47 protein-coding genes, 3 tRNA genes and 1 pseudogene (2 of these 51 cut by a window edge) are annotated in these 57,671 nt (G+C 51.5%); 20 read left to right on the top strand and 31 right to left on the bottom strand.

The genetic code is table 11. From position 1 onward, the window contains the following. On the bottom strand, positions 1 to 627 hold the 5' portion of the coding sequence (locus RCI_RS01675) for a hypothetical protein (RefSeq protein ID WP_012034652.1). Its footprint begins 162 nt before the window's first position; 627 of the gene's 789 nt are visible here — the first part of the coding sequence; it begins with the start codon at positions 625 to 627; its stop codon lies beyond the left edge, outside the window. A gap of 234 nt (positions 628 to 861) precedes the next feature. On the opposite strand from RCI_RS01675, the gene RCI_RS01670 reads away from it, so the two are divergent. Further along, a complete protein-coding gene (locus RCI_RS01670; protein WP_148266479.1) occupies positions 862 to 2,235 on the top strand; it encodes a right-handed parallel beta-helix repeat-containing protein in 1,374 nt (457 codons plus the stop codon). 148 nt (positions 2,236 to 2,383) lie between these two features. Here RCI_RS01670 and RCI_RS01665 read toward each other — a convergent pair whose 3' ends face one another. From RCI_RS01665 to RCI_RS01650, 4 genes are all read right to left on the bottom strand, one after another. Next, positions 2,384 to 2,923, bottom strand: a complete 540-nt coding sequence (locus tag RCI_RS01665) for an ester cyclase (protein ID WP_012034650.1) — start codon at positions 2,921 to 2,923, stop codon at positions 2,384 to 2,386. A gap of 205 nt (positions 2,924 to 3,128) precedes the next feature. Further along, on the bottom strand, positions 3,129 to 4,592 hold the full coding sequence (locus tag RCI_RS01660) for a S8 family serine peptidase (protein ID WP_012034649.1): 1,464 nt from the start codon (positions 4,590 to 4,592) through the stop codon (positions 3,129 to 3,131). A gap of 366 nt (positions 4,593 to 4,958) precedes the next feature. After that, the gene (locus tag RCI_RS01655; protein ID WP_012034648.1) at positions 4,959 to 5,519 is read right to left on the bottom strand and encodes an FKBP-type peptidyl-prolyl cis-trans isomerase; all 561 of its coding nucleotides are present in this window, start codon (positions 5,517 to 5,519) and stop codon (positions 4,959 to 4,961) included. A gap of 154 nt (positions 5,520 to 5,673) precedes the next feature. Continuing rightward, positions 5,674 to 6,480 (bottom strand): GNAT family N-acetyltransferase, encoded by an 807-nt coding sequence (locus tag RCI_RS01650; protein ID WP_012034647.1) that lies wholly within the window; start codon positions 6,478 to 6,480, stop codon positions 5,674 to 5,676. 128 nt (positions 6,481 to 6,608) lie between these two features. Here RCI_RS01650 and RCI_RS01645 point away from each other — a divergent pair, with 128 nt between their 5' ends. Next, on the top strand, positions 6,609 to 8,144 hold the full coding sequence (locus tag RCI_RS01645; RefSeq protein ID WP_012034646.1) for an IS1634 family transposase: 1,536 nt from the start codon (positions 6,609 to 6,611) through the stop codon (positions 8,142 to 8,144). Between the two features lie 325 nt (positions 8,145 to 8,469). Here the strand turns inward: RCI_RS01645 and RCI_RS01640 are convergent, their stop codons facing one another. From RCI_RS01640 to RCI_RS01630, 3 genes are all read right to left on the bottom strand, one after another. Continuing rightward, positions 8,470 to 9,582, bottom strand: a complete 1,113-nt coding sequence (locus tag RCI_RS01640; protein ID WP_012034645.1) for a DUF362 domain-containing protein — start codon at positions 9,580 to 9,582, stop codon at positions 8,470 to 8,472. Positions 9,583 to 10,069: 487 nt separating this feature from the next. Further along, positions 10,070 to 11,137: a S1C family serine protease gene (locus RCI_RS01635; protein ID WP_012034644.1), complete on the bottom strand. Its 1,068-nt coding sequence runs from the start codon at positions 11,135 to 11,137 to the stop codon at positions 10,070 to 10,072. 246 nt (positions 11,138 to 11,383) lie between these two features. Continuing rightward, positions 11,384 to 12,067 (bottom strand): hypothetical protein, encoded by a 684-nt coding sequence (locus RCI_RS01630; protein WP_048197831.1) that lies wholly within the window; start codon positions 12,065 to 12,067, stop codon positions 11,384 to 11,386. Positions 12,068 to 12,289: 222 nt separating this feature from the next. Here RCI_RS01630 and RCI_RS01625 point away from each other — a divergent pair, with 222 nt between their 5' ends. Next, positions 12,290 to 13,693 carry an MFS transporter gene (locus RCI_RS01625; RefSeq protein ID WP_012034642.1) on the top strand — a complete coding sequence of 468 codons (1,404 nt, stop codon included), beginning with the start codon at positions 12,290 to 12,292 and terminating at the stop codon, positions 13,691 to 13,693. A 443-nt stretch (positions 13,694 to 14,136) separates the two neighbouring features. Here RCI_RS01625 and RCI_RS01620 read toward each other — a convergent pair whose 3' ends face one another. From RCI_RS01620 to RCI_RS01585, 9 genes and pseudogenes are all read right to left on the bottom strand, one after another. Then, on the bottom strand, positions 14,137 to 14,730 hold the full coding sequence (locus RCI_RS01620; protein ID WP_081477259.1) for a GNAT family N-acetyltransferase: 594 nt from the start codon (positions 14,728 to 14,730) through the stop codon (positions 14,137 to 14,139). Further along, positions 14,687 to 15,058, bottom strand: coding sequence for a carboxymuconolactone decarboxylase family protein (locus RCI_RS01615; RefSeq protein WP_012034640.1), 372 nt, complete (start codon positions 15,056 to 15,058; stop codon positions 14,687 to 14,689). The genes RCI_RS01620 and RCI_RS01615 overlap by 44 nt, the downstream gene beginning before the upstream one ends. Positions 15,059 to 15,137: 79 nt before the next feature. After that, the gene (locus tag RCI_RS01610) at positions 15,138 to 15,701 is read right to left on the bottom strand and encodes a hypothetical protein (protein ID WP_048197830.1); all 564 of its coding nucleotides are present in this window, start codon (positions 15,699 to 15,701) and stop codon (positions 15,138 to 15,140) included. Positions 15,702 to 15,832: 131 nt separating this feature from the next. Next, positions 15,833 to 17,500 (bottom strand): AMP-binding protein, encoded by a 1,668-nt coding sequence (locus RCI_RS01605; protein WP_048197829.1) that lies wholly within the window; start codon positions 17,498 to 17,500, stop codon positions 15,833 to 15,835. A gap of 17 nt (positions 17,501 to 17,517) precedes the next feature. Then, positions 17,518 to 18,072, bottom strand: a complete 555-nt coding sequence (locus RCI_RS01600) for a helix-turn-helix domain-containing protein (RefSeq protein ID WP_012034637.1) — start codon at positions 18,070 to 18,072, stop codon at positions 17,518 to 17,520. A gap of 303 nt (positions 18,073 to 18,375) precedes the next feature. After that, positions 18,376 to 21,609, bottom strand: a complete 3,234-nt coding sequence (locus tag RCI_RS01595; RefSeq protein ID WP_012034636.1) for a putative Ig domain-containing protein — start codon at positions 21,607 to 21,609, stop codon at positions 18,376 to 18,378. Between the two features lie 143 nt (positions 21,610 to 21,752). Continuing rightward, positions 21,753 to 21,827: pseudogene (locus tag RCI_RS17600) on the bottom strand (DUF7000 family protein); the annotation flags it as partial. A gap of 876 nt (positions 21,828 to 22,703) precedes the next feature. Continuing rightward, positions 22,704 to 22,777 (bottom strand) — tRNA-Thr (locus RCI_RS01590). Positions 22,778 to 22,916: 139 nt separating this feature from the next. Continuing rightward, a tRNA-Thr gene (locus tag RCI_RS01585) sits at positions 22,917 to 22,993 on the bottom strand. A gap of 512 nt (positions 22,994 to 23,505) precedes the next feature. On the opposite strand from RCI_RS01585, the gene RCI_RS01580 reads away from it, so the two are divergent. The 3 genes from RCI_RS01580 (at position 23,506) to endA (ending at position 26,686) form a co-directional block, all read left to right on the top strand. After that, positions 23,506 to 23,814: a hypothetical protein gene (locus tag RCI_RS01580; protein WP_231844904.1), complete on the top strand. Its 309-nt coding sequence runs from the start codon at positions 23,506 to 23,508 to the stop codon at positions 23,812 to 23,814. Between the two features lie 608 nt (positions 23,815 to 24,422). Continuing rightward, on the top strand, positions 24,423 to 25,370 hold the full coding sequence (dph2, locus tag RCI_RS01575; RefSeq protein WP_012034635.1) for a diphthamide biosynthesis enzyme Dph2: 948 nt from the start codon (positions 24,423 to 24,425) through the stop codon (positions 25,368 to 25,370). Positions 25,371 to 25,624: 254 nt separating this feature from the next. Next, the gene (gene endA, locus RCI_RS01570) at positions 25,625 to 26,686 is read left to right on the top strand and encodes a tRNA-intron lyase (RefSeq protein WP_012034634.1); all 1,062 of its coding nucleotides are present in this window, start codon (positions 25,625 to 25,627) and stop codon (positions 26,684 to 26,686) included. A gap of 31 nt (positions 26,687 to 26,717) precedes the next feature. Here the strand turns inward: endA and RCI_RS01565 are convergent, their stop codons facing one another. Together RCI_RS01565 and RCI_RS01560 are read right to left on the bottom strand one after the other, a co-directional pair. Further along, entirely contained in the window at positions 26,718 to 27,668 is a 951-nt protein-coding gene (locus tag RCI_RS01565; RefSeq protein WP_012034633.1) for a DUF2156 domain-containing protein, read from the bottom strand. Then, positions 27,669 to 28,109, bottom strand: coding sequence for a GNAT family N-acetyltransferase (locus RCI_RS01560; RefSeq protein ID WP_012034632.1), 441 nt, complete (start codon positions 28,107 to 28,109; stop codon positions 27,669 to 27,671). Between the two features lie 209 nt (positions 28,110 to 28,318). Here RCI_RS01560 and RCI_RS01555 point away from each other — a divergent pair, with 209 nt between their 5' ends. The 3 genes from RCI_RS01555 to RCI_RS01545 are packed head-to-tail and all read left to right on the top strand — an operon-like array spanning position 28,319 to position 32,360. Beyond that, on the top strand, positions 28,319 to 29,575 hold the full coding sequence (locus RCI_RS01555) for a tryptophan--tRNA ligase (protein ID WP_012034631.1): 1,257 nt from the start codon (positions 28,319 to 28,321) through the stop codon (positions 29,573 to 29,575). Between the two features lie 33 nt (positions 29,576 to 29,608). Further along, positions 29,609 to 31,096, top strand: coding sequence for a phenylalanine--tRNA ligase subunit alpha (gene pheS / locus RCI_RS01550; protein ID WP_012034630.1), 1,488 nt, complete (start codon positions 29,609 to 29,611; stop codon positions 31,094 to 31,096). 55 nt (positions 31,097 to 31,151) lie between these two features. After that, positions 31,152 to 32,360 (top strand): tyrosine-type recombinase/integrase, encoded by a 1,209-nt coding sequence (locus tag RCI_RS01545; RefSeq protein ID WP_012034629.1) that lies wholly within the window; start codon positions 31,152 to 31,154, stop codon positions 32,358 to 32,360. A 41-nt stretch (positions 32,361 to 32,401) separates the two neighbouring features. On the opposite strand, the gene RCI_RS16535 is transcribed toward RCI_RS01545, so the two are convergent. Then, positions 32,402 to 33,235 (bottom strand): hypothetical protein, encoded by an 834-nt coding sequence (locus tag RCI_RS16535; protein ID WP_148266478.1) that lies wholly within the window; start codon positions 33,233 to 33,235, stop codon positions 32,402 to 32,404. A gap of 737 nt (positions 33,236 to 33,972) precedes the next feature. On the opposite strand from RCI_RS16535, the gene RCI_RS01535 reads away from it, so the two are divergent. Both RCI_RS01535 and pheT read left to right on the top strand, forming a co-directional pair. Continuing rightward, a complete protein-coding gene (locus tag RCI_RS01535) occupies positions 33,973 to 34,215 on the top strand; it encodes a hypothetical protein (RefSeq protein ID WP_048197819.1) in 243 nt (80 codons plus the stop codon). Positions 34,216 to 35,017: 802 nt separating this feature from the next. Further along, the gene (gene pheT / locus RCI_RS01530; protein ID WP_012034625.1) at positions 35,018 to 36,679 is read left to right on the top strand and encodes a phenylalanine--tRNA ligase subunit beta; all 1,662 of its coding nucleotides are present in this window, start codon (positions 35,018 to 35,020) and stop codon (positions 36,677 to 36,679) included. 57 nt (positions 36,680 to 36,736) lie between these two features. On the opposite strand, the gene RCI_RS16845 is transcribed toward pheT, so the two are convergent. Together RCI_RS16845 and RCI_RS01525 are read right to left on the bottom strand one after the other, a co-directional pair. Further along, positions 36,737 to 36,886 carry a hypothetical protein gene (locus tag RCI_RS16845; RefSeq protein WP_158308846.1) on the bottom strand — a complete coding sequence of 50 codons (150 nt, stop codon included), beginning with the start codon at positions 36,884 to 36,886 and terminating at the stop codon, positions 36,737 to 36,739. A gap of 663 nt (positions 36,887 to 37,549) precedes the next feature. Further along, on the bottom strand, positions 37,550 to 39,256 hold the full coding sequence (locus RCI_RS01525) for an ATP-dependent DNA ligase (protein WP_012034623.1): 1,707 nt from the start codon (positions 39,254 to 39,256) through the stop codon (positions 37,550 to 37,552). A 146-nt stretch (positions 39,257 to 39,402) separates the two neighbouring features. On the opposite strand from RCI_RS01525, the gene RCI_RS01520 reads away from it, so the two are divergent. From RCI_RS01520 to RCI_RS01500, 5 genes are all read left to right on the top strand, one after another. Further along, positions 39,403 to 40,779 carry a tetratricopeptide repeat protein gene (locus RCI_RS01520; RefSeq protein WP_048197816.1) on the top strand — a complete coding sequence of 459 codons (1,377 nt, stop codon included), beginning with the start codon at positions 39,403 to 39,405 and terminating at the stop codon, positions 40,777 to 40,779. 167 nt (positions 40,780 to 40,946) lie between these two features. After that, positions 40,947 to 41,363, top strand: a complete 417-nt coding sequence (locus tag RCI_RS01515; RefSeq protein ID WP_012034621.1) for a 4Fe-4S dicluster domain-containing protein — start codon at positions 40,947 to 40,949, stop codon at positions 41,361 to 41,363. A 4-nt stretch (positions 41,364 to 41,367) separates the two neighbouring features. Continuing rightward, positions 41,368 to 43,272: an aldehyde ferredoxin oxidoreductase family protein gene (locus RCI_RS01510; protein WP_012034620.1), complete on the top strand. Its 1,905-nt coding sequence runs from the start codon at positions 41,368 to 41,370 to the stop codon at positions 43,270 to 43,272. 65 nt (positions 43,273 to 43,337) lie between these two features. Beyond that, a complete protein-coding gene (locus RCI_RS01505; protein WP_012034619.1) occupies positions 43,338 to 43,574 on the top strand; it encodes a glutaredoxin family protein in 237 nt (78 codons plus the stop codon). Between the two features lie 46 nt (positions 43,575 to 43,620). Further along, positions 43,621 to 44,511: an NAD(P)/FAD-dependent oxidoreductase gene (locus RCI_RS01500; RefSeq protein WP_231844902.1), complete on the top strand. Its 891-nt coding sequence runs from the start codon at positions 43,621 to 43,623 to the stop codon at positions 44,509 to 44,511. 549 nt (positions 44,512 to 45,060) lie between these two features. On the opposite strand, the gene RCI_RS01495 is transcribed toward RCI_RS01500, so the two are convergent. Beyond that, entirely contained in the window at positions 45,061 to 45,627 is a 567-nt protein-coding gene (locus RCI_RS01495; RefSeq protein WP_012034617.1) for an Lrp/AsnC family transcriptional regulator, read from the bottom strand. A 370-nt stretch (positions 45,628 to 45,997) separates the two neighbouring features. Here RCI_RS01495 and RCI_RS01490 point away from each other — a divergent pair. Next, a tRNA-Pro gene (locus tag RCI_RS01490) sits at positions 45,998 to 46,075 on the top strand. 213 nt (positions 46,076 to 46,288) lie between these two features. Here the strand turns inward: RCI_RS01490 and RCI_RS01485 are convergent. The 3 genes from RCI_RS01485 to RCI_RS01475 form a co-directional block, all read right to left on the bottom strand. Beyond that, positions 46,289 to 46,921: a DUF2115 domain-containing protein gene (locus RCI_RS01485; RefSeq protein WP_269446507.1), complete on the bottom strand. Its 633-nt coding sequence runs from the start codon at positions 46,919 to 46,921 to the stop codon at positions 46,289 to 46,291. Positions 46,922 to 46,979: 58 nt separating this feature from the next. Then, the gene (locus RCI_RS15610) at positions 46,980 to 47,810 is read right to left on the bottom strand and encodes a DUF5667 domain-containing protein (RefSeq protein WP_012034615.1); all 831 of its coding nucleotides are present in this window, start codon (positions 47,808 to 47,810) and stop codon (positions 46,980 to 46,982) included. A gap of 186 nt (positions 47,811 to 47,996) precedes the next feature. After that, positions 47,997 to 48,692: a carboxypeptidase-like regulatory domain-containing protein gene (locus RCI_RS01475; protein ID WP_269446506.1), complete on the bottom strand. Its 696-nt coding sequence runs from the start codon at positions 48,690 to 48,692 to the stop codon at positions 47,997 to 47,999. A 412-nt stretch (positions 48,693 to 49,104) separates the two neighbouring features. On the opposite strand from RCI_RS01475, the gene RCI_RS01470 reads away from it, so the two are divergent. Then, positions 49,105 to 49,473: a nucleotide pyrophosphohydrolase gene (locus RCI_RS01470; RefSeq protein WP_012034613.1), complete on the top strand. Its 369-nt coding sequence runs from the start codon at positions 49,105 to 49,107 to the stop codon at positions 49,471 to 49,473. A gap of 3 nt (positions 49,474 to 49,476) precedes the next feature. Here the strand turns inward: RCI_RS01470 and msrA are convergent, their stop codons facing one another. Next, entirely contained in the window at positions 49,477 to 49,968 is a 492-nt protein-coding gene (msrA, locus tag RCI_RS01465) for a peptide-methionine (S)-S-oxide reductase MsrA (protein ID WP_012034612.1), read from the bottom strand. Between the two features lie 52 nt (positions 49,969 to 50,020). Beyond that, on the bottom strand, positions 50,021 to 51,040 hold the full coding sequence (locus tag RCI_RS01460; protein WP_231844901.1) for a TIGR03557 family F420-dependent LLM class oxidoreductase: 1,020 nt from the start codon (positions 51,038 to 51,040) through the stop codon (positions 50,021 to 50,023). Between the two features lie 412 nt (positions 51,041 to 51,452). Here RCI_RS01460 and RCI_RS01455 point away from each other — a divergent pair, with 412 nt between their 5' ends. After that, entirely contained in the window at positions 51,453 to 52,439 is a 987-nt protein-coding gene (locus tag RCI_RS01455; RefSeq protein ID WP_012034999.1) for a transposase, read from the top strand. A 61-nt stretch (positions 52,440 to 52,500) separates the two neighbouring features. After that, positions 52,501 to 54,216 (top strand): hypothetical protein, encoded by a 1,716-nt coding sequence (locus tag RCI_RS01450; RefSeq protein ID WP_158308844.1) that lies wholly within the window; start codon positions 52,501 to 52,503, stop codon positions 54,214 to 54,216. Positions 54,217 to 54,669: 453 nt separating this feature from the next. Here RCI_RS01450 and RCI_RS01445 read toward each other — a convergent pair whose 3' ends face one another. From RCI_RS01445 to RCI_RS01435, 3 genes are all read right to left on the bottom strand, one after another. Beyond that, the gene (locus tag RCI_RS01445) at positions 54,670 to 55,539 is read right to left on the bottom strand and encodes an aldo/keto reductase (RefSeq protein ID WP_231844900.1); all 870 of its coding nucleotides are present in this window, start codon (positions 55,537 to 55,539) and stop codon (positions 54,670 to 54,672) included. A 103-nt stretch (positions 55,540 to 55,642) separates the two neighbouring features. Continuing rightward, a complete protein-coding gene (locus RCI_RS01440) occupies positions 55,643 to 56,917 on the bottom strand; it encodes an ornithine cyclodeaminase (RefSeq protein ID WP_048197810.1) in 1,275 nt (424 codons plus the stop codon). A 127-nt stretch (positions 56,918 to 57,044) separates the two neighbouring features. Then, positions 57,045 to 57,671: the 3' portion of a WD40 repeat domain-containing protein gene (locus tag RCI_RS01435; protein WP_231845000.1), read on the bottom strand. The gene runs 585 nt beyond the window's last position; only the last 627 of its 1,212 coding nucleotides appear in the window; its start codon lies beyond the right edge, outside the window; the stop codon is at positions 57,045 to 57,047.

The raw sequence follows: 57,671 nt of genomic DNA, 5'->3' as shown, positions 1-57,671 counted from the left end.
GGGTTTTTGAGGTTCCTCTGGTTGCGGAGCTTTTAATAGGTCCAGCGTAGAGTCAGGGGTCTTCTGGGTACGCTTGAGTATCAAAACAATGCCTGCAGGTGTAATCCGGATCTTCTTAGTTGGCACCTCTCTTACTCTTTCCAGGTCCGTACCAGGGAATATCTTTACCTCTTTCAACTCGTCTTCGATCAGGTTCTGATCTCTCAACTCAGCGCAAATCTCATCGACCTCTATAACGTTGCAGCCGACAGATCTGCCAATGATGTACCTGTCTACGGCGGAGCCGGGCGCAAGCCTGTTCTCTTTATGTGAACGGGCATACAGTTCGCTCAGAAACCGGGCCTGTTTTTCTGCCTGTTTTGGCTTTTCGACTACATAAACAGCGCAAATTCTCCCGTATGGCGTCAGCTGAACAGTTCCGGCTTTCCCGTTGCTCGTGATCACGTTGTTTTTTATTAGTTCACTGACGGCATAGTCTATCCTGGCAGTATCGAGGCCTGACGCCTTTTCGATTGCGCTATAGCTCACCCCTCCTCTCAAGGCGTGGCTGTTTGCCCTGTGCAATAGCGCTAATATCGCTTCTTCGTCTTCTTCCAGTTTGATCCGGCCGTCAACTTCTCGTTTCATACTACCCCCAAAGAGATTAATTACTATATTATTAATTATTATGTAATATATAATTATGCTATAGTACCTTATACTATTGTATTTTTGCGATAATTGTTATGCATTCTTTGCATGTCAAGGTGGCCTGTGCAATTTTACACCTTACTCTGGGGAGCAAAACTACGGTAAGCCTTATATATCCAACAAGTATTATATGTAGGTAATTATATTTAACGAGGCATTTCCTTGCGTGAAGTGAAAAAAGTATACTGGTTATCCGCACTCCTCATTGCTTGTATCGTACTGTCGGGCGTCGGCCTTTCCGGCTGCCTGGGAGGCATTCTTTCAGGCGCTCCCGGAGCAAACGCGACCGCCTCTCCAAGTGTAACACCTACAATCAAGACTTCTGTGAATACCTCCTTTGATCCTGATACCCCTGTATGCCCTCCGGGATACACTGAAGTGACAAGCATCGATGGCACCATTCATTGTAAAGGCCCTGACGGCTACATCTATGATCTGGCGCTGCCCGGTGAAACACCTGTCAGGTCTGCCAACCGGTACCAGTGGCTGGGCGACCATCCGCCCGGCAGCACTGCGACGCCTACGCCTACGCCTACACCTACGCCAGGACCTGTGATCACAGTCCCCGCATCCGGCAGCTGGGTCAACATGCCGGTCAGCAACTATGAAACCGTCGAGCCGCGAGCGAGCGCCGACATACCGGCAGCTATTCTGGCCAAAATGCGCCCGCCCAACCTCGACTGGGTACCTCCTGAGTATACTTCGACTGCATTGCCGGCTCCTGCACTGATCATAGAGCCAGGCCAGAGCCTGTCTTTGATCAACGACGTGGCTATCGGTGATCTGGTCATTGTCCGGGGAGACCATTCTTCAGAAACTCTCACCATCAGGAAGCCGATGATCCTTAAAGGTGAAGACTGCGCGCTGGTCAGGGGCATCGATATCGAAGCCCCGTGCATCGTGACCGGTTTCAGCGTCACCGGCAGAGAATGCGGGATCTTCGCGCAGGGCATATCTGGCACGCCAGAATTCCCCTTCATCATCGAGGGCAACCACTGCTACAGGAACGGTTATGGCCTGAGGCTCTACTACTGCGATAACGCGCTCATTAAAAACAATTATTTCGAGAGCAACAGCGAAGTAGAGCTGCACGTGGAGCACCTGAACAACTGCACCTTTACCGGGAACGACCTCGGCGAGGCGATGTACCATCCTGGCGAAGGTAAGGTCGACGTGGACGGCGCCGCTTTGAGGTACCTTAACAACTGTGTCTTCGAGAAGAACTACATAGGCGAGCACTACTATGGCACAAGATGGTACTCCTGCAAAGACTGCATCATCAGGGACAACGTCTATCGCAACAGCGGCTCCAACATCCGGCTGGGCAAAGACCAGGACAACGGTAACTTCGGCCGGTGCGAGCGCATGCAGGTGATCGGCAACGACATTCGAGGCGGCACCGACGGCATCTGGGCACAGGCCTGTATCGATAGTGTCTTCAACGATAACATCATAAGGGCTAAATACCCGTTCCCCAGCGGCTACGGCCAGGGCGGATCAGGGTCAGGCAACGACGTAGAGGTCGTGATACCATCGTACGATTAGTCAGCCAGAGAACTATAAAAGGCGCATATCACAGAAGTGCCGACGGCGGCGGGGCTTACCACAGAGGCACAGGCTGCCTCCCCCGCAGGCACATCGATAAAGGCGTCCGACGCCCCGGTTAATCAGTACTATATGGTGACTTTGTAGTTCACTCTGGCCATGTTCTCAGCGGCGGGAAGGCTCCTCTCTCATGCCGTGCTTTGCTCAGGGTGCTGACCATGTGGATTACTTCCAGCTGCAGGTACATGCCCAGCGAGTCGTAGGATTCCCAGCCTTCTACGATTTTGCCATCATTTATTCTGTTAATCACAATACAGTCTACATCGATCTTCCGGTCTGTGGCGGGGATGTTGGGGAGGTTGCCCGTGTGGGTACCCTTCATGATCGAGCGGGTGACTACCTTATCTCCTTCAGCGATCATGTCCTCGATCGACCGGCTGAGGTCCGGGAAAGCGCCTGACATCTGAAGCTCTCTCTTCCGGAAGTCCTGGTAGTCCATCACCTGGTTGAGCACGTCCGGTATGTGGTGGACATATTTTTCGGAAACCAGCTCGTCGATGACTGCAAGGTTCCTGCGATCGTAAAACTCTTCGTAGTACCTGCGTACCAGTGCCTTGTTATCTTCCGTAGCCGTATGAGGACCCTCCGACATGATGCTAATACTGTACAACTGTTCTTCTCGCATCATGATCTATCTGACAGGCTAAAAACCCGGAATTTACATCCGTCAGCCGAATCAAGAATAATTTTCAACCGGCCCGGGGCATGATCGCATCTACTTTGAAGATCATGTCTGCACGCCCGGTGACAGTAACAGCTACTACTGTGAAAAGGATGAAATCAAAAATGAAAAGGTCCGGGCAGATTTACCCGGCTCAATTTTTCAATCTGTTTTACTGCTCTTCAGCATAGGGGAATCCCGGGTAGCCGGGGCTCGGGTATCCCGGGTACGGGTAGCCGGGGTACGGGTTGTAGCCAGGGTACGGGTAGCCAGGATAGCCCGGGTTCGGGTTTATCGGGTACGGGTAGCCCGGATATGGGTAGCCGGGGTACGGGTAGCCTGGATATTTGTGGCCGGGGTCGCCCGGGGTCGGCTGCGGAGTCGCGGTCGGCTTAGGGCTCGGCTTGGGCGTCGAGGTCGGAGCAGGCGTGGGCCTGGGAGTCGAAGTCGGCGCGGGAGTCGGCGTCGGCGAGGGTGCCGGAGTGTACTTGCCATCGAGGTAGTCGATAGCGTTGATTATGCTGATCCTGCCGTAGCCATAGTTGTTGTTAGGTACGCCGGAGCCGAGGGGCTTAGCCGTCTTCTCCATGATTTCCTTTACCTCGGCCGGCGTAAGGTCCGCCTTCTTCTCGAGGAGCAGGGCGACTGCGCCGGATACCATGGGGCATGCCATCGAGGTGCCGCTCATGGACAGGTAGTAGTTATCGATCGCCTTCTGGTTGTTGGTGCCGGCTGCCCGGGTGGATACGATGTCCTTGCCCGGTGCAGTGACGTCAGGCTTGACTCTGCCGTCTTTGGTCGGGCCTCTGGAGCTGAACGACGCGATGTTGTCGCTCTTGTCAGTGGCGCCGACGGTCAGGGCTGCTGGAGTGTCTGCAGGGCAGCCGACGGTCTTTGCACTGGGGCCGCTGTTGCCTGCTGCACAAACGACAACCTTGCCGTTCTGCACAGCTCTGGTGACCGCATCGTCTATAGACTGGGCGTGGTCGTCAGAGCCCAGCGACATGGAGATGATCTGGGCGTCGCTCTTGGCTGCATAGTTGATGCCTGCGAGAATGGTGTCAAGGCTGCCAGAGCCGTCCTTGCCGAGAACCTTGATGCCTGTGAACGTTACTTCGGGGGCGACGCCCTTGTATTTGCCGCCGGATGCAGCGCCGCTGCCGCCAATGATGCCGGCGCAGTGGGTGCCGTGGCCGAAGTCGTCATACGCTTCAGTCTTGCTGCCTACGAAGTCCTTGAACTCGGTGATCCTGCCCTTGAAGTCTGGGTGGGAGCCGTCGATGCCCGTGTCAACTACGGCCACTTTAACGCCTTTGCCTGTATATCCCAGATCCCAGACCTGAGGGGCGCCGACTATGGGTGATGCTTCCTTCAGCGTGACATGAAAGACAATGTTCTTCTCCACGTATTTTACGTTCTTTAGCGAGTTGAGCTTCTCAGCAGCCTGCTCGCCGGGAACTTTAATGGCAATACCATTGATGGTATCGTATGTGTGGGTGATAGTAGCATTATTTTCAGCAGCGAAGGCAGTAATCTGGTCCTCCATAATGCTGGCCAGATCCTGGCTGTCGTCGAAGACTACGATGTAGGTGTTGTCATCGACACAGTTCTCCTTCGGAGTGCCTTGCATCGTCATGCTGGCGCTCGCGAGAATAGAACTCGCCAGAATTGCCAGACATATGACTGCAATTACAAGTATACGTTTTTTAATGGCTTATCCCTCCAGATGTTCTAATAGGACACATTGAGGAATAGGATAAATACTTTCTGAATTAACCAATAACGTTGTAATTACAGTTATTTACTAATAATGGGCTAAATTTTGCTTTAATTTTAGATAAACAGCAATAATTGCCTGCAAATGGTGCCGAAAGGCCTGTAAACCAGGCTATTTACTACCAATTGATTTAAGGTGACGGCACTTGCGACATTTTAATAAAATCCGGCTGCTGTAACCTTAAAAAAAATACACCTTCCCGTACGGGAAGGATTTAGTCTGAGCTTAAACGTTACCCGGCTGAATATCTCTTACCGTGATCTGGAAGTTCAGAGTCTTACCTGCCATAGGGTGGTTGACGTCGATGAGCACTGTCGTATTGTTCGGTATACTGTGGACTCTGACCTGCTGGCCGGTATAGCCTACGTATAACGTCTGATTTACATAAGGCGTAATATTCTGGGAAGTCAGGTCGGTCATGTTGACCGGTATGATCATCTCAGGGTCGTACTCTCCGTACGCTTCAGCCGGGGACAGGGTGACGTTCTTCGATTCCCCGATCTTCATGCCCATCGTCGCGTTGTCGAAGCCCGAGATCATGCTGCCTGAGCTTGCGATGAACGACAGGGGGGTATAGTCTTTCAACGGGTGGTAGATGCCCGCATCCTGCGCTACGGATGCAATGGATGTGTCGAAAATCGTGCCATTGTCGAACCAGCCGATGTAATCTACGGTGACATTATCTCCCGCTTTCACGGTCTTTTCTGCCGGCCCGGTACAACCGGCGATTAAAACCAGCGACAATACCAGCAGAATTGCCGGTATCCAGCCTTTTCTAGATATCATAATAAATCACTCACTACGTATTAGGAATACGTGGCAGGGCATATATTCTTTATCGCCAGATAATCCAACTCCTTACTACTGCCTGTTTATGGTTGCGGCGGCCTGGCAAAGTACCTCGGAATTCCGGAGGCATTGAGTGTATGCGAAATCGGCTTCAGGCCCTGATCTTTTTCACAAAGTTGGCATACGCCCACTCTGCCATTGAGCCCAGTCTGTCCTTCTTATAGACCACGTAACAGACCTCTAGCCGTGGATTGAACTTCGATTTGAACTGGTATAGACGGCGTTCTCCGGCTCCGTTGATTTCAAATTCCTTGCAGCCTTTGGCTTTAGCCCTCAGGATTGATTCCCATATCAAGTACTCGTTACCCGAAATTCCGTTACTTATTCTCGGGTTGCCCATCCAGTATATCATCTTGCCATGGTATATCGCTACTATGACAATCGAAATAATCTCATCTCCGTGCCGTAGCGAGTACATCCTCAGGTTCTCCGGGAATGCCTCGAGCAGATCACTCAAATATTGGGGACTTATGATTGGTATGGCCAATCCTTGTTCGGCATATCGTTTTTGCATGATTTCGTAAAACGCGTCGACATCTGGGCTCTCCCTGAATTCAAGGCCTTTCTTGCCTGTTTCCCTTATCAGGCGTCTGGCATCCTTGTCAAAGCCGGCCAGAATCTCTTCTAGCGGCGGATCAAGATCAACTAAGTATGTGTAGTTGCACCTCTCCAGAAAATCGTGCCACATAAACGGCCTGACGTCTCTGTGCCCGGGCATCAGGTGGATGTACGTGTAGTTTGGGCTGAGCATGTTGATCTCGGCGATAACGGCTTCGATAACTTTGTGCATGTATTTTTCCCTTTTACTGGGATTCATATCCTCTGCTGCTTTGAACAGTACGGGGCCGAGGTACGGGATACCTGTCTGAGGGGGTGACGTCGTCACAATCCTGATCATCAGGTCTTTCTTACCTGACTTCCGGGTTTTTGGTCATTAGTTTTTAGTTGTTTTCTCTTTGAGTTGTCGGTGTTCTTGTGTTTCTTGTGGGAATATTTAAGTAGTTAGTGTGTCCATATGGACATACTATGGGGAGTTTTATCAGAAAGAAAAAGGATGGGGATAACGAGTATTTCTATGAGGTAACTACCACCTACGATCCGAGCATTAAACGCAGCAGGCAGAAAGTCAAATACCTGGGCAAAAACATCGATGGAAAACCCAGTCGTGTCAGACTCTGTCATCCTAAAACCTGCTTTAATTACGGCGAACTACTCCCCGCTCTGAACATTATGAAAGAACTCGGAGTAGAGGATATCCTCCAGGGTCTTTTGAATGAGAAGGATTCCATGGCAGTACAGGCCTTGGCATTGAATCGTGTACTCAAACCGGTGCCAGCGTTAATGTTGGAATCATGGTACGAGTCATCCATCCTGTGTAAAATGCATCCGGGTTTACGGTTGAAGAGTCAGCATATTAGCGAACTCCTGGAGCGTCTCGGATCTGACGATGTGCCGGATCGATTTATGGACCGGTGGACGAGAGCGCATGGTAACGGGGCTGCGCTCGTGTTCGATATTACCAGCCTTTCATCCCATTCTACTCAAATAAGTCTTCTGGAGTATGGGTATAATCGTGAGCATAACACGTTGGAACAGGTTAACCTGGGCATGGTCGTAGATCAAAAGACTGGGTTGCCGTTAATGTATGACCTGTACCCCGGAAGCATTGTCGACGTGCTGACACTGGTTAATACGTTAAAACGGATCCGGACACGGGGAATAACAGAGTATTCACTCGTCCTGGATCGTGGCTTCTTCAGTAAAGGCAACATACGTGAACTGGTAAGGGAAAAGGCCAGTTTCATCATACCCGGGAGCCATACCCTGAAAAGTGTTAAAGAACTGATCAGTACTTGCCGGGATATCCGTAATCCAGTGTACCTCGAGAAATATAATGATAAAACCATTTACGTTAAACCGGTCAAGCTTGAAATTGATGAGGTTACTCTTAATGGATTCTTGTATTACAGTCCCACTCGGGAGCAGGATGAGAAAGAGTGTTTCATGAGCCGACTGTACGATATGCGCACCCGGTTGCAGGAGAAAGAGCTTCAATCCTGGATGAACCCACAGGATACCTTTGAAAGCATCACTGGCAGCCTGCAACCATTCTTCTCCTACAAGGTACGAGAGAACCGTTTTATCGTCGAGATCAAGAATAACGCGGTGGCTCAAAGATTGAATAAGATGGGCCGCTTCCTACTCTTGTATCATGGTGCTGCGCCCGCGTGGGATGAATGTTTAGCCATGTACCGGGAGAAGGACCTCGTTGAGAAAGCCTTCAAGACCATAAAAAGCGACGTCCGGCTTAAACCATTGAACGTGAAGAAGACTGAGACGTTGAAAGGACTCCTCTTCACCTGTTTCTTAGCGCTCAGTATACGAATGAGGCTGCTACGCTTGATGAAAGAAAACGGTTTGCTTAAAGAGTATACGGTCGAGTCAATGCTTTTCGAATTGGAGAAGTTGAAAAAGATCGAGTTAGAAAACGGCGAAATGATCATGACCGAGCCTACAAAAAAGGTTAAAGAAATCCTGAAAACCCTCAACCTCGAACCATAGTATGTCCAAAACCCCGGAAGTCAGGTTCTTATAGAAAAGTGGAAAAACCGAAATCAGCTCATCTCTCAGAAAAACCCCGTAGGGTAATAGCTGGTATCCGCTATGTCTTTCTATGATGTGGAGTAGCTCCCATCTGTGGAATATCGTGCTGTCCTTGCTTTCCTCTACAAATTTGTCCCAGGTCGGTTGATCCTTGATCAGCTCTGCCCGCATTGAAACCATCTTTGAGACCCCGGCATTCTAAGCATATTATATAAAATTAGTTATCATTATCTAGTATATATCGCTTTCTATATAACTGCCTGGTCAGCAAGCAAAAAAGTAATTACCGGATTTCCTTCAAGGTATACTTACTCGACCCCAGCCCGATGCTCTCTCCGTACTGGATCTGGACCAGGCCTTTCGTCTTCTCCCATGTGCCCTCGAACTTGTCCTCCCCGGGCTCGAAATGATCCTTGAGCCTGCTGTCCCGGAGCCCGATCTGCTGCTTCACGAGATCGAAGCTTGCCATGTCGATTGCTATCGGATCTGTGGAGGCCAGAATGCCGATGTCCGGGACGATCGGGGCGTCACTCCATGGGACGCAGTCGCATTCGGGCGTAATATGAATCAGAAAATTCATGTAGCCGATCCGCCCCTCCTTGCCCTGGACTGCTCCAAGGGCATACTCCGTCATCATCTCCATAAACGGAACGATGTCTTTCTCCCAGTTGAAGCTGATGGATCCGACAGGGCAAACGGTCATGCACTCGCCGCAGCCAATGCAGACCTCGTCGTCCACTACTGCGATATCCTGTTCCATGTGCACCGCAATCCTGGGGCAGACCGCAGCGCAGCGCCCGCAGCCTACGCAGCCTTTCTCATCCACGAGGGGCCGTAAGCCCCTGTGCTGATCCATCTTGCCTTCAGCCGGCGCGCATCCCATGCCCAGGTTTTTGATCGCTCCCCCAAAACCGGCCATGCCGTGGCCTTTGACGTGTGAAAGGACGATCATGCTCCTGGGCGAGAGGATGTCGCTCGCGATTTTCACGCTCTGAAAATGCTTGCCCTTAATCGGCACTTCCCGATAATTATCGCTGATCAGGCCGTCTGCAATAATGCACGGGGCATTCACGACCGAATAGCTGAACCCATGCTCGACAGCGGTGATGAGGTGCTCCACAGAATCATGTCTGCTGCCAGAATACAGTGTGTTTGTGTCAGTGAGGAACGGCTTGCCGCCCCTCGCCTTGATCTTGTCCACCACCTGCCTGACATAGACCGGCCGCACATACGTATCGTTACCCCGCTCTCCGAAGTGTACCTTCACCGGCACCAGCTCATCCTCGGCGATGATGTTGCCGAACCCCGCCGCGTCGAAGAGCTTCTGAATCTTGGTGATCGTGTTGACCCTCGTCTTTCCAGTCTTCAGCCTCGCAAAGTAAACCGTCGAAGTCATGCGGTGGACCCACCTTGATTAAATAGCACAACGCTCTAGGCTTGCGCAGAGATATTCTACACCGCCGCCATCGCCGGCAAAAAGTTCGGATTTGAAAAATGATGACGACTAATGAAATCAAATTGCCTTGTACTAAGGGATCAAAACAGGGTGCACAGGGCATGATGGAAAACGGCTCACCACAGTGTGCACAGAGACTCACAGAGCTACTATTTACCACAGAGACGCAGAGGCTCACAGAGACGCACAGAGAAACGGTTCACCACAGAGGCACAGAGGTACACAGAGACTTACTTCAATATCTATTGTATGCCCATCATTATATCAAAAAATCTCTATGTATCTCTGTGTATCTCTGTGCGTCTCTGTGCCTCTGCGGTAAAACAGTTCTCTGTGAGCTTCTGTGGTGAACATTTTGCAGTGTGAATACTGGCTGTATCAAATGATAAACCAGCCCGGCGGAGGTTGACCGGGCTGGCTCTGGCTGTTATTCGACGGGTATGCGCTTCATCGGCCCGTCGGGCTGTTCTTCCGGGGTGATCTTCATCTGCCGCTTGTCATACATCCGGACGATGGTGAGGGTCGCCGGGACGCCGATCTTTTCTTCGCTGAGCAGCTTGTGGAGGTCGTCCACGTTGTTGACGGGCTTGTCGTCCAGGCCGATGATAACATCGCCGGCTACGAGGCCAGTCCTGTCGGCGGGGCTGCCACGTTCGAGGTTGACCACAAGCACACCCTGGTTAGAGCTGAGCTTGAGAGACTCGACTATCTCGTCCTTGATGACCACGTTCTGGCCTGCAACTCCTATGCGGCCACGCCTGATCTTGCCGTCCCTCATCAGCTTCGAGGCGACGAACTTTGCGATGCTGGAGGGTATGGCAAAGCAGATGCCCTGGGCCGGTAAGATGATGGCGGAGTTGATGCCGATGACTTCTCCGGCGGAGTTCACCAGCGGCCCTCCGGAGTTGCCGGGGTTGAGAGACGCGTCGGTCTGGATGACGTCGTCGATGAGCCGGCCGTTGTACGTCCGGAGCGATCTTCCAACCGCGCTGACCACGCCCGAAGTGACTGTACACTGGAAGCCGTAAGGATTTCCGATCGCGATGACCAGCTGTCCTACTTTGAGCGACTGGGAGTCGCCCAGGGTGGCGTGCACCAGGTTGGGCGCCTCAATCTTGACTACTGCCAGGTCTGTGGCCGGATCGTCGCCGATCACCCTGGCCGGGAACTTTCTGCCGTCGGACAGTATGACGTCGATCTGGGATGCCTCGTGGACGACGTGGCTGTTGGTCAGGATATAGCCGTCAGGGGTGAAGATGAAGCCGGAGCCGCTGCCCGGCACCTCCTGTTCGGCCTGGTTGAAAAACGACTGCCTGACCAGCATCTTACGCTTGATATCTATCTTCACGACTGAGGGGCTGACTTTTTCTACTACACTGACCACAGTCCTGGAGTATGCATCGAGCAACTCTCCATCGACAGGCCTGGGGCTTTCATGGACAGTTCTCTCTGTCGCCTCTCCTGTAGCGGAAACTGGAATTGTTATGGGATCCATATCTGTATACCTTATGTGTTGTCAGAGTCTTTCATGAGCGGTTCATAGCCGGGGGACAACCCCATGGATACGCCAGCTGACTGATATTTACTTTTTGTAAATTGTAATTGTATTAATACTTTGTCTATACAGACATTGTACAACACTTATAAGTGATGTAGAGCCTATTAGGAGAAAAACGCCCGGCCATCCGGCATACTTTGTTCAGGCATGCCGGCCAGGCCAAAAATGGTTGTATCGATATTTTTAGCTGTATCTGACCAGTTCCATAGTGGTGGTGATCCGGGTGCCGTCGCTGATGCCACTACCTGCAATCTTGACCGGGATGGGCACGCTTTCATCCATCCACAGCGTAATCCCGCTATCTGTGCTGGTATACTTCTTTGCCCGGGGGAAGAATCCCATATCGACCGCTACTGGATCAATGCCATGGTCATAAAACTCTACGTTTGACGAGATGGTGGCCATATCGGCGTTCCAGTATGCGGGGTCGTCCTCGGGAATCTCTTTCTCGGTAGTTCCGTTGGCCGTTATGGTGGTAGCATGGCCACCGAGTATCCAGTTATTCGACTGCCTATAGTAGAGGTCTGTGATAGTGGTGACAGCCCCGCTCCCTTCGCCGATGATGCGGGTTTCTCTCATATGTCTCGCATCTGATACATTACCGTAAGGCACAATTTCGTACTCCGCCTTTAGCTTGCCGACGCGTACCGAAGTTTTACCGTCCGACGCATAGATGTCGTACTCGAACTCGTGGAACTTGCTCATGTCAAAAAGGAGCGCTCCGGGACTGATTATAGTCGTATTATCCGGAGTCGGCGTCGGAGTGGCGGTCGGATTACTGTCTCCCGGCCGGGTACAGCCTGCTATAACTACTGTAGCCGACAGGAGGATGAATAAGAGTAAAATGGCGCTGATTCTTCTTTTCATACTATCTGTACCTTGTAACCTGTTTGACTTTAAACTCTGTGCTCGTATCGGCCAGACCACCGGCCCGGCAGGAACTAGTCCAGTCGAGGGTCAGGCGGTACTCTCTCCGAAGCCGCGCTGTCGTCAGCATGAATCCTGTGTCAGATCGGTCGCTACCTGTCCTTGAATCGCAATAATAAGCTATATAGCTGATCACCTTTTACGATCTTTAAGCGTGATTTAATGGTAGAAGCAATAGACAGGAAAATGATCCTGCTGATCACGGGTATCGCCGCCTTTATTACTCCCTTTCTGGGCGCTTCGATGAACGTCGCCCTACCTCAGGTGGGAGCCGAGTTCCAGCCTGACGCCGTACTGCTGGGGTGGGTGGTGACTGCTTATCTCTTGTCTACTGCCATATTTATCGTGCCTTTTGGCAGACTTTCCGACATGTACGGCCGGCGCATCGTCTTCATCGCCGGTATGACGGCGACTGCTGTTTTCACGCTTATGTCTGCCGTATCGGACACCATCTGGCTGCTTCTCCTGTCAAGGGTACTCCAGGGAATCGGCAGCGCGATGATATTCGGCACGAGCGTGGCCATCCTGACGTCCTCCTTCCCCCCGAAAGACCGGGGCAAAGTGCTAGGTATCAACGTGGCCCTCGTTTACCTGGGCTTATCGCTGGGCCCTGTCGTGGGTGGCATTATCACCCAGCAGGTCGGCTGGCGGTACATCTTCGTCCTCAACGGAGTCCTGAGCCTGATCGCCCTTGGCTTTACCCTGTGGAAGCTGAAAGAAGATGTCCAGTGTGCCGAAAAAGCCCCGTTCGACATCGGCGGCTGCGCGATCTACGGTATCATGCTCTTCGCATTGATGTACGGCCTGTCCCTGCTCCCGGATATCTCCGGAGCCTTCTGGATTGTCGGAGGCCTGGTTGCGCTGGCGATCTTCATCTGGTGGGAGCTGAGGCACAAAGCACCTGTAGTCAAGCTCTCATTGTTCGTGAATAACGTCTCGTTCACCTTCTCCAACGCAGCAGCTTTGATCAACTACAGCGCCACCTTCTCGGTGTCTTTCCTGCTCAGCCTGTATCTGCAGTATATCAAAGGGATGGACCCCCAGACGGCGGGCCTTATACTGATAGCAGCCCCCGTAATGCAGGCTGTGTTGTCACCCCTCGCCGGCAGGCTGTCCGACAGGATGGAGCCGCAGTACGTGGCATCGGCGGGCATGGCTATCACCACAGTCGGCCTGCTGCTCTTTACGCTGCTCAGCTCGGAGACGTCATTGCTGTACATCGTAGGCAGCCTCATCCTCATCGGCCTTGGCTTCGCGCTCTTCTCTTCCCCGAATACTAACGCCATAATGAGCTCGGTAGACCGGTGCGACTACGGTGTGGCATCAGGCATGGTCAGCACCATGCGGCTCGTCGGCCAGATGCTCAGCCTCGGCATCGCCATGCTGACATTCTCCGTCTTCATAGGCCGTGTCCAGATCACCCCCGAGCAGTACCCGCTGCTAATTACGAGCATCAAGGTAGCGTTCATAATCTCGGCAGTACTCTGCGCCGCCGGCATCCTGGCATCTATGGCTAGAGGGAAGATGCGAAAAAACACTTCCGAGCCTGTGGTGCAAAAAGCGTGAACGGATCCGAACGCTGCGCTGTGTGTTTCTGATCGCTCGGACTGGTGAGGCAGCAATACGAACGCTGCGCTGTGCAAAGCCTCACAGATTCCACGGATGGTGCAGAATCTGATGATTCTGCCAGATTCCACAGATTCCTGATGGGATAGCACAGACGACGCAGAATTTTATGATTCTGATGGATTCTAGAGATAAACAAATAGTGTTCTGATTGACTATCTTATGATTGCTATCTGTGATCGAATTGTATTAGCGTATTCCATCTGTGATATTGTGTAGTAATCTGTGGATTCAGCAGAGAAATCTGTGGAATCAATCAGAATCTGTGGCATCTGTGAGGATTAGCACAGCGCAGCGTTCGATATGTAGTCTCGGGTATCCTATACAATCAAATAAGGCACAGCACAGCGTTCGTCTAGTTGAATCGCAGAGCCCTGAAAGATTTAAAAACTAAAACGGTTTAGCTCGTAGCGGCTGGTGCCTTCTTCCGACCCTTTTCCAACAAGGTGGAAGCTGTTTTTCTCTAATACCCTTACAGAACGGACATTATCGTTAACGACCTCGGCGATTATGCGGTCGACCTCTGTATGCTCAAACGCCCACTGTACCAGCGCTGCGACAGCTTCTGTCGCATAGCCTCTGCCCTGGTATTGCCTTAATACTGAATAGCCGATGGCTACGGTGCCGTTGACCGGTCTGGAGGTGAAGCCGCCGTTGCCTATTAAAATTCTCCGATCTGTCCTATCGTCGACCAGCACCCAGTACCAGTTGAGCCAGCCGGCCATATCGGGTTCCCGCTCGAGGTAAGCGGAGAACAGGCCGATGACGTCACGGATGTTTTCCGGGGGCCAGGCTTCGTCTTCCTCTTCACCGGGCACCCGGGCTTGCAGCAACTTTGAAAATCGGTCTCGATCGGCCATCTCAGCTCTGATCAGCTCGACGGTGGCAGCGATCAGCTCCAGCCTGGAAGTACGAATCCTGGGCTCGTGCATCTCACTGCCTTCTCTTGAAGACCTCGTCCGCAGCAGATAATGCATTCAGCGCCGCCGGGAATCCTGCGTATACGGCCATTTGCATGATGACCTCTACGATCTCCTCTTTAGTCCAGCCCGTGTTGAGGGCGGCGTCTATGTGTGACTTCAATTGGGGGAGGTGGCCCATCGCTGTCAGCGCAGCCACAGTGGCCAGTTCTCTGGTCTTTACGTCAAGCCCCGGCCTGCTGTAGATGTCCCCGTACGCGAACTCGAAGACGTACCTGTGCATGTCTGGCGCAACGTCTTTGAGGGATTCTACCAGCTTTTCGGCATTGTTTGCATTGATGTCCATGAGCAGCGATCTGCCGCGCTCGTACCGATCTTTCTCCATGCTATTCTCCGCATATCCCCATGCAATTCAGTTCGTATTAGAATTCCGGTATCCGAAGGTTAAAGCTCGCATCTCAGTCTTATCTATCTCCAATTCTATATCCTCCCATACCATATGTATTGAGTTTGTATGTACTCGGTACCACTTCTAACGCGTACATCATATCATCTACGATGACGAAGTCAGGATACTTTTTCGAGTAGTCTTCGTCAGCTGTACTGGTTATCCAGATCGCATAAACGCTCGTCAACTTTTCATTTCGGTAGTAGACCGGCGGATAATTATTATATTCGGTATCTTCACCGATTACTCTGGCATGCCAGTACTTCCTATAAGACGCACTTCTGCCTTCTATAGTCATTGTGTTATCCTTATCAAAAATTCGATATATTGTATAAAGAGTACCATCATTCATAATCTCCGTATCAGCCCACCGCCCGACTGCGCTGATGTTCCCGGTCAACGTACCTCCGTTTGTCCTGACCCCGCCTTGCGAGACGTCCCCACCCGCCATTAATAACAGTCCCGTATCCTGGTCCTGAGTATCGCCGGAGAATATGATCACGCCCGTCAGCATACCTGCTGCAAAGCACAGCAGGCCAGTAAATGCGATTGTAAATATGACTTCTTTTTTAATAACCATGGTAAAACCTGCATTAGTATGATTTATTACAAACAATTAAATAGCTACTGTTCGGCAGGCAATTAAAGAAAAAGTATTGTAGAGCCTTTGAAAACTCCGGCTCTACATTTGCCTGTTTTCCATCTGCATTGTTAAGCTGCCTTATCCTTGTCCCTGATCTCCACCCTGCGGATTTTGCCGCTGATAGTCTTGGGCAGGGCGGGGACGAACTCGACGATCCTGGGGTACTTGTAAGGCGCTGTGACCTTCTTCACGTGGTCCTGGAGCTCTTTCTTCAGGGCGTCACATGGGTCGTAGCCCTTTTTAAGGACGACTGTAGCCTTGACGACCTGTCCCCTGATTTCGTCGGGCACTGCCGTGATCGCGCACTCCACGACCGCCGGGTGCTGGATTAGGGCACTTTCGACTTCGAAGGGGCCGATTCTGTAGCCGGAGCTCTTGATGACGTCGTCAGACCTGCCGACGAACCACATGTAGCCGTCTTCATCCATCCAGGCCATGTCGCCTGTATAATAGAGGCCATTGTTCCAGATGGACTTCGTCCGCGCCTCGTCGCGGTAGTAGCCTTTGAACAGGCCCACTGGCATCCCTTTGCTGGTATCGATGACGATCTCGCCTTCTTCTCCGACTTCGCATGGTTTACCCAGCGCGTTGAGGAGGACGATATTGTAGCCCGGGGAGGGCTTGCCCATGGAACCGGGCTTGGGATTCATCCACGGGTAGGTGGCGATCGAGACCGTCATTTCAGTCTGTCCGTAGCCTTCCATCAGCCGGATGCCGGTGAGCTTAAGCCACTTGTTATATACCTCCGGGTTGAGGGGCTCGCCTGCTACCACACAGTACTTGAGGTGGGAGAAGTCGTACTTCGACATGTCCTCGTTGATGAGGAACCTGTAGATTGTGGGCGGGGCACAGAAAGTGGTGACCTTGTATTTCTGGTTCATCTCCAGCAGGTTCACAGGGTTGAACTGCTCGTAGTCGTAGGCGAATACGGCCGTGCCTGCTATCCACTGGCCGTATATTTTGCCCCAGACTGCCTTTGCCCACCCGGTATCTGCCACCGTGTAGTGGAGGCCGTTGTCCATGACGTTCTGCCAGTACTTTGCCGTGAGGATATGCCCCAGCGGGTAGGCGAAGTCGTGCACCACCATCTTGGGCATGCCGGTAGTTCCCGAGGTGAAGTACAGGATAGAGATGTCCTCATTCTTCGTGGCCTCTTCGCCGGTCGGCCGCTCGAAGTGATCACCAGCCTTCTCTACCTCTGTATCAAAGTCGATCCAGCCGGGATGATTGCCGTTCACAACCACTTTATACTTAAGGATGTCCGGGCACTCTTTCTGGGCAGCGTCGACTGCCGGAACGAGGTATTTGTCCTCTGCCGCTATCATCATCTTGATATCGGCGAGCTTTAGCCTGTACACGATATCTTTAGTCGTGAGCATGTGGGTGGCAGGGATGGCGATCGCACCGATCCTGTGGAGCGCGAGCATGATGGGCCACCATTCATACCTGCCCTTGAGGGCTAACATGACCGCGTCGCCCTTTCTGATCCCGATGCTCTTGAACAGATTGGCTGCCCTGTCGCTCATCAGCTTCATTTCGGAGAAGCTGATGATCTTCTCTCCGCCGAAGTCGTCGCACCAGACGAGGGCGATCTTGTCGGGGCTCTCTCTGGCGTAGACGTCTACGACATCATAGGCGAAGTTGAAGTTTTCAGGGACTTTGATCTTGAGGTTCTGTCTGAAATCTTCGTAAGAATTGAATTCGGTCCTGTCCAGGAACTTGTGTAACAATGACATTTTTTTACCTCTATACCTCACATTATGATGGCGAGAAATCTGGCAGGCTTGTTATTCAGCGCTACCATGGCGTGATCGCAGCTTGAGTCGAAATAGATGGAGTCGCCTTCTTCGAGGACGATCTCGTGGTCTTTGATGAATAGTTTAAGGCTTCCCTCGAGAATCAGGTTGAACTCCTGCCCCGGGTGAGAATTGGTATGCACCGGAGTGCTTTCGGGCTTCGGCTCTACCGTGACGATGAAAGGCTCGGCCTTCTTGTTTATAAAGTTGGCTGCGAGGTTCTGGTACTTGTACTGCTTCCTCCGCTCGACACTTACTCCCTGCCCTTTTCTGGTCACGGTGAAATAGTGCATCCTGGGGGCTTCGCCCGTGAGGAGAATGCTCATCTCGACACCCAGCTTTCTCGAGATCTCGTAGAGGATGCTCGCTGGAATATCCTCTTCGCCGTTCTCGTACCTGCGGTAAGTATCCTGACTTATCCGGAGATCGGAAGCCATGCTTTCCTGGCTGATGTCCAGGATTTCCCTGAGCTCCTTTATCCGGGCGGCCACTTCCTTGATTCGTTCCTGCATGAGTTTACCTTCTCTGTAACTGGTGACTTGACAACTGATATTAACTGATATCCGATAATCTGTATACTTTCACCTGATTTAAGGTTGCTGCTCTAATCATTATAGATTGATTGAAAGTTTTATCACGACTGTGCAGGCTATCGTTTATTGATAACCAGTATGTCATAGTGTGGCAAGGGTATTAAAATTTGCGAATTAAGACAGTCAGAAAAGTGACACATGTTAATACGCTATACGTGAGGCTGCAATACCTAAAAGCAAATAAAAAAGAGTTTTAGCGGATAACGTATCCGCTAAACGGTACTATTTTTTCCACACCAGTAAATACCAGGCTACCAGAATTCCGGCGGCGGTAATAGCAATTGAATGGACCCAGACGATCGGGCCGACCGGCAGTGCCTGGCTGCCGGGAGCCGAAGATGCTGTAGGGGTCGAGTTGACCGCCGGAGCCGGGGTAATTACCGTTTCTGACGTAGGTGTAACAGTAGACACCGGAGTCGCTGTTGCGATTGGTGTCACCGTCGGTATGGGAGTCGGTGTCGGCCGGGTGTACATCTCATCCATACTGATAGTTACAGGCCTGCCGCCGGAGGCTGGCAGAGGAACAATGGCCTTCAGGGTTGCAATTTCGGTTTCATATCCTGCCTTGCTCACTGTTATGGTAATACTGCCTGCTGAACTAGAATTTACGATTATCACTGCAGTGCCCGAAGAGCCTGTCAATCCTGTACCTGTGGCGTTGCCGGTCAGAGTGATTGTAGCTCCTTCGACCGGCAAATCCGCGGAGGTTACTGTAAACAGGACTGCGGTCTGACGGCCTACAATAAGACTGGACTGGTTCGAGGAGACGTTCAGGTATTTCAGAACCTCATTTACTGTGATCGTGATCTCCTGGCTGTCGGTAGCCAGGCCATCCGAGACTACTACCTCAAAGGTGTAGCTGCCGGGTCCCTGGGCCTCTGTCGGTGTCCAGGTGAAAGTCCCCGCAGAGTCTATCGCCGCTCCTGCCGGAACACTGCCGGCGAGGCTGAAACTCAGCGTTTGAGCCGGCAAGTCAGGATCAGATGCGGTCGCCGTGAATGTTAGCAGTGTCTCTTCATTCGTCGTCCAATCGCTTATCACGTTGAGCACTGGTGCCTGGTTTACTTCGTTTACGGTGACAGTGATCTCCTCGCTATCCGTATGCAGCCCATCTGATACGACGACGTTAAACGTGTAGGAGTCGGGTCCCTGGGCTTCGTTCGGCATCCAGGTGAATACTCCTGTATTCATGTCTATGCTTGCTCCTGCCGGGGCGCCGGACAGCGAGAAGATCAGGGTCTGGGCGGGCAGGTCGGAGTCTGTGGCTGAAGCCGTGAATGTTAAAGCCTCCCCTTCGTTCACCGTCTGATCGCCGATGGCGCCGAGCACCGGGGCTACGTTAACCTCGTTAACCGTGATCGTGATGCTCTGGCTGTCGGTCGTTACGCCATCGGATGCTACCACGCTAAATGTGTAACTGCCAGGTCCCTGGGCCTCTGTGGGTGTCCAGGTGAACGCGCCTGTCCCGGCGTTTATGCTCGCTCCCGCCGGGGCGCCGGACAACGAGAACGTCACTGTTTGGGCCGGCATGTCTGAGTCTGTGGCGGAAGCTGTGAACGTACAGGCAGTCAGCTCATCGCAGGAAAGCGATGCCGGCACTCCTGACAGTACGGGATCGGCGTTGACCTCGTTTACTGTAACAGTGATCGTCTCGCTATCCGCCACGAGGCCATCAGAGACTACGATATCAAACGTATACGAGTTTGGACCCTGGGCTTCGGTCGGTGTCCACGTGAATGCTCCCGTCGTCTCATCTATGCTCGCTCCTGTGGGGGCTCCGGCGAGCGAAAAGGTCAGGGCCTGGGCTGGCAGGTCCGAATCGGATGCGCTGACAGTAAAGGCTAAAGCGGTCCCTTCATCTACAGTCTTTCCACCAATTATGGCAAGTACTGGGGCGGTATTTACCTCATCTACCGTAACCATGATGTCCTCTGTATCAGCCAGAGAGCCGTCGGATACGCATACTGTGAACGTGTAGGTGCCGGGTCCCTGGGCTTCTGTGGGTGTCCAGGTGAAGACACCGGAAGACTGGTCGATACTTGCACCTGCAGGGGCGTTTACCAGTGAGTAAGTTAAATTGTTGGCCGGCATGTCTGTATCTACTGCGGTTGCCGTAAATGAGAGCGTAGCTTCTTCGTTCACTGCTTTATTGCCTATCTCAGCCAGAACGGGGGCCTGGTTGACTTCATTGACCGTGACGTTAATTGTCTCGCTGTCAAAAGACATACCATCCGATACTACGATGGTAAACGTGTATGCGCCGGGCCCATGGGCTTCTGTGGGTGTCCAGAAGAATTCGCCGGTAGCCGGGTGTATACTGGCACCTGTCGGGACACTGCCAGTGAGGTAATAGTACAGCGTCTGAGCCGGTACGTCGGAGTCTGTGGCTGAAGCGTTGAACGCTAAGGGTTCCAGTTCATTCACGACTTTGTCACCGATCGTGCTCAGCACAGGAGCCTGGTTATGCGAGATACCTATAAACTCGCCGAAGGCGGACGGCGTGGTACCTATGCTAAAATGATGCCTGACTGAATTGCTATTAGTATCGATGATCGTAATACTGTTGCTCCCGGTGTTCACCACAAATACACTGTTTTCGCCAGGGACTTTCGCTATACCCGCGGGGCCGGTTCCTACAGGTATAGTATGTTCTTGTTCTTCAAAATCAGTTACAGTATCGATTGCTGAAACAGTATTCTCTTTCGGATTTGTCACGTAAGCCCAGCGGCCGTTAGTGGCTACGGTAACGCCTGTAGGGTTTTCTCCTACATATATTGGTATTGGTGCAACAGTATCACTAACGGTATTTATGACCGAAACGGTGGAGCTACCATAATTTGCTACGTACACTTTTAACCCGTTGGGGGTTATCGCTATTCCTCTGGGGGCAGTACCCACTAATCTATCGGTAACTGAATTATCCGCCGTACTGATAATAGAAACAGTATTTGTTCCTGAATTTGCTACATATACTCTCGTTCCATCCGGGGATACAACCACACCTACAGGATTTAAACCTACTGGTATAGTGGCAGTGACCTGGTTGCCTGTCGTCGAAATCACCGATACTGTACCGCTGCCATAATTTGTCACATACACTCTTGATCCATCGCCATTAATCGCAACGCCATATGGATTGGCTCCTACTGTAACGTTTGCTTTAACTGTCTTGGATGTGGTGTCGATCACCGAAACCGTGCCGCTACCATAATTGGCCACATATGCTGTTAACCCGTCAGGGCTTACAGCTATGCCCCTGGGGTCGATACCTACCGGTATCGTATAAATATAGGTGCCATAATACGCATCAAGTACTACAACGGTGTTGTCTCTTGTAGGTATATAGGCGTTCGGTGAGGCATTTGCAGTATCTGCAACTATAGTGATTGAAAAGATCAGTATTAGAATAGCGACCAGAGAAATGTTCGATAGCCTGAGGCATCCACCGTGTATCATTCTAAACCTCTTATTTAACTGGCATTGCTGGGTAAATTATCTAATGTTTCCAGGTTATGTGTTAATAATACTATCGGTTAGTGGATAAGCGTATACTCGACCATTGAATCAACGCCTTTTCCTATCGCTGGCATGTGGTTCTTTTACCAGCCGCTTTCCTTGAAGAGTATCCAATATTTCGCCTGGATCTGCCTGTTGGAAGCCAATGGCCAGACCTCGAACTTGCAGGTATATTTTTAGACTTTAGATGGAGCGGGCTAAGTTGCAACCTTTAAACGATGGACTGTGCCCCGGAGGTGGGTGAGTTCTATGCTCGAAAATATCAATTTATGAGCGGGGACCGGGTGTAGGGGTGTAAAGCAGGCCGGCGTATTATGGGTTGCGACGACACCGAGTAGGGCAAGGGCAAAAGTACGGCCACGTTAAAAGATCGCGGCTCTCTCCTTGACCGTATATGGACATGCATGAGGTAATCTATGGCATGACGCTACGAAGGGCATGGCGTGGATCAGATAGGTAATATAATAAACACAACAACCGAGCGACGTACAATAATACGGAAATGGAAAAATAGTTTTTAGTTGGAACTCTGTCCCCATATATTGAATCGCATAGACTACGACGATCTTTTTATTAGCATATAATATATAATTGGTAATAATATGTAACCACTCGCTATAACTGAGATAATACCAATTGTAAAGCGGAATATATAAAATGCTGTATGCAAATCCCAGGTAATAATTGTCTTTTCCAAAATTGTAATGCCTACAAAGCTTATCCCCATCAGGAGAAAACAAATACCCATAAAAATCTTGCGAGTTTTTTCATTCATATTATCGCATTAACATCATTGAACTAACCATTATATAAATAATTTCTATTAGTTCAAAGGATGCTTAGCTAATATCACTTATTTTGCATCATGGGTATAAGTACTAAAACGTTTATACTGTTCGGAATTAATGTATCTAAAGAATCGTACGAGTCAGCATGTAATGCCAAATACGTATAAATTTGTATTATTACATCTACACTTCGAAACAGAACCATTTTAGCAAATAGACAATAAATTTGATTTTAAAAGTAAAAAGAGCCTCCGGCGAGATTTGAACTCGCGACCTGCTGATTACAAGTCAGCCGCTATACCGGGCTAAGCCACAGAGGCATTGTAAGCGAGAATAAAATGTCGATTGCTGTATTAATATTTTGCGCGTGACCATGATCTTACAATCACATGGCGGCAGACATACCCCACGCCTGCCGTCACATGCTGGCTGCCAAATTGCTGTATTTGTTGGATAATATGGAGCCCCCGGATAGATTTGAACTACCGCACTGCTGATTACATGTCAGCCGCTCTAGCCAACTGAGCCACAGGGGCTTCTACTTGCAATACCTTGTTTAGCATACTTTTATAAAACAAATGCCATATAAAAATTCTGAAAAATTGCTATATTGCCGAATTTTTAGCGCCAATCATAAAATGGGTTGAGCGACAACCCGCCCGTGTCGTCCGATTTACTATTCTACCAGATCTAAGGTCGTTCTATGCAGCCCATATCGCATTTCTTATAGTGCATTGGGTGGTCCAGTGTTACACTGTTGTTTGGGCTTGCGTGCGTAGCACGAAAACACTAAACTACTTTTTTAGAGGGACACTAAAACTCTAAGGCTCTAAGGTACACGGCTAAAACGCGAACTGCACGAAATCACAATTAATCGACATAATGCACAAAGGGCACGGTCTTAAAATACGAACAAGTTCCGCGAATGCTCGAAGACACCAAACTAAAACACGGTTGAACAAGCAGTTGCCATCGTTTAACGGTATCCTGATTATGTCGTTGTCATCCGGCTTGCGTATCCGTACCATGGAAAATGGGAGATTGGGGAGTGCCGGGAGATCAGGGAGACTTTTCAAACTGGGAGGTCAGGGAGGTCAGGAGGTCTGAGAGGGGGAAGGTGAGGGGCCAGAGGAACGAGGGGGAAAATCGGCTGTCGAGAATCGCCTTGAGAATGCCTGCATTCGCAGGTATTCAACAGGCGAATATCATAGCAAAGGAACTGTCAAAAATGTTTCAGGAAAGACTCGTGGATGAAAGGGTATTTTCAAGTAAGAGTATGAAAAATTTAATGTTTGCCCTGTGTGAGTCGAAAATACCGCCAGGCACGCCAAGGAGCCAAGTACGCCAAGATTTTTAGCGATATCTTCTGATACTGATCACAAAGTCCTTGGCGTTCCATGAAAAAATAGCTCTTGGCGAGCTTGGCTTCTTGGCGCTCTTGGCGGTATTTTCGACCTATACAGGGCCAACTTTCAATTTTTCATAGCCTTTACCTGAATATCCCATTATTCATAATGAGACTGCTTGGCCTCTTGGCGGGACTGGCGGCCTTATAACAATAGCAGATATAACCTATTTTTTATTATAATACTATGGTGCACAGCCGTAAGGTAGCAGTCGTCATGGCAGGGGTAAGGCGAAATGGTTGTTTGTTTTAACTTGGTGTCTTCGTCTTTTAGCGGAACTTGTTCGTGTTTTAAAGCCGTGTATTAGTGGCCTTCGAGCTTTAACCGGTGTCTTAGTGCAATTCGCGGTTTAGCCGTGAACTTAGAGCTTTCGGGCATTTCGTGTCCATCTAAAAAATGATTTTTGTGTCTTTGTGCTACCCACGAGAGTCCATGCAACGGCAGAGCACTGGGCAGATAGCAACTTCAAACCAACGAGCCCGGAAATACTGGCTACTCAGATATTGTTCCCCACGTCTCGGCAGCTATATAGTAAAAGGATGCATAACTAAAACCGTTTATGATCGACGTCGACGGTATTGTCCGCATTATAGAGGAGCGTAAGGCGAAGACTATCGGGCTCCAGTTTCCCGAGGGCCTGAAGAGGCAGGGCCCGGGCATTGCGAAAGACGTGGAGGCCAGGACTGGCGCTCTCGTAATCGTATCCGGCGATCCGTGCTACGGCGCCTGCGACATCGACGACAGCCTGCTGGACATGGTCGACGTCCTGTTCCATTTCGGGCACTCCCGGCTGATGGACGACGATCGTATCGTCTTCATCGAGTACCATCACGAAGTCGAGGTTGACACGGCCATCAGGAACGCTCTGCCGCTGCTCGGGCAGAAAGTCGGCATCGTCACCACTGTCCAGCACATCCACATGCTCAAGAGGATGGAACAGCTGCTTATCGAGGCGGGGAAGACTCCGGTGATCGCCAGAGGCGACTCCCGGATCACGTACCCCGGCCAGCTGCTGGGCTGCAACTTCAGCGCCACACCGGCAGGCGTGGACACAGTCCTGTATGTAGGCAGCGGCAACTTCCACCCGATGGGCGCCCAGCTGAGCACCGGAGTCCCGGTCATCGCAGCAGACCCCTTTACCGGCGAAGCCCGAAAGGTCGACGTCGAAAAGATCATGAGGCAGCGGTACGCTCTCATGGCTAAAGCGATGGACGCCAAAAAGTGGGGCATCATCATCGGCACAAAAACCGGTCAGAAACGGCTCGAACTCGCCCGCCGGATCAAAGAGACCGCCGGCGACGCTACACTAATCTCCATCCGAGAGATAACGCCAGACCGGTTGCTATCTTTTAAGGTCGACGCCTACGTATCCACGGTCTGCCCCCGGGTAGCCATCGACGACGCCGGGCGGTTCGGCGTGCCAGTTTTGACGCCCGTGGAGTTCGACATCGTCAAAGGGCTGCGCAAGTGGGAAGACCTGGCGTTCGATGAGATCAAGGGCGAGTGACCAGGTTCTATTATTGCCATTCTATAAATCTCTATTATGGGTGCCCGTACCATTTACACGAAGTACACGAAGTACACAAGGTACACTAAGTATAGTAAAAGCGGCATGCCGTAATATGATCTTATCGTAAAACTTCGTGTACTTCGTGTACCTTGTGTACTTTGTGTAAACGGTACCTGACTGCCCGGACAATGCCTGAAATGATCTTAATCCCTGCTCAATCTTTTTATATTATGGCCAATAACTAAGGCGCAATGGATAGCATGAAGGGAGTCCTGAAAGGCGATAAAGTGATCTTTGGCGGCGAGGCGGTAGCCGAGCTGTACAACGCCCAGTACTACGGCCGCCTGAAAGGCGAGACGCTGGAGCTGGCACTGGTGGAAGCGGCTTACCTGCTGGACCGGGAGCGCATCAGCGTGGACCAGGAGGGCAGATCGCTTTCGTTCAGGGACTTTTTCATCGCCGCATCTCAGGCGCAGGAGTACTTCGAGCTCAAGTACATCGTCTACAGAGATTTACGGGAGCGGGGCTACTACGTGCAGCCCAGTGTGACTGACTTCAGGGTCTATCCGAGAGGTGGCAAGCCCAACGTAGCGCCATCAAAGTACTTCGTCCATGTCGTTACAGAGCGCAAGCCGATGCCGCTGCAGCAGCTGATCAGCAATTTGCAGGCAGCCCTGAACGTCCGGAAAGAGATGGTCCTCGCCATCGTGGATGAGGAGAGCGACATCACCTACTATGGTGTCAAGTTCAACGTGCTAAAAGGCGGCATGGAGCCTGTCCAGTTAACTCCGGTGCCCGGCTCGGCCACGTTCCTGCAGGACCGGGTCGTCATCTGGGACACCGAAGTATCGACTCGCCTGCACCAGGATGGTTTCTACGGTAATCCGATGGACGACCGAAGGTTACAGCTCTCGCTGGTCGAGGCAGCCTACCTGATCATGCGGGGCAAGCTAGAAGTCACGGATTACGAAGGCCGTATCATGACCCCGGACGACTTCACCGCAAAGGCGCTGCAGATCGAGTCCTCTTTCGTGGGCAAGCTTAAGACGTATACCGATCTCAGGGACAAAGGCCTCGTGGCAAAGACAGGGTTCAAGTTCGGCAGTGATTTCCGAGTCTATGAAAAGATCGAAACCATCGAGAAGATCCCTCACTCTAAATATCTGGTCGGCTATGTGGAAAACGACCACGTCTATCAGATGCAGGATTTATCTAGATCTATCCGGCTCGCCAATAGCGTCCGTAAGGACATGGTCTTTGCCTTTGACCGGAGTGGGATACAGTACTTCAGCCTGGGCCGGATCAAGCTGTAAAAAAGTAAATTTTTCCCTTATCCCGGATTCTTTAGCCACAGCAGCCGCTGCAGCATTTGCATTTCTCAGTATACTGTAACATGCAGTGATCTTTAGGCCTGACAACCGAATATACTTCCACCATATGGTGCGGGTGGTACCGCATTTTTGCTTCCCGCAGCCCCGGCACGCCCATGTCGCTCTCACGGTTGATGTAGGTGAACTCTTTCCCGAGAAGGGCGGCTGTTTCAGCGTTGATCGCCTTGTAGATGCCCGGGTAGTCCTGGAGCCCTTTCTCGAAATGCACCAGCGCGGTATCGCCGTTCAGGCGCTCGTACATCGAGATTGCGCCGATCCGGCCGTCTACTTTGATAGCCAGCCCGGACAGTCCCAGTTCTGCCATGTGATCGAGACCGTACATTATGGCCTTTTTCTCGTGGCTGATCATCCCGCTGTCTTCGGGGTTCCTGGCGGCGAACCACTGATCGAGGAAATCCTTGACGTGCGCTGCGTTTGCCGCCGTGATCGGCTCTACTCTGTGCGAGTGGTTTCGCCTGAATTTGTTGAGGTCCCTGCGAATGTACAGGTAGTCTCTGCCCTGCAGTTCGGCAAGGTCGGTTGCCCGGTAGACGTATTCTGACTGGTCTCTATCCAGGCTCATCTCCATGTCCGGGTACACGTACGATATCAGGCTGGCAGAGGCGGGATCGATGAGGATGATAGGCTCCTCCTCGCCCGTCTCTGCGGCGAGGCTGACCAGGTCTCTGGTGAGGTCGGGATTGTAAGGGCCGATAGGCGGCCGGAATTTTGTGACCCCGTCGATAGTGCTGGCGAGAATGACGTTATCATCTACTTTAGCATAGCTATAATTGGCATAGTGGTTCCAGCAGGTCATATTGGTGAATGTGTTGTCACTGTGGACCTGCGGATATCTGGAATAGTACTGCCGGAAAAAGTCAGCATCGTCTAACGTGACGGGCTTGAAATCGTCTAAGGACAGCATTTAATCGCCTCCTTTGTACAGCATGGGGGTATGCCCTTTCATGGGCTGGAAGCCGAGCTCAGTGTAAAAAAGCTCCGAGCCGGGCTGGGCGATGAGGCCGATCCAGCCGAGGCCTTTGCTTTTGCCAGAGGCTACAAGCGCAGAGACGATCCTGCCTCCGATCCCGCTTTTTCTATACTGAGGGTAGACGACTACGTCCTGGATATAGCCGTCCGAAACGTCGTCTGATATGAGCCTTCCCATGCCTATCGCCCGGGATGTTTTTCTGTCAATGGCCACGACAAAGGCGCTGCTGCCCTTGATCAGCGGAGTGATTCCTTCCGTGTCCCAGGCTTCCTGCCACCAGCCGCCCGCTCTGTAGAGATCTGCGATCTCCGATACATCCCGGGCTTCGACATGGCGTATCTCTATATCGTATGATAAGCTGGTTTCAGGGCTCATGTCTAAAATAAATTTAAGTGAATGTTTAAAGCCCTTCTCTCCAGCCCGGCCTGGGCGTGAATATCTACTGGCTTTACTGCTTCTCGTCCGTTGTCACAGTAACATTAATGTAAATTAAAGTAGTTATCTGCGTTGTGTATTTCGGGCAAAGCGCCTGTCTTGTATGGCTACATTTAGCGCTTTCCTCTTAATCCAAACGGAAGATGATGATGAATCAGGATTTTACTGTCACACCCTGGGACGTGAGCGGAACTATCGATTACAAGAAGTTGATCGAGGACTTCGGCACTGAGCCGATCGACGCCGAGTTACTGGACCGGTGGAAGCGGCTGACCGGCGACGAATTGCCGATGGCTTTGCAGCGTAAGGTCTTCTTCTCTCACCGCGACCTGAAGTGGCTGCTGGACCGGTACGAGGCGGGAGAAAAGTTCGTCCTGTACACCGGCAGAGGCCCGTCCGGCCACACGCACTTAGGCCACCTGATGCCCTGGATGTTCACGAAGTACCTGCAGGACAAGTTCGACGCCCCGCTGTACTTCCAGATGACGGACGACGAGAAGTTCCTGTTCAAGCCGGAACTGTCGATGAAAGAAGCGATGTCCTATACTTATGAGAATGCGCTGGACGTCATCGCCCTGGGCTTCGACCCGAAGAAGACGAAGATCTTCTCGGATCTCGAGTATTCTAAGACTCTGTACCGCATTGCCATGGAAGTGGCGAAGCGAGTCACTTTCAGCACGGCCAGGGCCGTGTTCGGCTTCGACAACAGTACCAACATCGGCATGATCTTCATCACCTCGTTCCAGTCGGCGCCGGCTTTTCTGCCATCGGTTGAGGCTGGCAAGAACATCCCGGTGCTCATTCCGCAGGCCATCGACCAGGACCCGCACTTCCGGGTTACGAGGGACATTGCGCCTAAGCTGGGCTATTACAAGCCCGCGGCAATCCACTGCACCTTCCTGCCGAGCCTCTCCGGTTCGGACAAGATGTCCGCCTCGAAGCCGGAATCGACCATCTACACGGTCGACGACCTGAAGGTGGCGAGGAAAAAGGTGCTAAGCGCATTCACGGGCGGCCGGGTTTCTATCGAAGAGCAGAAGAGGCTGGGCGGCACGCCTAGCGTCTGCGCCATCTTCCAGTATTACTATTACCTGTTCGAAATGGACCAGGAAAAGCTTGACCAGCGGGAGCAGAAGTGCGTCCGGGGCGAGATCATGTGCGGCGAATGCAAGCAGGAGCTCGCCGATCGTGTAGTTAAGTTCCTGGAGAAGCACCAGGAGAAGAGGGAAGCGGCCAGGGACAAAGTCCAGGACTTCATAGTCAGCGACTACAGCGCAGTCTACGATAAGCTGAAGCGGCCGCAGGACAAGAAAGAAGTAGCGAAACTGATGAAGACGATGAAGGAGTACTGCAGCGCCAAAGAAGGCGAGCAGATCTCCGTGAAGAAGTGTAAAGAGTTCAAGTGATCGGTTCAACCAAGAAAGAGGGTAGTGTAACTTATGGATCTTTCTATCAACGAGCGGCTGGTCCTCCGGTCGCTTGACCTGAAAGAGGTCACGGCAAAGGATCTGGCATCCGCTGCAGGCCTCAAGCCTGAGGCTGCAGTGCAGGGCGCCGCCATGCTGGCCGAAAAAGGGCTGGCGACTCTGAGAGACGAGGTCGAGTCAGAATACGTCCTGACCGACGAAGGCAGAAAATATGCGGCCGAAGGGCTTCCCGAACGGGTGATTCATGATGCCCTCCCGGCAGACGGTATCACACTGAACGATCTCAAGAAGCAGTTCCCGCCCGCAACGGTGAACATCGCCATGGGCTGGCTCAGGCAGAAGGGCTGGGCCAAATTCGAAAAGAAAGACGGCGACATGTTCCTTCTTCCGCAGAAAGCAGATGCCTCTGCCGATGAGAAAATGCTCGCCGCGATCTCGAATGGCGAGTCCCAGAAAGGCTTCGATGCCAAGGTGATCAAGGATCTCCTCAAGAGAAACCTGATCGAGCTCAGGGAGACTAAGACTAAGTTTGTCAAGATCACTGACTCCGGCCTCGCAGTCAAGCAGGCCGGCATTGAGATCACCGAAGAGATCGCCCAGCTCACCCCCGAGATGATCGCCACCGGCTCCTGGCAGGGCAAGACTTTCCGCAAGTTCGACGTGAGCCTTCCTGTCCAGACCGAGTACGGCGGCAGAAAGCACATTCTGCGCATGGGTATGGACGCTGTCAAGAGAACTCTCATCGAAATGGGCTTCAAGGAAATGGAAGGGCCCATGGTCGACGCGGAGTTCTACGTCAACGACCTCTTATTCATGCCCCAGGACCACCCTGCGAGGACTCACTGGGATCAGTTCAACCTGAAAGAGCCGAAATACATTCATAGCCTGCCCCAGAATCTCGTGGAGCGTGTCAGGAGAGTTCACCGGGACGGAGGCAGCTCCGGCTCTCTGGGCTGGAACTACGAGTGGGACGAGACTATTGCCCGAAAGCTGGTGCTCCGGGGCCATACGACATCTCTCACGGCCCGGTACCTCGCAAAGCACTCGAAGCCGCCCCAGAAGTACTTCTCGGTGAGCCAGGTCTTCAGGAACGACACTATCGACGTCACCCACCTGCTGGAATTCTGCCAGATCGAAGGGTGGATCATGGACGACAACCTCAGTATGAAAGAGCTCATGGGAACTTTCAAGGAGTTCTACTCTCGTATGGGCATTACCGTGCTCAAGTTCAAGCCGACGTACAACCCGTACACCGAGCCCAGCCTCGAAATCTACGGCCGCCATCCCAAGACGGGCCGCTGGATAGAAGTGGGCAACTCCGGCATGTTCCGGGAGGAGATGATGGAGCCCTACGGTATCAACAGCACTGTAGTGGCGTGGGGCCTCGCGCTGGAACGGCTCATGATGATCAATTACGGCTACACTGATATCAGAGACCTACATGGTCCTCTATGCGATATAAACTTCCTCAGGAGCGTGCCCGTTGTATGGCAACAGTAAACGACCAGTGTATCAGTTGCAAACATTTATCCAGGATGGACGCCTATAATAGTATATGATAAACAAGCGTTTCCGCCCTAAAAACGATGCATATACATACGAGGTTGTTTTAACAAAACGGCTCGCTGACGGGATGATAAACCAGACCGAAGCGGGCATCATTAAAACGTACATCATTGATAAGATGTCGAACGGTGAAATCAGGGATAGTACGGCATCCCTGATTGCGACATCATTAACGCAGTTCCGGCGATTTCTTGAAGTTGACTATAACCAGTTGAACATAACAGCGTTAAAGCTCGGTATTTTGAAGCTGCGAAATGGCGGAGACATTAGCGGAAAAGCTTACACGGATAATACCCGGAAAAAGATAATGCAGCATGTTATGCCGTTTGTTAATTACATGGGCGAGCAGGGCATCATAGCAGAGATACCGACTAAAGAGATGAAAAAGATAAAGCCGCCCAAGGTTGTTAAAGGCAAATTCCAGCCACAGGACATATTGACACCTGAAGAAATAGAGCAGTTCGTTAAGCTCTGTGATAATTCCCGTGACCGGGCGTTAATCATGTTTATGTATGAGTCGGGGGCGAGAGTGGGCGAAATTGGGCGGGTTACCTGGAAGGACTTAACCTTTACAGATACGGATTGCCGGGCGCAAATTGAAGATGAGAAAGTCGGCGGTTATAGATACCCGTATGTCGTTGCTTCTGTTCCTTACCTGATACAGTTAAGGAACGATATGCCAGAGGCGACAGAAAGCGATTTCGTGTTTAGGGTTCACAGTAACGGATATGTTGGAGAGCCGTTATCTTACCGGACTGTGCAGTTTCTGTTAGAAAAGTTGATAGCGGCATCGGGTACGAAAAAGCCATTATCTCCACATTTGTTCCGGGCTTCTCGTATTACCAATATGATTAAAGAGGGGTATAAAGAGAGCATCATTAAAAAGATGATGTGGCAGAAAGTCGAGACTCAAATGTTTGAGGTTTACGTTAAGCTTGCTGATAGCGATATTCAGAATGAGATTAAGACTAAGGCCGGTTTATCGTTGAAAGTGGAGACTAAGCCGATGACTAAGCCGCAAAAATGCGTTTGCGGGATGGTTAGCGATTCCCTGGCTAATTATTGTCCGAAGTGCGGGCGGTCGCTTAAAGAGGGCGTGGCTGAGCTTAGGGAAGAGATAACCGAAGCCGACAGGCAGATATTGAAGTTGTTGAAGCAGCCGGGGAAGCTGGAGAAGTTAACACAACTACTTGAATAATTTTTACTAAAAAAATATTTGTTTTTAATTTAAAATGTGGTTCATACGGCTAACATCGGAAGAATTTTTATTAATGATGTTAACGCAGACAAATACGAGCTGTCTTTCTGGACTTCTTCGTTTGTCTTCCTCAATTCGGCTGCTGAATTTGTTAATTCGGTATTGATACTTGAAACTTGGTTATATGCTGTACTTCCTGGGTCTAAAAATTTCTGATATTCTTGGCCTGCATAAACAGCGTTATCACAAGCTGTGGCGTAAGCAGTAACTTTTGTATTAAAACCTTCTATATAGCTACTACTAAGGGCAGAAAATATTGTTGATGAATTTACATAATCTTGTAAGTCTTGAGATGTGGATTGTACAACACGTAATTTAGATTCATAATTATTATATGCATCATTTGTTGCCTTTTTCTTATTGTAGTCTGATATAAATTGGTTGTAATTATTATTATATATTTGAATGTTGCTAGAAAAAGTAGCTTCATTTTGTTTTACTCTATTATACTCGTCATTTCCTACTGTTAAATATTGGAGATAAATGTTTCCAGATGATATCGCATCGTAACATTTTTGTTGATACGATGATGCTTTTATATTGTAGTTATCAATCCACGTTTTATAATCATTAAGATCAACGTATGTGTATGGTGTATTTACATAATTATCTAAAGATTGTTGTTCTATGGAGACTATACTAATTTTCGACTGATAATCACTTAAAGCATTTTGTCTTAAAGCGATTGTTGGATCTACTGTAGGGGCTTGTGTAGGTGTAGGTGTAGTCAATTGTTGATATATTGGGTGTTGTTGACTCGGTTGTGTATCGCTATTTGAACTAACCACTTGTGAACCTGTACAACCAGTTATCATTATAGCTGATAAGACTACAATAAATATAGATATATATCTAAAAGACACTTTCAACTAAGATGCCTCCAACAATACCCATTAATACTTAACCAATAGTATATATAACCACCCAATTTACAATATGGTAGCAAGAATCTACAATAATCGTATTGGGATAACAAATAATGCTGCGAAAATTAATTGTTGGTCAGAAAGTGATTTCGATTAACTAATCACAAATATGAATACACATATTAATATATTTATATAAACAAGGGGCAGCCTGAGCCGCTTGTATTTCCTTCCCGCCCTGCTACGCTCTCCGATACAACTTCTTTTGCAAGGCGGGCGAAAGCCGAAAGCCTTAAACACCGAAAAGCGTAGGTTTTGGGGGAAGGAAGTACGTAGAACGGCGGAAGGGTATACCCTAGTGCGGAACGCCGCCCCGTTTGCGGCGTGGAGCGTGGCAGCTTTGCTGCCACAAATAAACTTAGGGTATAGCCTTTCGCCGTTGTACTTCCTTCCCGCAAAACCGTTAAGCGCTTTTTGGTGTATTAAGGCTTCTCGGTTTTCGAACGCCGACCCTATTCTGTGCAAACACTTCTTAACCAATGTGGAATTAATTGGTTTGACAATGGACGATTATACAGGCTCCAAATGGAAAAAGGACAATATATTAGTCTCTGTTTCCTAGAAAACGATTAAATAAGTTAAATTGCTAAGTACGGGGCGGGCGCAGAAAGCCCAAGAGGAAAAACATGGAATTTAAACACACAATACAGTATCTTGGTGGCAATATTGAGTGTCACCCGGCGTACAAGTTTGTATCGTCTAAAACTGGTGAGAATGTCGAGACTTCGAAGTGTATAAAGATTACTGGTCTTGGCAAGTTTCCGGTTAAGATGCCTGCGTCTCTGATTGTTAAGCTGATGAATGCTTACAAGGGTGATGAGAAGTTTCAGAAGTTTGTTGATGAGCTTGCTGTTGAAGAGGCTGTCTGATGGCTTTGCCGGCAATACCGTATGTTTGCCGGGATTGTGCTTATGGTTTTGTTGACCCTATCACCGGGGAACACTACTGCGTATCGTGGTATTGTACTCGGGTGTATGAGATGGACGGGGCGATAAGGCGCAATAAGTAGCGGGGCGGAGCCCAGGGCGGCATGCCCGGCCTGGGCGTAGCACCGATAAAAACGGGAAGGGAAAAACGATGAAGTGTAAAATCTGCGATAAGCAGACTGAGAAGGCCGTGGCTTTAGAGCGGAAGGGTACGGTATCGTACTTTTGTTTTGAGTGCTGCGAGGAGCATGGAAGGCCGGAGAGGGAACGTGTTGCAACGTTCACTTGATGTTATTATTTTTTATTCGTTTTAATCGATTCTGCTTTTTTACATTTTAGTATAAATTCAACGGTTCTCTCTTCGCCAATGATTCGACCGATTACTCGTACTTTATCATTATAACGAAGGCGTTTCATAGCTATTTATTTGCAATGATGTGTATATAAAAAGATTGGTCAGATTCCTAATATGCTGTTACAAGAATGGCTGTGGGGGTTTGAATAAGTATTAACATAACCTTATGTTGTAGTCCGTAGGTTTAATATTGTATTACAGCATTTTCAAGCATGTATGTGTCTAGATGTACAGCGTTTTCAAGCTTCTTGTATGGGACTTTGTGATTTCGCGCAGTTCGCGAAATGCGCAGCGCAGCGAGCACCCGCCGTAGGCGGCGCTTTTTTTGGGCAGACTTTTATAAAAGTGGAAGCTGAAAAAGCAACTGTAACACTGGGCGTGTAATGTCGTATGGCAACAGTAACCCTCAACTATCCAGATCTCGTCAAGCTCATCGGCATCGATCTCAGCCTGGACAAGGTCCGGGAAGTCATGTTCGAGCTCGGCAGCGAGACCGAAGACATCCAGGGCGACGAAGTCACCTTCGAGGTGACCAGCGACCGTGCTGACCTGCTCTCGGAAGAGGGCATCGCCAGGATGCTCCGGGCTTACTATAGCATCGAAACAGGCTTTAGAATCCCGAAGCTCCAGCCCTCCGGCTACAAGCTGATCGTCAACCGGGAAGTCGAGCCTGTCAGGCCGTACGTCACCGGCGCCATCGTCAGGAACGTGCAGTTCACCGACGAGTCGATAAAGTCTCTGATGCACCTGCAGGAAAAGCTGCACGGCACATTCGGTCGCAAGCGGAAGAAGGGCGCAGTCGGCGTTCACGATCTGTCGAAGATCAAAGGCAGGGAGATTCACTACCGGGCAGTGCCGGGGGACAGTGTCAAGTTCGTGCCGCTGCAGAGCGATGAGCTTATGACGCTCTCCGATGTCCTGGCCAGACACCCGAAAGGCATCGACTACCGGTACGTGCTGGAAGGCAAGAATCTGATGCCGATCATCACCGACGACGAGGGTATTTTCTCGTTCCCTCCCATCATTAACTCGAAGCGCACCGAGGTAACTCTGAATACTCATGATCTGCTCATCGAGCTGACTGGCGAGGACCTGCGGACTATCGACTACATGCTCAACATCGTCCTGTACTCTCTGGATCTCAGGGGTGCTTCCATCTACAGTATAGACGTCGTGTATCCGGACGAGACGCTGCACAGGCCTGACTTTAACGTCCGCAACATCGACATAGAGGTCGACTACGTCAACCGTGTCCTCGGCCTCGAGCTGACTGCCCCTGACATAAAGGCCCTGCTGGAGCGCATGGGCTTCAAAGTGGCCGAAACCGGGAGCGATTACCTGATCGTCGAAGTGCCGCCATACCGCGCTGACATCCTGCATAAGAGGGACGTAGTAGATGACGTGGGCAGGGCTTTCGGCTACAACAACATCACTCCGTCGTACCCGAACACGCCTTCAGTGGGCAAGCTGACAGAAGCTACGAAGCTCGGCGATGCCATCCGGAACACCATGATCGGCCTGGGCTGCCAGGATACTTTCAACTTCATCCTGATCGGCAAGGACGAGGTCTTCGGGAAGATGAACCTCCCGGATGACGGTACGGCCGTCGAGATCTCCAACCCCTACGCAGAGCAGTACAACATCGTCAGGACGTCTTTGATACCATCGCTAATGATCGTGCTCTCCAACAACCTGCACAGGGACTACCCGCAGAATATCTTTGAGGTAGGCACCGTCGCTCATCTGGACAGCGCTGAGAACACCGGCGTCAAAGAAATTGACCATGTCGCCTGTACTCTGTGCTATGCTAAAGCCGGGTTCAACGAGATCAAAGTGAAGCTGCAGTCGCTGTGCGCGAATTTCGGCAAGCTTGACGAGCTCAAGACCGTTGCGGCGGAACACCCCTCCTTCATCCCCGGCCGTTGTGCCGAGGTAAGGATTGGGGACAAAAAGGTCGGCATCATCGGCGAGCTCAGTCCCGTAGTCCTCAAGAGCTGGGGTATAGAAATGCCTGTTGCGGCCTTTGAAATGGAGATCGCTGCCCTGAAGTAGGCGGCAGCGCTGCTGCCCTGAAATAAAAGGCGGGCAGCGCTTTTTATTTTATTATGATCAGTAGTCGTCCATCTCGCAGTCGTCCAGCGGCAGGAAACGTGCATGAGGGTCTATGATCGCTGCCTTTTCGTTGGCGGCATCCATCTCACGGGATTTTCGGACGCTGATCTCGATGGTAGTCCGGGGCTTTTCACGAAAGACTTGCATAGTCGCCAATATAAGACATGCAGATAAGTACCTGTGGCAGCGTGAAAGCGGAATAGTCTCTTTCAGCCAGCGGGTTAGCCGACGGGCTGATATACTTGTGACGATTAGAGCGTGGCTTTTCACGGACATTACCTGAGATACGGAATATTATACACGAAATGCACTTGCTGCATGCCGATTATTGTCTTACGTACATCCATCCGGCAAGTGGTGCGGACATCTTAATCTTCATGTAGAGCTACAATCGCCCGGAGATATCACCGTAAAAACAACAAAAATAATCCCATTATTCCTAATTTTCCGTACGATATGGGTTTACAATTAATATTATGGTTGGCATCCACATTCTTTCAGCAAATCAGTCAGTAACTTTGAACACTTGTTACCCCAAGTTCACTGCGAAGGAGGAATTCTATGTTCAGGAAACTGGTTGTAGCAGGAACTGCTGCAGTTGCGACTGCATTGACAATGCTCCCCGCAGCAGCATGGTGGGGCTGGGGCTTCGGTAGAGGCTTAGGCTGGGGTCTGGGTCTTGGCTGGGGCGGTCTTGGCTGGGGCCTTGGCGGTCTTGGCTGGGGCGGTCTTGGCTGGGGCGGTCTCGGCTGCTGTGGCCTTGGCGGTCTGTGGTGGTAAATTACCCACCACTTTCCCTCTTTTTAATGTCTATTTTCTTAAACCGTTTTCCGAGATGCTATACCGCTGCTGAACGTTATAGATGTTCATGACCCTGGTGAAGCTGTTGACTTCTTCAGGGCTCAGGTCGTCTCTGACCCGGACCAGCCTTGGGAAGCGCAGCGCATAGCCACTGCTGTATATGGGACTTTTCTGGATCTCCTCGAACTTGACCTCGACGATAATCTCTGGCCGGACGTCGACGATGCGGCCGTGCTCGCCCGTGATGAGCGGCTTCAGCTTTTCCGTCATCTCAATCAGTTGCTCATCAGAGAAGCCGCTGGCTACTCTGCCCAGTATGACGTAATCGCCGGTCTCCTCATCCAGTGCAGCTACTTCAAAAGACGTAAGCCAGCCTGCTTTTCTGCCGTGGCCCCATTCCGCTGAGACGATGGCCAGGTCTAAAGTGTCGAGCACAGACTTGATCTTGACCATCTTCTTACCTCTGACGCCTGGGGTATAAGTTGCGTTCAAGTCCTTGCCCATCAAGCCTTCGTTGCCGCTTTTCACAGACTCCTCAAACAGTTCCTGAGCTTTTTCTTCCTGGTCAGTGACCAGTGCCCTGGCAGGCTGGATAACGCTGTCTGTTGCAATGACGATCTCTTCCAGTATCTTCCTGCGTTCCCGCAGGGGCAGATCGATAGTACTCTGACCCTGGTTAAAGAGAACATCAAAAGGCCGCAAGATCAGGGGGAACTGTTTCTGGGTTTCCTCCACCTTGTGTATGCGCCGCAGCCTGGTCAGGATATTCTGGAAAGGAATTGGCCGGCCCGTATCCTTATCGATAGCTATGCATTCGCTGTCGAGGATGGCAGTATCGGACTTCACGCTCTCCCTGACATAGCCGACGATTTCTGGCAGCGCATCGGTCAGGTCTTCCAGCCTGCGGGAGTATAGCTTTACATCTTTGCCGACCTTGTGTATCTGCAGCCTCGCCCCGTCGTACTTCATCTCGAACTCGGCGACGCCTCCCATCGTGTCCAGCGCTTCACGTATGCTCGAAACGTTCTGGGCAAGCATAGGCCGCACAGGCCTCATCGGCCTTATAGTGATCGCCTCCAGGCCCGCTGCTCCCTCTGTTTTGGCAATGCGGGCGGTCTCGCCCAGATCGCTGGTCAGCATGTGAGCCCGGCGTACCTGATCAAGCGTGGCCCCGAATGCCTGCCCTATGGCGTCCTCCATCACGCCTTCCTTGGCGCCCGAAAGCACGTACTCGATGGTCAGGCTGACAATATAGTGGGCTTCTTTTGGAGTTGTGGCACGGTGCAGGAGGCCTATGAGTATCTTCTGCTTCTTAGCGGAGGAGCCAGCCCCCGAAGACCTGGCGATCTCGTAGAACGTCTCAGCCACTTCTTTGACCGTTATATCCTCCGGCTCGAAAAAGGTGACCTGCCTCCGCTTCTGAAACATCTCCTCCGCTGTAACCCCCAAATGGCCAGTTTTCTTGTAGCTCTCGACGACGGCATCTTCGGGATTATGAGTGATCGTCGAGATGATCTTGATCATCGACTGGCTGGCAATGCCGATCTTCCGCTGATCCCACTCCGGGAAGATCCGGCCGGTCAGAAATGTGACGATCACAGGAAGCTCATCGACAGGCGCCTGCTGTAAAAATGCTGCGATCATTGCCGTCTTTTCTAGCCTGCTGGAAGTACTACGCAGGCTCTCATACAGGCTAACAAGCTCCTTGAATAGCATCGTGACCACTTTCAAACCTGAGTTTAATAGGCGTGCGCCGCTCAAAAATCTTGCGACTTACAAAAAATGAGGGCTAAAGGCCTTCCGTACTAAAATGTTTAAATACCGTGACTGCGCTTTATATTACAAGGGATGGGCGGACTGGCATGGATGCAGAAAAATCTCTGAAAATCGCAACGCGCAGGTTCCAGAACGGGAACTACTTATTATCGCTGAACAAGTTCGGGCAGGCAAGGAAAGAGTTTGATGTTGCGCTCACTATCTATGAGCGGGCTGGCGACGATAAGGGAATTGCCGAGACGCTGAACAACATTGGCATCGCTCTGCACCGGGACGGTATGAATGCCGAAGCCCGGGACTATCTGGAGCGGTCGTACGCTCTCAAGAAGGAGAAGAACGTGGCGACTAAAGAGTCGATGTTTAATACTCTCTATAATCTGCTTCATATCTCTGGCGTGCTGACCCCTGACGAGTTCGAGAGCTACTATATCGAGCTCAAGATACTCGGGGAAGAACTGGGCGGTGACTATCTCGATATCGTGGAAAGGGAAAAGGCCATCTACGACAGTGTCGTCGCTACCAGGGCTCTGGAGATCAAGAGAAAAGAGGAAGAGGAACGGGCCCGGAGTTCGCCTGCCGGGGCACTGGAGCACATGCGGGCGTCTGGCATACCCTGTCTCACGAAGGTCGACTTTGAGTTGCACGGCTTCGCCATCGGCCTGAACGAGTCGATCACTTACCTGAACTTTGGTAAGATGGTGAAGATCGAGGGGCTGGTCCCCAGAGAGGACGGGGTTGAATCCACCACTGGAACTGTAGAGTTCGAGGCGCCCTACCAGAGTATCCAGAGCCTGATCGAGGACAATGACAGCAAGCCAGTAGAAGAAGAAGCCTTCGAGCACCTGAAAAAGTTCATGAGCACACTTGTACTGGTCCGGGAGGAGATCAATTTCTCCCTGAGAAAAACCCGGTTCTCCATATCTCGGGTTACTATGAAAAACGGCTTTGGCGACCTCGTAGAACTCTACGTTTCTCCCGAAGCCGCTTCCGGCGAGCCACTGGTATTGAATTCCGAAGACGTCATGCTGGTCAAAATGATGCTTTCGTCGGAACCGTCCCTGTACAAGTTGCTTACTTTGAATGCCAGACGGCTGTATGACGAAGAGCATTTCCCGGTCTCTATCATGGAGTCCATGACCGCCCTCAACGCCTTCCTGAACGTGCTTCTGCGGACTTCGCTCACAGGAGATCAACTGCTGGACTATACCAGCATCCAGAATACCTCTCTATACAATAGGCTCGATTACCTGAAGCGCCTGCTGTCGGGTGTGGAAAAAGGCGAGGCCGAAGGCAGTCTGGAAGAGTATCTCGGAGAAAACGGCAGAGACGTCGAAGAGGCCCTGGAATATTACGACAGGATCATGGCCGGCGATAAGTCTGGCATAGGGTCTGCTGAAGCCTGTAAAACGTTGCGGGCAGTCAACATGGTTATATATGAGCTCAAGTCCCGGTACGGCATCTGATACCTTCCGGGCAAGCCCTGACGCGGCCCACTTCTGCAGAACCTGTGCCAGTTTTTACAGATAAGCATACGGACGTAGTCCTGCCCTGAGGACTATGTACGCCATTTTTTTTACTTAGTCTTTTAACCGCGCAGCCTAAATCTCACGGTGTATACCGGAGATGTGTCATGGCCAGGCTGACCAAGAACGATAACGTATGCATCCACTGCCATCGCTGTGAAGCTATATGCACTTGGGCGCACGAGTCGGCGTTCAACCCCAAGAGAGGCCGAATTATCGTCGACCTGGAATTTCCTGACGTTCACAAGATCAGAATCTGCATCCAGTGCGGCAGATGTGCAGATGCCTGTCCTATGGATGCCTTCTACCAGGATTTTAACCTTCTGACTACCAGCGAGCAGGGGATCTTCCGCCTGGACGAGGACAAGTGCGTCGGGTGCGGAGAGTGTGTTCAGGTTTGCCCTACCAACGTACTCCAGTTCTTCCCCGACATCCGGATGCCGAGGAAATGCGATTTCTGTCTCGGGGAACCTCAGTGTGTGAAATATTGCCCGACTCACGCCCTGAGCTGGGCGCTGGGGTGATCTTATGCCCGGCGGATATACTGGAAAGCTCCTGAGAGTAGACCTTACCCGGGGCAGGTTTACTATCGAAAAGCCCGACGAAGCTACCCTCAGGGATTACATCGGGGGCGAAGGCCTCGGAATCAAGTACCTGTACGACGAAGTCCCGGCAGCATGCGATCCGCTGGGGCCCGATAACCGGCTCATATTCATGACTGGCCCGGTAACCGGGTCACTGGCGCCGACTTCCGGCAGACACTGCGTTACCACAAAATCGCCGCTAACTGGCTGTCAGGTGACTTCGCACGCCGGCGGCTACTGGGGAACCCAGCTAAAGCTGGCCGGCTACGACGGGATCATCGTCCAGGGCCAGAGCGAGGCTCCCGTTTATCTGTTCATCGATGACGGGGAGCCTCAGCTATACGATGCTGGCAACCTCTGGGGCAGAGATGTCTTTCAGACTGATCTGCTCGTCAAGGAAGAGCTGTACGATAAAAAGGTCAGTGTCACCGCTATCGGTCCTGCCGGCGAAAACCTGGTCAGGTATGCCAGCATCCAGAATGATCATCAGCGATCGGCGGCCAGGGGCGGGACAGGCGCCGTGATGGGTTCGAAAAAACTCAAAGCCATCGCTGTAAGAGGTACCCAGAGCTTTTATGCCGCAGATCCCGACGCATATAAAGCGTCCATGGATGAGTTGCTGGATAGCACATACAACAACGTTATCTCCGGCAGCCTCCTGCCGAAGAACGGCGTCACTGGCATCATGGATATGGTGAACAAGCATGGGGTGCTTCCAACACGAAACCATCAGTCGGGCACCTTCGAGCATGCGCATGACATATCCGGCCAAAAAATGTCCGGGACGATGCTGACCAGAACCCGGGGATGCTACTGCTGTAATATCTATTGCACCCGGCTGATCAACGTTCCTTACGGGCCATATCACGGTTTGAGGGGGAAAGGCCCTGACTACGATGCCACAGTGGCTTTTGGTTCGCAGTGCGGCAACGGGAACCTGGAGGCTGCCGCCCAGGCGAACCTCTGGTGCGATCAGTACGGCCTCGACGCTGTTACGACCGGGGAAACGATCGCATGGGCTATGGAGCTTTACGAGCGGGGCATCATCGATCGCCATGATACGAGAGGGCTTGATCTCAGGTTTGGTAACCATGAAGCTATGGTCGCCATGGTGCCCAAGATCGCCACCCGCATGGAGTTCGGCGCAGTGCTGGCAGACGGCCTGGCCGAAGCCGCCAAAAAGATCGGCAAAGGCTCGGAACAGTACGTCATGGCAGTAAAAAATATGGACCTGCCGGGCTTCGAGGCCCGGGGTAGCAAGGCGATGGGCCTGCAGTATGCCGTCGACAACCGGGGCGGCGACAACCTGAGGCCTTTCGGGGTAATGACCGAGTGCTTTGGCTTCCGGTCTAAAGAGCTGAATATGCCGGAACAGTATGACCCGCTTTCCGAGGCGAATAAAACGCAGTGGCTGATCCCTGCCCAGAACTATTCCGTCGCAGTCAACTCGCTGATATGCTGTATGTTTACGATTATCGGGTACTCAGTAGAGCCCAGTCAGTACGCACGCCAGCTCTCGGCGATCACAGGCTTTAGCTACGACACGGACCGCCTGTTGCTCGCTGGCGAGAGGATATGGAATCTACAACGGGCTTTCAACGTCCGGGAAGGCTTTACCAGAAAGGATGACCGGCTGCCGGACCGGCTCACCACCGAGCCTGCGCCATCCGGGCCTGCAGCAGGAAGCACCGTCCATCTCGATCCTATGCTGGACGCCTACTACGAGGCGAGAGGCTGGGACAGAAGCGGAATCCCCACCATGGAAAAGCTCCGATCGCTCGGGCTGGAGCACGTCTCAAGGGATCTCAACCGGGCCAGGGAGGAAGCAGGAGCGCCGGCAACCGCATGAAAGACCGCTATCTGCACGAGAATAAGCTATAACTTTACGACAATAATAACACTGTGAGGTTTTATATGAAGAACATCAGGATCTACTCTAAGCCGCTGTGCCAGGACTGTAACAGGGCTAAAGCATTCCTGAAGGATAAGGGTATCAAATTCGAGGATATCGACATCCAGAAGAACAAGCCGGCCCACGAAGAGATGGTACAGCAGTACGGTGTCGACGTTTGCCCCGTTATAGTGATAGATGACCAGGTCATGGTCGGCTTCAACCCACCGAAAATTAATAAGCTTTTATCAGACCATTAGGTATTATCAATTTTATACGGTGTAGCGGTTGACGTTTGATACAGTAGTGATAGGTGCAGGACCTGCAGGCCTGACTGCGGCCCTTTATGCGAAGAGAAAAGGCCTTACCCTGGCCGTGATCGCTGACTCGATCGGAGGCCAGATGAGCAAGACTGCCAACATAGAGAACTATCCCGGCCACGAGATCATTCCCGGCAAGCAGCTGGCTTTAATAATGCAGGAGCAGATAAAGCAGTTAGGCCAGGATATCGTCATGGACCGGGTGACGGGCGTCGAGAGGATAGGAAACCGGTTCCGGACAACTACTGCGACCGGAAAACACTTCGATTCCCGGACTCTCATAATCGCTACAGGCGCGCACTGGCGGGAGATCGGCGTACCCGGCGAGAAAGAGTTCAAGAACCGTGGTGTCAGCTATTGTACTACCTGCGATGGGCCGCTGTTCGCAGACATGGACGTAGCCGTAGTCGGCGGAGCCAATGCCGCCGCAGAATCAGTGCTGGAAATGACTCATTATGCCACGAAGGTATACATGATCGTCCGCAGCACCCTCAAAGCAGACCAGATCCTGGCAGACCGTATCATGTCCAGTCCCAAAGTGACCGTTCTCCAGGGGTATACCGTTGAAAAAATTACCGGCACAGACTTCGTGGAAGCCATCCACATCCGATCGAAGGCGGGCGAGCAAAAAACCCTGCAGGTCGGCGGAGTCTTCGTGGAAATCGGCCAGGACCCCAACACCGATTTCCTCAAAGGCCTGGTCAAAACCAACGATAAAGGCGAAATCATCATAGACGAGTACTGCCGCACCAGCGTACAAGGCATCTACGCCTGCGGCGACGTCACCGACGTACCCCAGAAACAGGTAATCGTAGCCGCCGGCGAGGGCGCCAAGGCAGCCATGGATGTCTACACTTACCTGAGCACACACAGGTGAAACTTGAGTTTCACTACTGCGCCAAAACAGGTTCCAGTTCTCTCGAGACTGCAATACGAACGCTGCGCTGTGCAAAATCTCACAGATTCCACGGATGATGCAGAATCTGATGATTCTGCCAGATTCCACAGATTTCTTATGGATTGCACAGATGGCGGCGGATTCTACAGATAACTAAAAATATGCTGATCCACGGTACTCTTAAGATTGCGATCGGTGATCAAATAGTATTAGAGTATTCCTTCTGTGATATCGTGTAGTAATCTGTGGATTCAGCAGAGGAATCTGTGGAATCAATCGTAATCTGTGGCATCTGTGTGGATTAGCACAGCGCAGCGTTCGTGTACGTTCACCCACGCAGAGACAACTGTTTGCGAGTATCCTTGTAATACTGGCAAGCACAGTGCAGCGTTCGACAGCATTCGCATGAGGATATAGAAGGGCAATAAGTTCGACTACTTGATCATATACACGTCCACGAAATTCCCGTAAAGACTATTCTGTAGTGAATAGTCGATGTTCCTTAAATGGTAAAAGTTATTGACTTTTTTACCAGAACTTGCCCTTGTAGTGAGTGGTCATCGGGCAGCCGAGGCACTGGTTGTGTATATAGTACTCGCATTCGTAGCATTTGAAGCCGCAGGGCGAGACGTCGGTTTTCTCGAAGCCGATCTTCACGGGCATGTTCAGGCTCTGGACGGAAGATATGACGATGCCGAAGTCGACGCTGGTGACCGATGGGTCGCTGCGGAGGTGGCGGCCCACGAGGGCTTCGATGGTCGCGATGTCTTCGGCAGCAAATAATATGGTAAGGTTTTCTTTTCCCGATACGATCATCGCGTTCAAAAAATATGGGCAGTTCTTGAAAATATCGATGATCTTATTGGAATCCCGGGTAGAGATGTCGACCTTAGCGATGTTCATGCCGGCCTTTTTCAGGTCTACGCCTACACTCGTGGCTATGGCTCCCGAATTTTTGAGCTTGTTGATCCTGGCCCCGACTGTAGGCTGGGAGAGCCCTACTGATTCTGCGATCTGTGTCTGAGAAATTTCAGGGTTTTGCTCGAACAGAGCAATAATCTTGCGATCCCTGTCATCTAGTTCCAGCCGGTCCATAACAACACCATCAAATGAGCGCCAAGCTTTCGCTGAAGGGCAATAACGGCATGCGCGGCGTTTCACACTGTCAGCTTTAACGCTACTCTTGCCGGATACTATGATTTTATTAACACCTTAGCCTTTTTGTACTTTTGCTTATAATTTATAAGGAGGTTGAAACTAAGTCCGGGGAAAAGGATAGTACTGGGGTGCTGCATGTGTATATTGGGGATATTAATTGACTCACTATAGTTCTGCATATAATAGTAATCCATGGCTCCACCATATCATATATCCGGTAACTTAGTTTCAGCCCGGTCATCGTCTCGTCCGGGCGGAAATGATATATACGTGAAAGACCTCTATACAGTACGCTTTAGTACGTTCTGGGGCCATAGGGTAGACTGGTCCATCCTTCAAGACTGGGGGTCTTGAGACCCCGATTCAAATTCGGGTGGCCCCACCAATTCTATTAAAGCACATTTTTGTCATAGCATTTCTGTATTGATATCCGACTCAGGGCCGACGCCGGTATCGGCCGGCCTGTCAGCCACGGAGACGCCATCCGTCATACAATCCCCTGCGCCTGTGCTGATGCCTTTGCCAAAAGCGAACAATAGTTCTTCTACTATCGGCCTCTATCCGTGTGAAGACGAGTAACAGTTCCCTTAGAACATAATCAGAACTCGTCATCCTGCTTCGCAGGACAGAAGTTGCAGATCGAGTACTCCACGTCTTTTTCCTTATCTCTGATCGGGCAGTACACCACTCCATCGTGCTCCCTGACGGTAAATCCGCCCGGGAATGGCATGCCTGCCGGATGGCCCGGCTCATCCAGCACGAACATATAAAATATGCTGATTAAGTAGTAAAACAGGCTGTTGAATGGCGAGCCCTGGGTATATTCCTCTGGCTCGTCCTGCAATTCTCGATCCGGATAGCGTGCAGTGATCATGCGACAGAAGTCCCGGAAAAGCTCCGGATCCTTGATCTCGCCCTCAATTTTCTCTAATTCCCCGGAGCCGCGCATGGTCATGATTCGGTTGTACCTGCCGAAGTACTGCTCCATAAAGTATGGCCGGATCTTTTCTCTGTATGGGGAGGGCAGGTCACTGATATCCTTCTCCAGACGGGCGCTTACGTATTGCAGGTCGTAAACGGAAAATCTGTTGATTTCGTCTGCAAGTTCTTGGGCAAGCTCTCTTTTTAGAGTTATTCTGGCAACGAGTGAAAATATCTGAAAGTTTTTGCCGCTCATTTTAGATGACCTGTCCGGGTCTTCCGGGCCCGGATAATTGTATAAGCGGGATATTTAAATGGCTGGCGGTGATCGTGTTTTAAAAAAGATGTGGAAGGGCTGGTGCCCTTCTCTAGCTTTTATTGTTGCCGTTTCCGTTTCCGTTGCCGTTGCCGTTTCCGTTTCCGTTGCCTTTGCCGTTATTCTGGCCGTTGTTTTTATCCTTGTTTTTTCCTGTATCGGTGGCGTTCACGTCGGTCAGGCCTTGATAGCCCTTATTTTTGTTCTTGTCCTTAGCATTCTCCGTCAGGTTGGCGGGGAAAGGCCAGGCCGGGCTTCCGTTCACTATGATCGGCTGGGGTGCCACGTATCCTTTCTTGGCCAGGCCTGGCGGCACGAACGTCGAGTTTACTCCGTTCTTAAGGTGGCCGGGCGGCACGAAGTAGGTGGTGTTGTTATAGTAGATGAATGGCCTGCCGTTTTTGATCTTGGTGCTGTTGTTGTAAGCCCCGGCCAGGCTGTCCCTGAGATCGCCGGGAATACTGCCGTTGTCGATCATTCCTTCTAAGGCTTGTTGCTGCTCATCTACTGCAGGGCCGACTTCGGAGTACTGCTCTTCGCTGACATCATCCTGCTCCATCGTGGAGTTGATGTCGTCGATCTCGCTGTTGTACTCGCTCAAGGCCAATTCCATGGCCACAGGGTTGTTAGCCTCGGCTGCAGCCATAGCTTCAGAAAGGCGTTTCTGGGCATGGTTAATCTGCTTCTGTAGCTTGGCAGTATTGCTGCCTGCCAGCGATTCGTCAAGGTCTTCGATAAGCAGTTTCAAGCCATAGAGCGGAGAATCCGCTCCAACCATGCCTTTATATGGGCTGATCTTGCCGGGCGCTGCCATAGACGCGGCAGGGACCGCTGCAAGGAGTACCAGTACTAAGAGTACTGTGATCAGGGGTTTCTTCGACATAGATACACCTTCTCTGTTTTATCCCGAATTCCCCGATTATCTATTCCCCGAATAATTAACACATATTCGTTCGAGCTTATAAGTTTTGTCGTGTTACTGTAAAAATTTGGCAGTATATCTCTTATATGTGAAAAATTAGCACTTATTTGGTATACTGCCAGATCTGTTTTTCAGTCCGTTAAGCCATCACCAGAACAAAGTCAATATTATGTTAATCAGGTCCCCGGCGATATCGACGATTCCCTGACGTTTGCCACTGGATATCGCGGAACTGCTGCTATTGTTCATGCCACTATCGATCAGGCTTTCGTTATTCGGTGATATCATCATGGTCGACAGATTGGATTCTTCGTTCAGGTCTACTCCCAGTTTGATCGTGGCATTGGTGGATGCTGTGATAATGGGCGGAGCTTGAGTCGGCGTTGCCGAAGTCTGCTGGTAAGGTGCAACCCTGTTGATGTTTTCTATTACAGGGGTGGTACTCGCAGGTTGTCCGGCCGGAAGCGGTGTCGAGTATTGCGTTGGTATCCGGGCTGGTGCAGGGCTGGCTTGTATCGAAGTGCCAGTAGCAGTCGGTTCAGCCTGTGCTGCTATCAGGCCTGGGGTTGTTACGGGTGCCATGAGGGTGAAGTCGACGTGTGTATCGCCGCCGTTCACGGTGAACTGTCCGTTAGCCTGGCCATATCCGGATTTTGAAGCCGAGGCCGAATAGGCTGTGCCAGTGGCAAAGCCGATGCCGCTGACCTGGTAGTACCCGTCAGCGTTTGTCCTTGATGAAAGCCTTAGCGAGCCGATCGTTACCGTTGCTGCACTGACCGGGTTGCCATTGGTATCTCTCACATATCCCCAGATCGTATATGGCTGTGTATGTGAGACTGACATCATGGGAGTCTGCATATCAGGCTGGTCTGAAGGCTCCGGAAGGGCAGGCGGCAACGGGGTAGCTGCCAGTGATGTCTGAGTTATAAATGCTAAAATAACAATGATATATACTATCCACTTTATATGCCTACTTTCCATTTTTGAGCCTCTCACGCTTAATTATTAGCGCTCGCACACCTAAACTAACGATTTAGTGTAGAATAAATTAATAGTTTTTGTAAATGAATGGTATTTTTAAATTTGAAAACGTTATTGTGGTAATTACACGATGATATGGAATATTTGTTATTGGTTACAGGTATCCGAATTCTAAAAATACATCTGATCATATACGATAGCACGCAACAACGTATCACGCAACAATGTAGCACGCAATAGTGTAATACATCAGTGTTCTGCGGCGAGGGATTCAATGGCTGACGATCGAGATACCACTATCGATGTACTGAAAGAGCGGACAAAGAGCTTCTGCGAGGCGAGGGACTGGGATCAGTATCACGATGCCAAAGAGCTGGCCATCAGCATCACGGTCGAAGCTGCCGAGCTGCTGGAGCTGTTCAGGTTCAAGAGCCGTGAAGAGATGGAACGGCTGTTTAGTGCGCGGGAGACCCGGGAAGAAATCTGCGATGAAGTTGCGGACGTTCTTTTTGCGCTGCTTCGGTTTTCTCAGCTGTATGACATCGACGTGGTTACGGAGTTTAACAGGAAAATGGCGAAAAATGAGGTTAAGTATCCGGTCGAGCTGGCCCGGGGCTCGAATAAAAAGTACGATGAATTTTAGGGATCAGACTCCACAACACCTTCGTCCGGTTTTTTCAAAGTAGCGCTGGTGGTACTCTTCCGCCCTGTAAAATTTGCCTGCTGGCTCGATACTGGTAGCGATAGGCTTGCTCGAGGCTTTCTGGATGCGCTCCCGCGACGCTTCAGCAAGCTTTTGCTGCTCTGCGTTGTGGTAAAATATGACTGACCTGTACTGGACGCCGATATCCGGGCCCTGCCTGTTAACCTGGGTAGGATCGTGGATGCTCCAGAAGACGTCCAGCAGCCTGTCATACGTGACCTTATCGGGATCGTATGTTACCTCTACGACCTCTGTGTGGCCGGTCCGGCCAGTGCATACTTCTTCGTAAGTCGGGTTCTCCGTTGTGCCGCCCATAAAGCCCGATTGCGTAGAAATCACTCCCGGCTCTTTGAGAAACGCGTCCTCTACGTGCCAGAAGCAGCCTGCGCCGAACGTGGCTTTCTCCTGCTTTGAACTCTGTCTTTCCCCGGACATATCCATCAATCATCATATTTGTTCCGGGCTCTTAAATCTGCCGTAATCATAATCAGGCAGTAGCTTCTGTTGCCCCGGCGGCGCCCTTGTTTTGTTCCCTCAGTGCTGGCAGCACGTCCCGGGCGTAAGATTTGATGAAGTCTATCTGTCCAGGCCCGGCAGTATGAACGTATATGTGGGTGAAGCCGAGGTCGATGAACTGCTGTATGTACTTGATATGCTCTTCGGGATCGTTCGATATGCAGAGCCGCTTCTTTAGCGTATCGTCGCCTACGATCGCCCCGTTCATCTCCGACATGTACGGAGTATAGATGTTCTGGTTAAAGAGGGCAGGTACCATGGCGCCTGCCCAGTATTTCTTGAAATCCTGCATAACCGCCTGCATATCGCTGGCATAGATCACGTTCAGCTCGATCATGCGGGGCATCTTCTCCGGATCTTTACCTGCCTGCGTGGCACCCGACTCGAAATTTTCCACTATCTGTCTGATGATGCTCATCTCACTGGCTACTGTGATGAGGCCGTCTCCCTGCAGGCCGGCAAAGGCTGCGCTGCCCGGCACCAGAGAAGAGACGATGATGGGTATCCGAGTCGTCGGCGGAGTATATAGTCGAGCCTTCCTGGTGCTGTAGAACGCTCCGTCAAAGGTCACGTAGCCGCCCTCCCACAGCCGCCTGATCAGCTCGATCGCCTCGAAAAGCATCTGTTGCCGGTCAGAGTATCCGGGCCAGGTGCCCGTAGCAGAATATTCGTTCAGCGCTTCGCCGGTCCCGACTCCCAGATATGTCCTGCCCGGGGCAAAATTATCCACTGTAGCCGCAGCCTGCGCGATGACTGCGGGATGGTAGCGGAGAATCGGGCACGTAACGCCCGGTCCGAGCAAGATCCTGTTTGTCCGGGCAGCGGCAGCGCCCAGCCACGTCCAGGTAAAGCAGGACTGTCCCAGCTCGCTCCACGGGTGAAAGTGATCGCTTACGTCGATGGCGTCGAAGCCGGCCTGCTCAGCGGCGATCGCGTAGTTCATCAACTCTACCGGGGGATACTCTTCCGGACCTAACTTAATACCTAACATTACCATACTTCATCAGCCTCTGTTCTCCCGCCTGCCGCCGAAGTCCGCGGCAACGCTAAAGGCTTTGCTGTACGCGGGTAAAACGTGTGATGCCGGTTATAACGTACCTTGCCTGCAACAGTAGTTTTTAGCTGCCCCGGGCCAATGAACATGCCAGAGCTAAAACGGATAAATGACCATAAACCGGGCTTATTTTGCATGCCTAGCAAGCTATATCTATCAATGGATTGTTACATTATAGAAAGCTATTTTATTATCGCTCGAAAGATTCGGCGAGTTTAATAGCAAGTTACGCTGCAGGGGTTAGGGCGTGACGGCAACTACTATTCAACAGGGTGTAAATGGTATGACTACAGTGACTTTTGCATAAGTCGATAACAAGTATATGGGCATTGCAGCCGTTGGCGTTTTTATGCATAGTAAAAACGTTGGTACGGGCTGGCAGATGCCCGTTTCTTGCTTCGATTGCCATTGTAAAATACTTTCTGACATACCGCTCATGATGCTGGAAGCGGTTGACTGGCAGCGTTTCCGATACCTCGAGAAGAATAATAAGATTGGGAGGCCTCCCCAGTACAGTCGGATCGCCTTGCTACGAGCACTTCTCTACATGGAACTGGCAAATCTCTCGAGTGTCAGTGAACTAGTAAGAATACTCAAGGGCGACAATTATAAAATGCGGATTCTCGGCTTCGACCAATTACCTAGTGAGAGCACGTTCAGCAGATTCAAAGACCAGGTAGACACCGACCGGATCATGGTCCTGTTGACAAGCATGATCTGGAAGAAAAACCCGGATTTCATGAGCATGGTTGGGGTAGACAGTACCAGCCTCCCTGCGTTCACCCGGAGTGATCCTGAGGCCTCATGGGGGTACGATCACATCAATGATAAAATGTACTACGGGTACAAAATCCACTTACTTTACGATCTGATTACACTGGCGCCGATCTGCAGTATTGTCACTCCTGCCAACATGCATGACACTACACAACTACTGCCATTACAGAGGAAAATGGGCAGTCGCATACTCCTTGTTAAGGGATTGTTCGCTGACATTGCCTATGACTCTAAAGAGCACTTGGAACGCATATACCCGATCGGCATACCATTGATCAACCGAGTTAACCGGCGGAACACGAAGAAAGAGCTACCCAGGTACCGAATACAGGAGTACATCCCCTTCCACGACATCACCATGAACAAATTATATAAAAACAGGATGCACTGCGAGTACACGAACTACCTGTTGAAAGAGCACCTCACCTTAAAACGAGTAAAAACTACCGGAATCCTTCGAGTTACTGTAAAGACCGGACTCACCCTGATAGCACGACAGATACAAGTACTCTACCAGGTTAAACAGGGAGCAAACCCCAGGACAACGATCATCGAGTGAATTATGCAAAAGTCTCATGACTACAATTAGCAGACCAGTAAATTTACTTTTATATTGTCTGGTGTGCCTGTCCGTGTTTCTGGCGCTCGCCAGCGGCCTGGCCACGGCGGCAACGGCACCGACGACAGCCTGGGAGAAGAGCTACGGCGGAGCTGATAATAACGATAAGGCCGAGTCAGTCTGGCAGACCAGCGACTGCGGCTTCATCATCTGTGGTGAGACGGATAACGGCAAAGGCGGCCTGCCCATTATCTTTTTAACGAAGACTGACTGGCAGGGCAACCTGGAGTGGACTCAAACCTACCCGGCTTCATCTGCAAAGTCCGTCAAGCAGACCAGCGACGGGGGCTACATAGTGGCCGGTAGTGGCGCGAAAGGAGCGTATCTTCTCAAGACGTCCGAGACCGGTGCTGAGCAGTGGAGCAAAGCTTATCCCCGGGTAGGGGAATCCGGGACTGGCGATGATATTTACTCCGTCCACCAGCTGCCCGACGGCAACTATGTTATGGCCGGAAACGTCCTCCACAACGATAAGCGGAGCACGGATATGTATCTGGCTAAAGTCGACGGCTCTGGTAACATGATCTGGCAAAAGACTTACGGCTCGTTTTTCGGTGATGAGAAAAGCGGCGCGGATTATTGCTACTCGGTCTGGCCCACCAGCGATGGCGGCTCCATCTTAGGTGGCTCGACCATGAATAAGAACAGCAAGAACATGTACCAGGCTATAATTGTGAAGGTCGACGCGGATGGTAACCAGCAGTGGTTTAAGACCTTTGATCAGATTGACGGTCGCCAGGATACATTCCATATCGGTGTACAGCAGACCCATGACGGCGGCTACATCTGGTCCGGTGGAAACGGTTACCATAAGCAGATAGTCAAGGCTGATGCGCAGGGTAACATGCAGTGGTACAAGGTGTACGATAAGCCCTGGGGCGGTATCTACTCAATTCAGCAGACCTGGGACGACGGCTACATATTCGTTGGGGGAGACAAAGAGGGCCAGGCTAATGTCACTGTGGTGACCCGCACGGATTCTCAGGGCAACGTACTCTGGGAGAAAGAACTGAAAGGGGTCGGTATATCCTATAGCCCGGCAGTCCTGCAGATCGGGAACGGCAGCTACGTGGTAGCCGGACATACTAAGGTCAAGGGCGGTGTACCGGACACTTATCTGGCCCAGCTCGACAAGGACTTTACTCCTGTGCCAGACGCCAGGTTCGTTTCGCCGAGAGACGCCTTTGTCATGGACGCGGGCAAATCCTACTACCTGACGCTCGTCATGACGAACAACGGCACGATGCCCTGGACGTTCCAGGATGGCACGATCCTGGCGCCCTCCAGCGATAGTGAAGACATGAAGTACTTCAACATGACTAACTACACGATACCGATCGGAACCATAGTCCGGCCGGGCCAGAGCATCAACGTCAATTTCACGTATACCGCCCCCGAAATGAACGGCACCTACCACCCGGAGGTCAGGATGTTCTGGACTAACCACGGGTACTTCGGCGAGCCCGCGAAGTTCACGTTCTACGTGGTAAACGGCACCCCGGACACCAGGACGCCGACTGCAGCAGTGACCGCAGCGCCCACCAGTGCCGCTACTACAGCACCTGATGTGACGGCGACCCCTGGCCCGACTGATGCTCCCGATGCCACGCCGGTGAAGACCGGCGGACTGCCCTGCTTATCGTCAGTGGTCTTACCGCTGCTCGTCGTAGGGACAGTCGGCCTCGGCTTGTACAGGCGCAGAAACAAGGAAGAATAAGTGCATTATCTGCCAGCCCGGCATTACAAATGCCAGCTGGCAGAACTATTTTATTTATTCGAAACAGAACAGCCTGGGCGAGACCTCTAAGCACTCGTCTCATGAAAACTGGTTTTTCTATTTAAGCCGGTGAAAAACTCCTGGAGGTCGGGGAGTTCCCGGGAGGCGGGGGAGGATTTTCAAGCTGGGAGGTTGGAGAGGGTATCGAGGTCTGAGAGGAGGTTGGGGAGTGTGGAAAGGTTTGGGAGGATTTTTTAAAGATATTCTCTCTGACCTCCTGGTGCCTCACATAACCTCCTCTCTGACCTCCATGACCTCCCTGACCTCCCAGCTTGAACGTTCTCTCTGAACTCCATGAACCTCTCCGACCTCCCCTCCGACCTCTCAATACCTCCCTGACCCAGATTTTTCATGGAACACAAAAGCGGTCGGGGACATCCGCTGAGCGCCAGGTCAGAAAGTCCCGCGGTAATTGGCAAGCTGTTTGCTGAATGGCTTGAAGACCTTTACTACCTTCTCCTGCTCTTCGGCAGACATCGGCTTAAAGCCCCTGCCAGCTCTGGCGAGGGTCTGCACTTCCGCCGGACTCGAGCACCCCACAATGATGAGCGATACCGGCTGAGAGAGCGCGTATCTCATCAGTAGTTCAGGCGTCGCTCCCAGTTCCTCGTAGATGTAGTTCGAGGCTCCCAGCACTTTCATCCCGATGACGCCGATGCCTTTTTCGACTGCTATCGGCAGCGTCTGGGTTAAAAAGCCTCCAAGCGCCCCTTCTACCGGGTTCACCGGCAGGAGCACCGTATCGACGGGCCAGTTATCGACGCAATAAGAGAGAATCGCCGGATTATGGTGACCCGTAACGCCGATATGCCTGACGAGACCCCGGTCTCTGGCCTCGAGAAATGCGTCGAGGGCACCGCCGGGCCCTTCAATGGCGAGAATATCCTCTTTGGTCCGGACGTCGTGGATCTGCCAAAGGTCGAGGTAGTCGAGGCCCATGGTTCTTAAAGTAGTCCTGAGATCGGCCATCGCGCCATCGTAGTCCCGGGAAGCAGACTTGCTGGTCTGGAAAATCTGGCTCCGGGCTTCTTTATTGTAAGGCCAGTAGGAGCCGTAGTAGCCTTCGCTGCCCGCATAGGCCCTGGCGGAGTCAAAGTACTGGATGCCCTGGCTGTAAGCTTCGCTGATGACCTCTCTGGCTGCCCCTGTCTTGCCGAACGTCCTAAGGACACCTTCACCGCCGAGGCCGACAATAGTCGTATTGATACCGGTCTTGCCAAGAGGTCGGGTATCGATTTTTTCCATCGAGATGATCTCCGCCATGATCTCCCAATTTTACAGGGTAGGGCTCATTTTTTATATATTGTACCTATGTTTTGTACCGTTGAATGAGGATTATCCGAGCCTTCGGCTCGGACTACCAACCTTAATACTTTTTAGCCGAAGGCTCGTTTTTTATGCAAATGCAGGCCTCTGGCTTGTTCTTCTTGAGTGCCATCAGCTCTTCGGCCAGCCACGGCAGGAAGGTGCCTACGTCAGTGACGATGCCGATCGCCTGCGCGCTGCCCCTGTCCATCAGCTTGGTGACGGTGGACGGGTTGATGTCGACGCAGATCGTGCTGACTGAAGACGGCAGGCAGTTGCCTACTGCGATAGAGTGCAGCATGGTGGCCATCATTAACACAATATCAGCGCCCTTAAGCTGCTCTCTGATCATGTCCTGCGCCTTCATGGTGTCCGTGATGACGTCGGGAAGGGGTCCGTCGTCCCTTATGGAGCCTGCGAGCACGAAGGGCACGTTGTTTTTCACGCACTCGTACATGATGCCGCCAGTGAGGATGCCGCTTTCTACCGCAGCCTTGATGGAGCCCGCCCTCGTTATCTCGCTGATGGCGTAAATGTGGTGCTTGTGGCCTTCCGGTGCCAGTTCAACTGTATTCAGGTTCATGCCCAGCGAAGTACCGTACAGGTTGTACTCTATATCGTGTGCTGCGAGCGCGTTTCCGGCGAGGAGGGCGTCGACGTAGCCGTTCCGGATCATCTCAGCCAGCGCTGACTGGCCTCCGGTGTGGACTATAGCAGGGCCGCCTACAATGACGATGCGGCCGCCTCTGGCCTTGACTTCCAGCATCTCTTCAGCGATCTGCTTAATCAGCGACTGGGAAGGCCGCTCTGACGATACCTGGCCGCCCATGAACTCGAATATCGAGTGGCCGCGGGGCCTTTCCGGGGGCACGATTCTGATGCCTTTCTTCCCGATGACGACCTGGTCGCCTTTCTTGATGTGGCCGAGAGTGACGCAGGAAGGGACTCCGTCCTTAATAACAATCATCGAGTCCATCTTCTGGTTCTGCACCTGCTTCCACTCGCCGGCGATCTTTACGTAAGTCTGGTGATTGGTAGTGGAGTAGAAACCCTTCGGCACCACTTTGTCCTTCGGGGCGGTGGCGACTACCACGTCCTCTGCCTCCGGCAGCTGGGCTCCGAGCCGGTGGAGCTCGCCGATAATGTCCTCCAGGTGTTCGTTATCTCTGCCCTTGATCATGAGCCGGGCATAGCTCGTATCGGTTTTGTTCTTGCCGATATCGAACTGGAGGATCTCGAATTCTCCTTCCATATCCATGACCTTGTCGAAGATCCTGGGAAGCAGGAGGGAGTCTATGATGTGTCCTTTCAGTTCAATCTCTCGCATTGCTTGCATAGGTTTCACCATTGGTTGTGAAAGTTCTATTTTCCATATGCGGCCATACTATGTATAATCTGGCATCGAAACAAGATATTTCCACCGAATACCTCATATTCAATTTGCCCGGGTATATCGATCGGCTTTACTTTTTACGACCTCCGGTACCTGCAATGCCCAGAGCCATGGCGATAGCTATTATGCTGATCAGGCCGATCATCTGACTCCCGGCAGGGGCCGGCGTTGCAGTTGCCTGAACTGTCGGCGCCGCGGTGGGTGTAGGAGTTTGCACCGGAATAGGTGTAGCTGTCACTATTATCTTAGGCACGAAGGTGCCCGCTCTGTTGTCGAAGACATAAGCCTTCCCATCGCTGCTGCCTGCTGCGACCAGGTCCCCGCCGGTAGCGATGGCGACGCTGTTAATGACATTCCCCGCCTGGAACCGGGCTGATTTCTGGCCGTTAGCACCGTAGCCGGTTATGACCCCTTCGACATCTCCTACGACGACCATGCCATAATTCGATACGGCCGTGCTTTTAATTGCGTTACCGTTGCCTGCATCCCACAGCTTGTTACCCTGGCCGTCGAAGGCAAATATGCCGGAGTTGGCTGTGCCCACAATGATAAGATCCCCGGCGTACGTCATACTTAAGGTGTTGACTATGCTGTCTGTGCTGGACTCTTTTAGCAGTTTGCCGCTGCGATCGAAGAATGTGACCCTGCCGTTTTGCATCCCTACTGCTATCAGGTCGCCGTTTCTCGAAGTGGCGAC

The sequence above is a fragment of the Methanocella arvoryzae MRE50 genome (genome assembly GCF_000063445.1).
Taxonomy (GTDB): Archaea; Halobacteriota; Methanocellia; order Methanocellales; family Methanocellaceae; genus Methanocella_A; species Methanocella_A arvoryzae.
This window is presented reverse-complemented; position numbering and strand designations above follow the sequence as displayed.

What these genes read in the sequence shown, in the direction of transcription:
- RCI_RS01525 (WP_012034623.1), bottom strand. Translation starts at nt 39,256, where the DNA reads ATGCTATTCAAGGAGCTTGTTAGCCTGTATGAGAGCCTGCGTAGTACT.
- RCI_RS01635 (WP_012034644.1), bottom strand. Translation starts at nt 11,137, where the DNA reads ATGGATCCCATAACAATTCCAGTTTCCGCTACAGGAGAGGCGACAGAG.
- RCI_RS01520 (WP_048197816.1), top strand. Translation starts at nt 39,403, where the DNA reads ATGGATGCAGAAAAATCTCTGAAAATCGCAACGCGCAGGTTCCAGAAC.
- RCI_RS01625 (WP_012034642.1), top strand. Translation starts at nt 12,290, where the DNA reads ATGGTAGAAGCAATAGACAGGAAAATGATCCTGCTGATCACGGGTATC.
- RCI_RS01565 (WP_012034633.1), bottom strand. Translation starts at nt 27,668, where the DNA reads ATGCTGTCCTTAGACGATTTCAAGCCCGTCACGTTAGACGATGCTGAC.
- RCI_RS01455 (WP_012034999.1), top strand. Translation starts at nt 51,453, where the DNA reads ATGCATAGTAAAAACGTTGGTACGGGCTGGCAGATGCCCGTTTCTTGC.
- RCI_RS01545 (WP_012034629.1), top strand. Translation starts at nt 31,152, where the DNA reads ATGATAAACAAGCGTTTCCGCCCTAAAAACGATGCATATACATACGAG.
- RCI_RS01650 (WP_012034647.1), bottom strand. Translation starts at nt 6,480, where the DNA reads ATGATCAGGATTGTGACGACGTCACCCCCTCAGACAGGTATCCCGTAC.
- RCI_RS16845 (WP_158308846.1), bottom strand. Translation starts at nt 36,886, where the DNA reads ATGCAAGTCTTTCGTGAAAAGCCCCGGACTACCATCGAGATCAGCGTC.
- RCI_RS01460 (WP_231844901.1), bottom strand. Translation starts at nt 51,040, where the DNA reads ATGTTAGGTATTAAGTTAGGTCCGGAAGAGTATCCCCCGGTAGAGTTG.
- dph2 (WP_012034635.1), top strand. Translation starts at nt 24,423, where the DNA reads ATGATCGACGTCGACGGTATTGTCCGCATTATAGAGGAGCGTAAGGCG.
- RCI_RS01495 (WP_012034617.1), bottom strand. Translation starts at nt 45,627, where the DNA reads ATGGACCGGCTGGAACTAGATGACAGGGATCGCAAGATTATTGCTCTG.
- RCI_RS01645 (WP_012034646.1), top strand. Translation starts at nt 6,609, where the DNA reads ATGGGGAGTTTTATCAGAAAGAAAAAGGATGGGGATAACGAGTATTTC.
- RCI_RS01600 (WP_012034637.1), bottom strand. Translation starts at nt 18,072, where the DNA reads ATGCAGGAACGAATCAAGGAAGTGGCCGCCCGGATAAAGGAGCTCAGG.
- RCI_RS01555 (WP_012034631.1), top strand. Translation starts at nt 28,319, where the DNA reads ATGAATCAGGATTTTACTGTCACACCCTGGGACGTGAGCGGAACTATC.
- RCI_RS16535 (WP_148266478.1), bottom strand. Translation starts at nt 33,235, where the DNA reads ATGATAACTGGTTGTACAGGTTCACAAGTGGTTAGTTCAAATAGCGAT.
- RCI_RS01660 (WP_012034649.1), bottom strand. Translation starts at nt 4,592, where the DNA reads ATGACGATGCAAGGCACTCCGAAGGAGAACTGTGTCGATGACAACACC.
- RCI_RS01610 (WP_048197830.1), bottom strand. Translation starts at nt 15,701, where the DNA reads ATGGTTATTAAAAAAGAAGTCATATTTACAATCGCATTTACTGGCCTG.
- msrA (WP_012034612.1), bottom strand. Translation starts at nt 49,968, where the DNA reads ATGTCCGGGGAAAGACAGAGTTCAAAGCAGGAGAAAGCCACGTTCGGC.
- RCI_RS01535 (WP_048197819.1), top strand. Translation starts at nt 33,973, where the DNA reads ATGGAATTTAAACACACAATACAGTATCTTGGTGGCAATATTGAGTGT.
- RCI_RS01475 (WP_269446506.1), bottom strand. Translation starts at nt 48,692, where the DNA reads ATGTCAGTCTCACATACACAGCCATATACGATCTGGGGATATGTGAGA.
- RCI_RS01620 (WP_081477259.1), bottom strand. Translation starts at nt 14,730, where the DNA reads ATGCATTATCTGCTGCGGACGAGGTCTTCAAGAGAAGGCAGTGAGATG.
- RCI_RS01560 (WP_012034632.1), bottom strand. Translation starts at nt 28,109, where the DNA reads ATGAGCCCTGAAACCAGCTTATCATACGATATAGAGATACGCCATGTC.
- pheT (WP_012034625.1), top strand. Translation starts at nt 35,018, where the DNA reads ATGGCAACAGTAACCCTCAACTATCCAGATCTCGTCAAGCTCATCGGC.
- RCI_RS01505 (WP_012034619.1), top strand. Translation starts at nt 43,338, where the DNA reads ATGAAGAACATCAGGATCTACTCTAAGCCGCTGTGCCAGGACTGTAAC.
- RCI_RS01470 (WP_012034613.1), top strand. Translation starts at nt 49,105, where the DNA reads ATGGCTGACGATCGAGATACCACTATCGATGTACTGAAAGAGCGGACA.
- RCI_RS01630 (WP_048197831.1), bottom strand. Translation starts at nt 12,067, where the DNA reads ATGAAAAGAAGAATCAGCGCCATTTTACTCTTATTCATCCTCCTGTCG.
- RCI_RS01595 (WP_012034636.1), bottom strand. Translation starts at nt 21,609, where the DNA reads ATGATACACGGTGGATGCCTCAGGCTATCGAACATTTCTCTGGTCGCT.
- RCI_RS01515 (WP_012034621.1), top strand. Translation starts at nt 40,947, where the DNA reads ATGGCCAGGCTGACCAAGAACGATAACGTATGCATCCACTGCCATCGC.
- RCI_RS01445 (WP_231844900.1), bottom strand. Translation starts at nt 55,539, where the DNA reads ATGGCGGAGATCATCTCGATGGAAAAAATCGATACCCGACCTCTTGGC.
- RCI_RS01655 (WP_012034648.1), bottom strand. Translation starts at nt 5,519, where the DNA reads ATGATATCTAGAAAAGGCTGGATACCGGCAATTCTGCTGGTATTGTCG.
- RCI_RS15610 (WP_012034615.1), bottom strand. Translation starts at nt 47,810, where the DNA reads ATGTCGAAGAAACCCCTGATCACAGTACTCTTAGTACTGGTACTCCTT.
- RCI_RS01665 (WP_012034650.1), bottom strand. Translation starts at nt 2,923, where the DNA reads ATGATGCGAGAAGAACAGTTGTACAGTATTAGCATCATGTCGGAGGGT.
- RCI_RS01510 (WP_012034620.1), top strand. Translation starts at nt 41,368, where the DNA reads ATGCCCGGCGGATATACTGGAAAGCTCCTGAGAGTAGACCTTACCCGG.
- RCI_RS01440 (WP_048197810.1), bottom strand. Translation starts at nt 56,917, where the DNA reads ATGCAAGCAATGCGAGAGATTGAACTGAAAGGACACATCATAGACTCC.
- RCI_RS01605 (WP_048197829.1), bottom strand. Translation starts at nt 17,500, where the DNA reads ATGTCATTGTTACACAAGTTCCTGGACAGGACCGAATTCAATTCTTAC.
- RCI_RS01615 (WP_012034640.1), bottom strand. Translation starts at nt 15,058, where the DNA reads ATGGAGAAAGATCGGTACGAGCGCGGCAGATCGCTGCTCATGGACATC.
- pheS (WP_012034630.1), top strand. Translation starts at nt 29,609, where the DNA reads ATGGATCTTTCTATCAACGAGCGGCTGGTCCTCCGGTCGCTTGACCTG.
- RCI_RS01640 (WP_012034645.1), bottom strand. Translation starts at nt 9,582, where the DNA reads ATGACTTCGACGGTTTACTTTGCGAGGCTGAAGACTGGAAAGACGAGG.
- endA (WP_012034634.1), top strand. Translation starts at nt 25,625, where the DNA reads ATGGATAGCATGAAGGGAGTCCTGAAAGGCGATAAAGTGATCTTTGGC.